Origin of the sequence: Rathayibacter sp. AY1E3 (assembly GCF_002932235.1) — a bacterium.
Lineage (GTDB): Bacteria > Actinomycetota > Actinomycetes > Actinomycetales > Microbacteriaceae > Rathayibacter.
The window spans coordinates 1-56,353 of sequence record NZ_PSVN01000006.1; the positions used below are offsets into that span (position 1 = coordinate 1).

Sequence of the window (56,353 nt, forward strand, 5' to 3'; positions counted from 1 at the left end):
GATCCCCGTCGAGCGCTCGGGCTCGGTCCGCGGCAGCGAGCCCCTGAAGACCCCCAAGGCTCCCGTGGCCGAGGGCCGCTCGGTCATCATCTCCCCCCAGGGCCCCCTCCCCCGCGACCCCGAGCCTCTCGGAGCAGATCGCCCGCGTCGACCGGCTCGCCGTCCGCGACTGGCCCGCCGGCTTCCTCTGGGGATCCGCGACCGCCGCCGCCCAGATCGAGGGCGCCGGCCACGAGGGCGGCAAGGAGGACAGCATCTGGGACGCCTTCTCCCGCGTCCCCGGAGCGGTCGCGAAGGGCGACACCCCCGAGGTCGCGGTGGACCACTACCACCGGATGCCCGCGGACGTGCGGCTGATGAAGGAGCTGGGGCTCGGCTCCTACCGCTTCTCGGTCAGCTGGGCGCGCGTGAAGCCGGGCGACCGCGCCGTGAACCCCGAGGGCCTCGACTTCTACTCCCGCCTGGTCGACGAGCTGCTCGGCGCCGGCGTGCTGCCGTGGCTGACCCTCTACCACTGGGACCTCCCGCAGGCCGTCGAGGAGACCGGCGGCTGGGCGAACCGCGACACCGCCGAGCGCTTCCGGGACTACGCCGAGGCCGTCTACGAGAGCCTCGGCGACCGGGTGCAGCACTGGACGACGTTCAACGAGCCGTTCTGCTCGACCCTGCTCTCCTACGGCGCGGGCGTGCACGCCCCCGGCGTGATCTCGCAGCAGAAGGCCCTCGCCGCCGTGCACCACACGCACCTCGCCCACGGGCTGGCCGTCTCGACGCTCCGGCAGCTCGGAGCGCAGAACCTGGGCATCACGCTCAACCTCTCGAACGCCGTCCCCGACGACCCCGAGGACGAGGCCGACCTCGACGCCGCACGCCGCTTCGACGCCCTCCAGAACCGGATCTTCCTCGACCCGCTGCTGCGCGGCGAGTACCCCGAGGACCTGCTCGAGGACGTCGCCGGGCTCGGGCTCGACGAGCTGATCGTCGACGGCGACCTCGATCTCATCTCGCTCCCGCTCGACTTCCTCGGCGTGAACCACTACCACGACGACAACGTCTCTGCGCATCCGCTGCCGGCCGGAGCCGACGACTTCGCCCAGGCGACCGACCGCGAGGTCGGCTCCCCCTGGGTCGGCTCCGAGTTCATCACCTTCCCGTCGCGCGGGCTGCCGCGCACCGCGATGGACTGGGAGGTGAACCCCGACGGGCTGCGCTACCTACTGACCCGCCTGGGCCTGGAGTACGAGAACCTCCCTCCGCTCTACGTGACCGAGAACGGCGCCGCCTACGACGACGTCGTCGAGGACGGCCGCGTGCACGACGCGGACCGCACGCAGTACGTGCTCGACCACGTCGAGAAGGTCGCCGACGCGATCGACCAGGGCGCCGACGTCCGCGGCTACTTCGTGTGGTCCCTCCTCGACAACTACGAGTGGGCCTGGGGCTACGAGAAGCGCTTCGGCGTCGTGCGCGTCGACTACGGCACGCAGGAGCGGATCGTGAAGGACTCGGGCCTGGTCTACTCCCGACTGCTCGGCGGCAGCGCCGCGGCGATCCTGGACTGACCCGTGAGCGAGCCGACGGGCGTCCGCGGCGGGGGCCGCTCCCCCACCCTCGAGATGGTCGCGGCGCGGGCCGGAGTCTCGCGCGCGACGGTCTCGCGGGTGGTCAACGGCGCCCCGCAGGTGGCGGCCGAGATCGTGGCCGCCGTCGAGAAGGCGATCGGCGAGCTCGACTACGTGCCCAATCACGCGGCGCGGATGCTCGCCTCGCGGCGCACGCAGTCGATCGCGCTGATCGTGCCGGAGTCGACCGCGCGCGTCTTCGCGGACCCGTTCTTCGCCTCGATCGTGCAGGGCGCCGCGATGCGCCTGGCCGACACGGACTACACGCTCTCGATGCTGATCGCGTCCGAGACGGACGGCGAGAAGACGCGGCGGTACCTGCTCGGCGGCAATGTCGACGGCGCGCTCGTGGTCTCGCACCACTCCGGCGACCACTCCTACGCGGCGCTCTCGGGCACGCTGCCGATCGTCTTCGGCGGCCGGCCGCTCTCGCCGGACGAGCGCGGCTCCTACTTCGTCGACGTGGACAACACGGAGGGGGCGGCCGTCGCCACCGCGCACCTGATCGAGCGCGGCCGGCGCCGGATCGCCACCATCGCGGGCCCCGCCGACATGCCGCCGGGCGTCGACCGCCTGATCGGCTGGCGCGGAGCACTCACCGACGCCGGCCTCGCCGACGACCTCGTCGAGTGGGGAGACTTCTCGCCGGCCAGCGGCACCGAGGCGATGCGCCGCCTCCTCGCCCGCGACCCCGACCTGGACGGCGTCTTCGCCGCGAACGACCAGATGGCGGTCGGCGCCTACGCCGCCCTCCGCGAGGCCGGCCGCCGGATCCCCGAGGACGTGTCCGTCGTGGGCTTCGACGACGATCTCTTCGCGCGGAACGCCGTCCCCGCGCTGACCACCGTTCGCCAGCTCCCCGACGAGCTCGGCGCCCGCATGGTGGAGCTGCTGACCGCCCGCATCGAGGGGCTCCCCGTGGAGCACCGCACGCTGATGCCGACGTCGCTGGTCGTCCGCGCCAGCAGCTGACGCCGGCCCGCGACTGTCCAGGAGTCGTCGCAGTCGACGCCGAGTGCGACTACTTCTGCGTAGTCGGAGGGCTCTGCGTGCTCGATCGGATGCGGACCGGCGGGTGGATCCGGACGGTGGGGCGGACGCGGGCGGCGGGGCGGGGATGGACGAGCGGGTCGATCCGTCGACGGGGTGCGTCACGGTCGCCAGCCGTGGGCCACGAGAGCGGCACGGAGCTCGGCGATCGTGCGCGCCCTGCCCCGAATCAGACCCTCCGCGCGGACGACCACGACGATCCAGCCCGCGAGGTGCAGGGCCAGGAGCCGTTCACGATCGCGTGAGAACTGCGCGTCGTCCGTCCGGTGCTGGCCGCCGTCGTACTCCGCCACCACCTTCCACCGTTCGAAGACCAGATCGCCGACCGCGAGCAGTCGGCCGCCGATCCTGATCTCGGCGTTCACGTCGGGCGCGGGCAGTCCCGCCTCCTCGACGAGAGCGCGGAGCCAGGTCTCCCTCCGCGAGGCGGCTCCGGTCGATGCCAGCCGCAGAGCCTCAGCCAGGCCGCGTCGGCCCCGGCCCCGATGGGAGGCCAGGCGGTCCTGCAGCTCGTGAAGCCGGACATGGGGACGCGGATCGTCCCGGCGCGGGTAGCGCGGCTCGAACAGGAGGTGGTCCGTCGCCGCGAGGAGATCGCGGGCGGACAGCAGTGGCGCGAGCGCGATCCACGTCGACACCGCTCCCGTCACCGGCAGGCCGTGCCGCTCGACCCTGTCCGTCTCCGTGAGGGTGTGGCCGATCACACCCCGGGTCCTGGGGGGCCGGTGCGGCGTCGTCGCCGCCACGTGGATCGGATCGTCCTCGCCAGGTCGCGCCGGGAGCGGCACTCCCCAGGCTTCGGCCGCGGTCAGGTGGGAGAAGAGCTGCCAGGGCCGCAGCCGCGGCAGATAGGCGGCGGCTCGTTCCAGGTGCGTGACGGGCGCCACCCGGGTGCGCACTCCGTGGAAGGGGCTGGCCAGGGCGGGAGTGCGCAGTCGGGCGTCCGTCACCCCTGCGCGGAGTGCCGCTCGCCGGGTGAAGGCTCCGAGGTCGGTGCTGGACATGCCGCGATTCTGGCGGTCCGTGATCCTCGTCCGACTCCCGCGATCCGCATTCTGTGGACGAACCCCTGATCCCGCACCTGGGGAGGCGCGCCTCCCACCACGACTGTCCAGGAGTTGTCGCAGTCGGCGTCGAGTGCGACAACTCCTGGACAGTCGGAGCGATCGATGTCGAGTGCGACACCTTCTGGACAGTGGGAGCGACCGAACTCGACTGCGACGACTCCTGGACAGTGGGAGCCGGCCGGTGCGCAGGAGTCGCGGGGGTGGCGAGCGAGGACGGCGACGTCTGAGGAGTCGAGAGGGCCCGCGTCAGAGGAAGAGCGGCGCCGGGTCGAGGGCGGCGAAGCGGCGGCGCATGACGGCGACCGCGTCGGCGTGCTCGTCGACGAGGACGAAGCGGCGGCCGAGAGCGTGCGCGACGGCGCCGGTCGTGCCGGAGCCGGCGAAGAAGTCGAGGACGGCGTCGCCCTCGCGGCTGGACGCCTGCACGATGCGGCGGAGGATCCCCTCCGGCTTCTGCGTCGGGTACCCGGTCTTCTCGCGGCCTGTCGGCGAGACGATCGTGTGCCACCACACGTCGGTCGGCCGCTTGCCGCGCTCGGCCTTCTCGGGGGTCACCAGGCCCGGGGCCATGTACGGCTCGCGGTCCACGGCGGCGGAGTCGAAGTGGTAGCCGCGCGGGTCCTTCACGTAGACGAGGATCGTGTCGTGCTTGGTCGGCCAGCGGCGCGTGGCCTTCGCTCCGTAGTCGTAGGCCCAGATGATCTCGTTGAGGAAGCACTCGCGGCCGAAGAGCGCGTCGAGCAGCACCTTCGCGTAGTGCGCCTCGCGATAGTCGAGGTGGAGGTAGAGGGTGCCGTCGTCGGCGAGGAGCCGCCACGCCTCGGCCAGACGCGGCTCGAGGAACGACCAGTAGTCGTCGAAGCGGTCGTCGTAGCGGAGCAGGTCGCCGCGGATCCGCTCGTAGCTGCGCCCCTTGAAGCCGGCGATCGTGCCGGTGGTGGAGCGCACCGAGGTGGTCGAGGTGCGCACCTGCGCCCGGCCCGTGTTGAACGGCGGGTCGAGGTAGACGACGGTGAAGGCCCCGTCGGCCAGCTGCGGCAGGACCTCGAGGTTGTCGGCGTGGAACACCGCGCTCCGCGACTCCGGGACGCCGTCCGCGATCTGGATCGTCCTGGGCACCCGGCAATTGTGCCAGTGCGCGCGAGCCCGGCGACACGCTCCGCGCCTCGCGCCCGCGCTCGACGGGTGCCGGGAGGCTCCGGCGTAGAGTGGCGCGATGATCTCCGAGGTGCGCCACGACGAGGCCTCGTCCCGCTACACGCTCTGGCTCGACGGCGAGACCGTCGGAGTCGCGGACTACGCCGTCCGCGGCCGCGACGTGGTCTTCCTCCACACCGAGATCGCGCCCGAGCACCGTCACGAGGGCCTCGGCGAGACCCTCGTCGAGGCGGCCCTCGACGACGCGCACGAGCGCTTCGGCGGGCGCATCGTCCCGGCCTGCCCGTTCGTCGCCGAGTTCATCGCCGAGCACCCGGACTACCAGGAGCTCCTCGCGAGCTGAGGGGCGCCCGCCGGACCCGTCCGCCGCGTTCCGCTCCGGGTCCACACGCCGGCCACCGCCGCCCCGGACCCGCCGGTCAGGGGACGCGCCGCAGCCACTCCGGAGTCGAGTACTTCGTCCGCACCAGCTCCTCCGCCGCCGCGTACTCCTCCTCGGTCAGCGTCCCCGCCTCGCCGCCGTGCAGCTGCACGAAGGTCGCCTTCATCCGCTCGATGATCTCGGCGCGGCTGAGCCCGGTCTGGCTGCGCAGCGGGTCGACGCGCTTCACGGCGGAGGCGATGCCCTTGTCCGAGAGCTTCTCGCGGCCGATCCGCAGCACCTGCACCATCTTCTCGGCGTCGATGTCGTAGCTCATGGTCACGTGATGGAGGACGGCGCCGGAGCCCAGGCGCTTCTGCGCGGCGCCGCCGATCTTGCCCGAGGGCGAGGTGATGTCGTTGAGCGGCTGGTAGACCGCGTCGATCCCGAGCGACTGCAGCGCGCTGACGGCCCACTCGTCGAGGAAGGCGTAGGAGTCGGCGAAGGTCAGCCCCTGGACGAGGTCGCCGGGGACGTAGAGCGAGTACGTGACGACGCTGCCCGCCTCCATGAACATCGCGCCGCCGCCCGAGATGCGGCGGACCACGTCGACGCCGTACTTCGCCGCGTTGTCGAGGTCGACCTCGTTGCGGAGCGACTGGAAGCTGCCGATGACGACGGCGGGCTGGTCCCACTCCCAGATCCGCAGCGTCGGCTCCCGGCGGCCCTCGCCGACCGCGGCGGTCAGCACCTCGTCGAGCGCCAGGTGGGTCGCGGGAGGGACGGCCCGGTCGTGCACGATGCGCCAGTCGTAGTCGCGCCAGCTGGTCGCCTTCTGCAGCGAGCGGCGGATCGCGACCGCGACGGCCTCGGGCGTGAAGCCGAGCAGGACCGCGTCGGCCGGGAGCGCCTGCCGGATGGCGGCGGCGATGGACTTCGCGTCCGTCTCGGCCGGGAGGCCCACGACCGCGCGGTCGATGTCGTCGAGGGCCGTGTCGGGCTCGAGGAAGAAGTCGCCCGCCAGGCGGAACCCGGCGAACCTCCCGTCGACCACGTCGAGGTCGACGACCACGAGCTTTCCGCCGGGGACCTTGTACTCGCCATGCATGACGCCAGCCTAGGCGCGAGCCGGGGCGGGGAAGCGCTCGCCCAGCCACTCCACGAGATCTGCCGTGACCTCGGCCCGGTTGAGCTCCTGGAACAGCTCGTGCCGCGCCTCCGGGTACACCCGCACCGAGACGTCCGTGTACCCGGCCCGCCGCCGGTAGGCCTGGGCGAGCGCGCGCACCGACCGCTCGCCGCCGAGGGTGTCGTCGGCGCCCACGACCAGCAGCAGGGGCAGTGGATGCTCGGGCCCGCGCTTCGGGCGGCCGACCAGCCGCAGGGTCTCGACCAGCCCGATCCGCTTCGCGAGCGGCGTGGTGAAGGTGAGGGGGTCGTCGTGGAACCGCTGCCAGACCTCCGGGTCGCGGGAGAGCCACTCGAGGCCGAGACCGCCGGCGACGCGGTGCCGCTTCGCCAGGTCGCCCGCGTTCATGTGCCCGGGGAGGCGGTAGGCCGTGCCGCTCAGCACGAGCGCGGCGTAGGCGCCGGAGTGGTGGTCGACGATCCGCTGCGCCATGAGCGACCCCCAGGAGTGGCCGAGCAGCACGATCGGCACTCCCGGGCTCTCCTCCGCGAGCAGCTCCGTCAGCCGGAGGAGCGCCGCCTCGGTCGCGCGCAGGCCGCCCGGCCCCAGCAGTCCGAGCCGGGAGGAGTCGCCGCCGTGCTGCTCGAGGCCGGTCCGGCCGTGCCCGCGGTGGTCGTCCGCCGCGACCGCGTACCCGGCGGCGACCAGCGCCTCCGCCAGCTCGACGTAGCGCCCCGAGTGCTCGCCGACCCCGTGGGCCAGCTGCACGATCGCGCGGGGCGAGGGGTGCGGCCACCAGCGGTAGTGGATGACGACGCCGGAGGCGTCCTGGAAGGTCCTGTCGACAGCGGCGCCGGTCATGGTGACCAGTGTGGCGCTCCGGCCGCTGGGCGCGAGGGACGCGCGGAGAACTGAGAAGATACTCACGATCCATCGGCGGGCACCCTGCTCGCTACGGTGCCTCGCTACCTTTTCCCTTGACGAGCGACCCCCGCGACCGTCCCCCGACCCCCCTTCACGAGCGAGGCCAGCCCCTTCATGACCGTATCGCCCCTGATCTGGACCCTGACGATCGTCTTCATCGTCCTGCTCCTGCTCTTCGACTTCTTCTTCCACGTCCGGAAGGCCCACGAGCCCACGCTGAAGGAGTCGTCTATCTGGTCGGCGCTCTACGTCGGCATCGCCGTGCTCTTCGGGCTCGGCGTCCTCGTCTTCGGCGGAGCGACGCCCGGATCGGAGTACTTCGCGGGGTACATCACCGAGAAGGCCCTCTCGGTCGACAACCTGTTCGTCTTCCTCATCATCATGGCGAGCTTCAAGGTGCCCCGCGCCGACCAGCAGAAGGTGCTCCTCTTCGGCATCGTCTTCGCGCTGATCGCCCGCACCGGCTTCATCTTCCTCGGCGCCGCACTGATCAACTCGTTCGCCTGGGTCTTCTACATCTTCGGCCTGATCCTGCTGCTGACCGCGTTCAACCTGGTCAAGCCGGGCGACGACCACTCCAGCGACAACGTGATGGTGCGCCTGGCCAAGCGGATCTTCAAGACGAGCGACCAGTACGACGGCGACAAGTTCTACACGCACATCGACGGCAAGAAGGTCCTCACGCCGATGATCCTCGTCATGGCGGCGATCGGCGGAACGGACATCCTGTTCGCCCTCGACAGCGTGCCGGCGATCTTCGGCCTCACCAGCGACGTGTACCTCGTCTTCACGGCGACCGCGTTCTCGCTGCTGGGCCTGCGCCAGCTGTACTTCCTCATCGACGGCCTGCTCGACCGCCTCGTCTACCTCAGCATCGGCCTCGCCGCGATCCTCGCCTTCATCGGCGTGAAGCTGATCCTGCACGCGCTCCACGAGAACAACCTGCCGTTCATCAACAACGGCGAGCACGTGGAGGTCTTCGAGATCGGCACCGGACTGTCGCTCTCGGTCATCATCGGCGTCCTCGTGATCACGGTGATCGCCTCCCTCGTCAGCCCCAAGGGCCGCCGCATGGCCGCCGAGGCCGCCGAGCGCCGCCGCGTGGCCGAGGCCGCGGGCGCGGACGTCGACGCGACGCACTGAGTCGTCTCGTGCGCCGCGAGGCGGCGCACCGCAGTCGGCTCTCCTAGGCGGTCGGTTTCCCGAGAGCGGGTCCCGACCGCCTAGAACGATCCGCTGACACGCGGATCGCTCGTTCGACGGGCCGTCTCGTGCGCCGCAGGGCGGCGCACCGCAGTCGGCTCCCACGGGCGGTCGGGTTCCCGAGAGCGGGTCCCGACCGCCTAGGAGGATCCGCTGACACGCGGATCCCCCGTTCGGCTCGACCGAGCACCGCACGCCGGTGCTCCGCAGTCAGCTCCCCTAGGCGCTCAGGTCCCCGAGAGCGGGTCTTGACCGCCGAGAACGCCCCGCCGGCTCGAGCGCGGACTCCGCTCGCGGAGGGTCAGCGGGCGCGGTAGCGGTGCTCCGGGCGGCCGGTGGTGCCGTAGCTGAGGGTCATCTCGACGAGGCCGCGGCCCGCGAGACCCGAGAGGTAGCGCTGGGCGGTGGCGCGCGAGATGCCGGCGCGCTCGGCCACCTCGAGAGCCGACAGCTCGGCGCCCGACTCGGCCAGGCGCGCCAGGACGAGCTGCTCGGTCGCCGAGCGCGAGGGCTGCGCGGCGGTCGCGTCGCCCGAGTGCAGGATGCGCAGCGCCCGCTCCACCGCCTCCTGATCGGCCGCGCGGTCCTCCCGCAGCACGTTCCGGAACCGCACGTACGCGTCGAGGCGCTCGCCGAGCAGGCGCGCCTCGAACGGCTTGATGAGGTACCCGAGCGCTCCCGCGTGCAGGGCGCGCCGCACCGTCGCCCCGTCGGAGGCGGCGCTCACGACGAACGCGTCGGTGTCGAGCTCGCGGAGCAGCGCGATCCCGCTCTGATCCGGCAGGTGCACGTCGAGCAGCAGCAGATCGGGCGCGTGCTCGGCGACGGCCGCCCGCGCCGCGCGCGCCGCGTGCACCGGAGGAAGGGCCGTCAGCCCCTGCCGCGCCTCGACCAGGTCCGCGTGCAGCTGCGCGACCCGGAAGTCGTCGTCCACCACCAGCACCGTGCGCTCCCGCGCCGTGTCCGCGCTCATGACCCGTCCCCGTCCTGCTCCGGCGGCAGCACCGCTCCGGGGAGGCGCGCGCACAGCACGGCCCCCGACTCCGCTCCGCCGGGGTCCGCCAGCCAGACCTCGCCGCCGCGCCGGGCGGCCACCTCACGGCACAGCGGCAGGCCGAAGCCCCGGCCGTGCACGCGGCCGTCGTCCTCGACGGGGTCGCCCGCGCCGGCCCGGTCGAACAGCGAGTCCGGATCGAGCACTCCGTCGCCGGAGTCGGCGACCGTCACGAAGAGAGCGTCGCCGTCGTCGAGCAGCTCGACCTCGACGAAGCGCACGTCGCGCCGCCCCTCGACCGCCGCGCGCACCGCGTTGTCGACCAGGTTCCCGACCACCGTGGCGACGTCCTCCGGCTCGACGACGGTGCCGCGCACCAGCGTCTCCTCACCGAGCGTCAGCAGCACGCCGCGCTCGGCCGCCTCGATCCCCTTCGCGCCGACGAGCGCCTGGAGGTACGGCTCCTGCAGCCGGTCGGCGTGCTGCACCGGGTACTTGAGCGGGCCGCGGGTCAGCACCTCGTCGAGGTAGTCGCGAGCCGACGCGGTCCGCCCCGCATCCAGCAGGCCGGCGACCACGTGCAGGCGGTTGGCGAACTCGTGCCGCTGCACCCGGAGCGCGTTGGTCATCGCGCCGACCGCGTCGAGGCGCCGGCTCAGCGCGGCGAGGTCGGTGCGGTCGCGCAGCACCACCACCACGCCCAGGTCGCGGTCGCCGCGGGTCACCCGGCGGATGTCGACGTAGACGATGCGGGAGCGGACGACGAAGCCCTCCTCGCCTCCGGGACGGGGCGGTTCGACGGAGTGCAGCGCGGCCCCGATCGCGTCGGCCAGCGGAACGGGCAGGTCGAGCTCCGCGAGCGGCCGCCCGTGCAGCGCCCGCCCGGTCGGGTCGTCGGAGCCGAGGATCGCGGCGGCCCGCGCATTGCAGACGCCGACGCGCCCGTCGCGGTCGAGCGCGAGCACGCCCTCGTCGACTCCGTCGAGCACGGCGGCCTGGTCCTGCACGAGCGAGGTGAGCTCCTCCGGGGCGAGGCCGAGCGTCAGGCGCAGCAGGCGGCGGCGGATGAAGACGGAGGCGACGGCGGCGAGCACCAGCCCGGCGAGCGCCGCGGCGAGGACGCCGAGCAGCGCGGTCGGCAGGTCGGTGAAGACGCTGGAGCGCGCGAAGCCGATGCTGACCTCGCCGACGACCCGCTGCTCCCCCGCGGCGAAGACCGGGACCTTGGCCCGTGCCGACTCGCCGAGCGTGCCGGTGCCCCACGAGACGCTCTCGCGCCCGGCGAGCGCCTCGTCGGGGCTGGTCGAGACCCGCTCGCCGAGGCGGTCCTCGTCGGGGTGGGCGAGGCGGATGCCCTGGTCGTCGGTGATCACGACGAAGAGCGCGCCGGTGCGCTGCTCGACGGCGGCGGCGACGTCCTCGAGCGGTCCGCCGCGCAGCTCCGAGGCGGCGGGCGCGCCGGGCACGGCGGAGGACGCGGCGACCGCGTCGCGCACGTCGGGGTCCTCGGCGACGGTGCGGGCGATGGCGAGCGCCGTGCCCTCCGCCTCGCCGCGCAGCTGCTGGACGCTGAGCGCGGTGACGAGCCCCGCGCAGACCAGCACGGCGGCCGACACCGTGGCGAGCTGCAGGACCAGGACGTGGGTCGCGAAGCGCATCGGGGCCTCCTCGCCGTCGTCGTGCGCAGAATGCGCAGAAGCCACACTATGCGCAGATGTCGCCGTAATGAGCGATACCCCGGCGCCGGACGCGGGGCTGCCTAGGGTTTCCACCATCTCCCGGCCGGCTCTCCCGCCGAGCGCGGGCGGAGGCACTGGACGAAGGAGTCAGCTGTGTTGGTAGTACTCGGTTTCACCATGATCCTGGCCTTCATGGCCCTGATCATGACCAAGCGGCTGACGCCGATGGTCGCCCTGATCGTCGTGCCGACGATCTTCGGCCTCTTCGCGGGCGCCGGCCTCGGCATCGGCGACATGGTCCTCGAGGCGATCGGCAGCCTCGCGCCCACGGCCGCGCTGCTGATGTTCGCGATCATGTACTTCGGGATCATGATCGACGTCGGGCTCTTCGACCCGCTGATCCGCTTCATCGTCCGCGCGCTCGGCGACGACCCGGCGAAGGTCGTGCTCGGCACGGCGCTGCTCGCGGGTGCGGTCTCGCTCGACGGCGACGGCTCGACCACCTTCATCGTCACCACCGCCGCGATGCTCCCGATCTACCTGCGCCTGGGGATGAACCCGGTCGTGCTGACCTGCGTCGCGGGCCTGGCCAACGGCACGCTCAACATCGTCCCCTGGGGCGGACCGACGGTGCGCGCCGCCGCGGCACTCCAGGTCTCGCCGAGCGAGATCTTCGTGCCGATGCTCCCCTCGCTCGCGGTGGGCCTGGCCGTCACGCTCGTCTTCGCCTGGTTCCTCGGGCTCGGCGAGCGCCGCCGCCTCGGCTCGCTCGCGCTGGCCGAGCCGATGCTCGAGCAGGAGCTCGTCGGCGCCGGCCGCGGCTCCTCCTCCCGCTCGGGCGGCGCCCGCACCGGCGGCCTCGCGGCCCTGACCGGGGGCATCCGCACCGTCGCCCGGGAGCGCTTCTCCTTCCTCCGCGGCCCCCAGGCCCTGCGCGGAGCCCAGGTGGCCGTCGCCGCCCGCGTGCAGGCCGACGACGCCGACACCGCGATGGCCGACACGATGCTCGACCCCGAGCGCGAGACGCTGCGCCCGAAGCTGATCTGGGTGAACCTGGTCCTGACCCTCGCGGTGATGACGCTGCTGGTCGCCGACATCCTGCCGCTGCCCTACGTGTTCATGGTCGGCTCCGCGGTCGCCCTCCTGATCAACTTCCCGAAGATGAAGGACCAGGCGGCCGAGATCGTCAAGCACGCGCCGAGCATCGTGGGCGTCGTGTCGATGGTGCTGGCGGCCGGCGTGCTGATCGGCGTCCTCAACGGCACCGGCATGGTCGACGCCATGGCGGAGTGGGTCGTCGCGGTGATCCCGCCGGCGCTCGGCCCGTTCCTCGCCGTGATCACCGGCGTGCTCAGCATCCCGATGACCTTCTTCATGTCGAACGACGCGTTCTACTACGGCATCCTCCCCGTGCTCTCCGAGAGCGCGGCGAACTACGGCATCTCGCCGGTCGAGATGGCGCGCGCCTCGATCACCGGGCAGCCGGTGCACCTCCAGAGCCCGCTGGTCCCGGCGATCCTCCTGCTCGTCTCCCTCGCCGCGGTGAACCTCGGCGACCACCACCGCAAGGTGCTGTGGCGAGCGGTCGTCGTCTCGCTGGTCATGCTCGCCGTCGGCGTGCTGGTCGGCTCGATCCCCTTCGGCTGAGGTCGGCGGAGCGGAGCGCCGAGCGATCGGAACGAGGACGGGACCTTCTGCTGCGGCGGGGGTCCCGTCCTCGTTCCGCGGCTCGGTCCCGCAGCCCGCGCTAGCGCAGCAGCGGCGCCAGGTTCTCGGTCCAGACGTCGGAGCCGACCTTGAGGATGAGGGCGCCGACCACGACGAGGAACGCGACCCGGATGAAGCGGCTGCCACGAGCGACGGCCATCCGCGAGCCGAGGTACGCGCCCGCCACGTTGGCGGCGCCCATCAGGAGGCCCAGCAGCCAGATCACGTGCCCGCCCGGCACGAAGTAGAGCAGGGCGCCGAGGTTGGTCGCGACGTTGACGATCTTCGCCTTGGCGCTGGCGAGCAGGAAGTCGTAGCCCAGCGCGGTGATCAGGGCGATGATCAGGAAGGTGCCGGTGCCCGGTCCGATCAGGCCGTCGTAGAAGCCGATCAGGAGTCCCAGCACGGCCGCGGTGACGAGGTGGCGCCGGCCCGCGTGCTTGAGCACCGTGACGCTGCCCAGTGCCGGGCGGGCGATCGTCACGACGGCGACCACGATCAGCGCGACGACGATGATCGGCTTGAACACCGCGGCCGGGAGGAGGCCGGCGAGCGTCGCGCCTCCGTAGCTGCCCGCGAGGGCGACTGCCGCCATCGGCAGTGTGGTGCGCAGATCGGGCTTCGCGCGCCGGTAGTAGGTGATCGCGCTGGTGGTCGTGCCGAAGATCGAGGCCAGCTTGTTCGTGGCGAGCGCCTGCACGGGCGAGATCCCCGGCACGAGGAGCAGGGCGGGGAGCTGGAGGAGTCCGCCGCCGCCCACGACCGCGTCGATCCAGCCGGCCGCGAAGGCGGCGAGGATCATCAGCGCGAGGACGGGGAGTCCGAGATCCTCTGTGAAGGTCAGCATCGGTCGGAAGCGTACGCGAGCACCGCGACCCCCTCGACCTCGGTGGCCGGGCCGCCCTAGGGTCGGCGGCATGCGATTCGGACTCTTCATCCCCCAGGGCTGGCGCCACGACCTCGTCGGCGTCCCGGCCGCCGACCAGTGGCGCACCATGAGCGACCTCGCCCGGCACGCCGACGACGGCGCCTGGGAGTCGATCTGGGTCTACGACCACTTCCACACCGTCCCGCAGGTGACGGAGGAGGCGACGCACGAGGCGTGGTCGCTGATGAGCGCGTTCGGCGCCACCACGTCGCGCGTGCGGCTGGGCCAGATGTGCACCTGCATGGGCTACCGGAACCCCGCCTACCTCGCCAAGGTCGCGACGACCGTCGACATCGTCTCGGGCGGGCGGGTCGAGATGGGCATCGGCGGCGGCTGGTACGAGCACGAGTGGCGCGCGTACGGCTACGGCTTCCCGCCGATCGCCGAGCGGCTGGGCCGGCTCGACGAGGGCGTGCAGATCCTGCAGCAGGCCTGGACGACCGGGTCCGCGACCCTCGACGGCCGCTACTACCAGGTGGACGGCGCGCAGAACCGGCCGCTGCCCCTGCAGGAGGGCGGCATCCCGCTGTGGGTCGCCGGCGGCGGCGAGAAGGTCACGCTGCGGATCGCGGCCCAGTACGCGCAGTACACGAACTTCGCCGGGACCCCGGAGGCGTTCGACCACAAGAGCTCGGTCCTCCGCGGGCACTGCGAGCGCCTGGGCACCGACTTCTCGGCGATCACCCGGAGCTCGAACTACAACGTCGTGATCGGCGAGACGGAGGCGGAGGTCGAGGCGGCGCTGCAGCGTCTCGAGGAGCGCGTGGTCCCGTACCTCGGCGCGGAGGGAGCGGCGTCCTTCGTCGCCGAGTACCGCAGCCCCGACGCGCTCGCGGTCGGCACTCCCTCGCAGATCGTCGACCGGCTCGCCGGCATGCAGTCGCGCGGGATGGACTACGGCATCCTCTACTTCCCGGACGCCGCCTACGACCGGTCCGGCATCGAGCTGTTCGAGCGCGAGGTGCTGCCGGCGCTCTCCTGAGCGCGGAGCGGCGGGGGCTCCTACGCCTCCCGCCCCCCGCCCGCAAGTCCTTGGGGCGCCCCGGCCCCGCGCCTACGGTCGGAGCATGGACGCACAGGACATCCGCTGGAACGACGAAGCCCGCGACAAGATCCTCGAGGACTCGGACAGGGTCCTCCGCGAGGCGGTGCTCGACCTCGCGACGAGCAAGAAGGGCGAGCCCTGGGAGGACGTGTTCGCGGAGCTGAACGCGCGCCTCAAGGACCGCTTCATCGACTTCGAGCCCGGCCCGGACCTCCGCAAGTACGCCGAGGCCGTCTCCGCCGGGGAGATCGAGACCGGCTCGTGAGCGAGCACGACCGCGACGCCGCGCTCGAGGACGAGATCACCTCGATCCACGCCCTCGGCGAGGGCCGCGTCGGCGAGACGGCCGACCCGGAGGACGAGGACCACGAGCTCTCGCCCGAGCAGGACGCCCGCATCGAGTCCGAGCTGAAGAGCCGGGGCAGCGAGAGCTGATCCCCCCGGTACGCGGAAGGCCCGCTCCCCCTCGAGGGAGCGGGCCTTCCGCGTGAGTCGCGACTACGCCGAGAGGGGCTCGTAGTCGGTGTAGCCCTCGGCTCCTCCGCCGTAGACCGTCTCCTGGACGACCTCGTTCTCGGGGTGCCCGCCCTGCCAGCGCTCGACCAGGTCGGGGTTGGCGATCGCCGGGCGGCCGACGGCCACGGCGTCGGCGTGGCCCTCGCTGATCAGCTCGGTCGCCTCCTCGCGGCTGGTCGGCGAGCCGAAGCCGCTGTTGGCGATGAAGACGCCGTCGAAGCGCGAGCGGAGGTCCTGGACCAGCTCGCCGGCGGGCTCGGCGTGCAGGACGCTGAGGTAGGCCAGGCCGAGCGGGGCGAGCCCGTCGACGACGGCCTCGTAGGTGGCGCGCACGTCGTCGCCGTCGGTCTCGACGACGTCCTGGATGTTGTGGGCCGGCGAGAGGCGGATGCCGACGCGGCCCGCTCCGACCTCGTCGACGATCGCGCGGGTGACCTCGAGCGGGAACGCGGCGCGCTCGGCCGGGGTCCCGCCGTACTGGTCGGTGCGCACGTTGGAGACGGGCGAGAGGAACTCGTGCAGCAGGTAGCCGTTGGCGCCGTGCACCTCGACTCCGTCGAAGCCGGCGTCGATCGCGCGGCGGGCGGCGGCGACGAACTCGTCGCGGACGGTCGCCAGCTCCTCGGTGGTCAGCGCGTGCGGCACCGGGAAGGGCTTCTTGCCGGAGGGGGTGTGCACCTCTCCGTCGATGGCGACGGCGCTCGGGGCGACGATGCGGTCGGTGCCGGTGATCTCGGTGTGCGAGACGCGGCCCGCGTTCATCAGCTGCATGACGATACGCCCGCCCGCGGCGTGCACGGCGTCGGCGACGGCGCGCCAGCCCGCGGCCTGCGCGTCGGTCTCGATGCCGGGCTGCCCGGCGTAGCCCTTGGACTCGGCGCTGGGGAAGACGCCCTCGCTGATCAGCAGGCCCATGCTCGCGCGCTGGGCGTAGTACTCGGCGACGATCGCGCCGGGCACGCCCTGCTCGTCGGAGCGCAGTCGCGTCATCGGTGCCAGGACGATGCGGTTGGGGAGGTCGAGGTCGCCGGCGGTGAGGGGGGAGAACGGATCCACGGGATCGCCTTTCTACGGAGCTGTCTCAGGGGGCTGCCCTGAGGGGGGAGGCACGTGCACCTGCGGCGCACTCCGGGCAGCAACCGCGAGCGGAGCACGGTCATTCCTCCTCCCGGCGTTCTCCCATCCCCCGCGCCCCGGGCACGCGGTCGACGGCCTGCCGCCTCCCGACCCCTGCTCGGACACCGGGGCTGTCTACACTCGGGAGGCGACGACGAAGGAGTGTGCGCGATGCCGGCGAGACCCCACCACACCGTGAGCTCCCGGCTGCTGCCGGCGCTCGCGGCCCTCCTGATCGCCGCGGTCCTCGCGCTGGTCCCCGCGACCGCGGCGACGGCCGAATCGCCCGTCTCCTTCTCCTCCTCCACCGTCCTCGACTCGGTCGGGGTGCTGAGCTCCGGAGAGACCGCCGAGATCGAGCAGGCCTCGCGGGCCCTCTACGACCAGCACCGCGTGCAGCTGTTCGTCGCCTTCGTCGACTCCTTCACGGATCCGTCCGACCGCGCCGCGTGGGCGGACGAGACCGCGACCCGCAACGGACTGGGCACCGACGACGTCCTCCTGGCCGTCGCGGTCGACGCCCGTCAGTACCAGGTGTCGGTCGCGCAGGGCTTCGCCCTCGACGACGCGCAGGTCTCCTCGCTCCAGTCCGACGACATCGAGCCGAGGCTCGCCGACGGCGACTGGGCCGGAGCCGCGGTGGCCGCCGCCGACGGGATCGGGCAGCGCCTCGACGCGCCCAGCGCCGGCGAGTCCCTCGGCTCGGGGCTGCTGATCGCGCTCGGCGTGCTCGCGGCCCTCGTCGTCATCGGCCTCGTGGTGCTGCTGCTCGTCCGCCGCGCGCGGAAGCGCCGCGCCCAGGAGGCGGTGGAGGCCTCGATCGACGAGCTCGCCACCCGTGCCGGGTCGGCCCTCGTCCACGCCGACGACGCCGTCCGCACCAGCGAGCAGGAGGTCGGCTTCGCGGAGGCGCAGTTCGGCGCCGACGCGGCCGGCGCGTTCCGCGAGGCGCTCGTCACCGCGAAGCGCCTGCTCGGCGAGGCCTTCAGCCTGCAGCAGCGTCTCGACGACGCCGAGCCGGAGACCGATCAGGAGCGCCGCGACGGCTACCAGCGCATCCTCCAGCTCTGCGCCGACGCCGAGCAGACGCTCGACGAGCGAGCGAGTGCGTTCGAGGAGCTGCGCGACCTCGAGAAGAACGCGCCGCAGGTCGCCGCCGCGCTCTCGGCCCGCGCCGCCGAGGTCGGCGACCGCCTCCCGTCGGCCCGCGCCCGCCTCGCCGAGCTCGCCTCCCGCTACGCACCGACCGCGATCGACGACGTGGGCGACGACGCCGACCAGGCCGAGGACCGACTCCGCTTCACCCGCGACCAGCTCGCCGGCGCCCAGAAGGCGCTGCAGGCCGGCGACTCCGGCCGCGCCGCCGTGCTGCTGCGCGCCGGGCAGCAGGCCGCCGAGCAGGCCTCCGGGCTCGTCGACGCGGTGGCCACGCGCGGTGACGAGCTGCAGAAGGCGGAGGCGTCGCTCGCCGGCCGCATCGCCGAGATCCGCGCCGACGTGGCGCAGGGACGAGCGCTCGCCGCCTCCCAGGACGCGGAGTCCGCGGCCCAGGCGCAGAACGTCGCCGCGGCGGTCGCCTCGACCGAGGCCGCCATCGACGACGTCGAGCGCGCCCTCTCCGTGCGGCCGAACGACCCGCTCGCCCTGCTCGAGGCGCTCACCGCCGCCGACGCCACGATCGACGCCGCCGTCGGCGGGTTCCGCGACGCGCAGGCCCAGCGCGAGCGCGAGCGGGCCGCCCTCGGCGCCGAGCTCACCTCCGCCCGCAGCCGCGTCTCGGCCGCCGAGGACTTCATCGCGGCCCGCCGCGGCGCGGTCGGCTCGGAGGCGCGCACCCGCGTCGCCGAGGCCGCCCGCTCGGCCGAGTACGCCGAGCGCATCGCCGCCACCGACCCCCGCGAGGCTCTCGCCTCCGCCCAGCGCGCTTCGCAGCTCGCCCAGCAGGCGCTCGAGCGGGCGCGGGCCGACGCCGGCTCCTACTCCGCCCCGAACGCCGTCGGCAGCCCCTACGGTGGCGACACGACCGGCGCGTTCCTCGGCGGGATCCTGGTCGAGTCGCTCCTGGGAGGCGGACGCCGCAGCGGCTACCGCTCGGGCGGCTTCGGCGGAGGCGGGTTCAGCGGCGGCTTCGGCGGAGGCGGCTCGTCCCGGCGCTCCGGCGGCGGCGGCTTCGGCGGCGGGCGCAGCAGCGGCGGCGGCGGACGCCGCGGCGGCGGCGGGCGCTTCTGAGCGCCCCCGGGCATCCGCGCAGGACCGACGACCACCACCTCCCCCACGACTCCGGCACCACCTCCGACATCCGGCACCACCCACGACGCAAGGAGAGACACCCATGGCTCAGAGACAGTCGATCTTCGGCCGCATCGCGCAGCTCGCGAAGGCCAACATCAACGCGCTCCTCGACCAGGCCGAGGATCCGCAGAAGATGCTCGACCAGATGGTCCGCGACTACACCGACAGCATCCGCGACGCCGAGGCGGCGATCGCCACCACGATCGGCAACCTGCGCCTGCTCGAGGACGACTACCGCGAGGACGTGCAGAACGCCCAGGAGTGGGGCGGCAAGGCCCTCGCCGCGAGCCGCAAGGCCGACGAGCTGCGCACCGGCGGGAGCGCCGGCGACGCCGACAAGTTCGACGCGCTGGCCAAGGTCGCTCTGCAGCGCCAGATCCAGTCCGAGAAGGAGGCGAAGGACGCCGAGCCGACCATCGCCTCGCAGACCGAGGTCGTCGACAAGCTCAAGTCGGGCCTGAACCAGATGCGCGAGAAGCTGCAGCAGCTCTCGAGCAAGCGCGACGAGCTGATCGCGCGCTCGAAGACCGTCGAGGCGCAGAGCCAGGTCCAGGACGCCGTGAAGAGCATCGACCTGATGGACCCGACGAGCGAGGTGAGCCGTTTCGAGCAGAAGATCCGCCGCGAGGAGGCGCGCGTCCGCGGCGCGGAGGAGCTCGCCTCCTCGAGCCTGGACGCGCAGTTCGAGTCGCTCGAGGATCTCGGTGAGATGACCGAGGTGGAGGCGCGCCTCGCCGCGCTCAAGTCCGGCCGCCCGCAGGACTCGATCGGCTCCTGAGCCCGTGCGCCTCCGGCGGTCCCGCCGGAGGCGCACTCCCCTTCCCGACACGCGCGGAGCGAAGGCTGGCAATCGCCATGGTGCGGTGCCGCCGCCGTCCCCGTAGTGTTCACACCAGGTTGCCCTTGACCCCGGTCGCCCTGATGCCGCGTCCGGCCCCTACCGACGCGGTGAACCATGAGCGGACCGCCCCCGTCGGGATCGCTCACCGAGAGACCGTCGACGCCGACGGTCACCACGAAGAGCGAGGCGCCGATGAGCACCCCCACCACCACGTCCGTCACCGGACGCGCCCCCCGCGTCGTCCGCACCCGCCCCCGCGCCGACGGCCGCGTCAACCCGACGACCGAGTACTCCGGTCTCCTCAGCACGGTCCGCGACGCGGGGCTCCTCCGCCGCCGCACCGGCTTCTACTACACGATGTTCGGCGCGCTGGTCCTCGCGCTCGGCGGCATCGTCACCGGCTTCGTCCTGCTGGGCGACTCCTGGTTCCAGCTCCTGCTCGCCGCCGCCCTCGGCATCGTGCTGACGCAGTTCGCCTTCCTCGCCCATGAGGCCTCGCACCGCCAGGTGTTCGAGTCCGGCAAGGCCAACGACGTCGCCGGCCGCACCCTCGCGAACCTCTTCGTCGGCATCAGCTACTCCTGGTGGATGACCAAGCACAGCCGCCACCACGCGAACCCGAACGTGCTGGGCAAGGACCCGGACATCGAGCGCGACGTCGTCTCCTTCACCGCCGAGGACGCGGCCCGCTCGCGCGGCCTCTACGCCTGGCTCACCCGCCGCCAGGGCTACGCGTTCTTCCCGCTCCTGCTGCTCGAGGGCCTCAACCTGCACCTGCACGGCTTCCGCACCGTGTTCGGCAAGGGCAAGGTCGACAAGCGCTGGGTCGAGATCACCATGCTCGTCACCCGCGTCGGCCTCTACCTCGCCGTCGTCTTCTGGGCCCTCCCCCTCGGCATGGCGTTCGCCTTCGTCGGCGTGCAGCTGGGCGTCTTCGGCCTCTACATGGGCGCCTCGTTCGCGCCGAACCACAAGGGCATGCCGCTGCTGCCGAAGGAGGCGCGCGTCGACTTCCTCCGCCGCCAGGTCCTCACCTCGCGCAGCATCCGCAGCACCTGGTTCACCGACCTCTACATGGGCGGCCTCAACTACCAGGTGGAGCACCACCTCTTCCCGAACATGCCCCGCCCGGCGCTGCGCCGTGCGCAGGTCATCGCCAAGGAGTACTGCACCACCCACCAGATCCCCTACACCGAGACCTCGTTGATGGAGTCGTACGCGATCGTCGTCCGCTACCTCAACAAGGTCGGCCTGTCGGCCGGCGGCGACCCGTTCGACTGCCCCGCCGCCTCCGCCTACGGACGCTGAGCACTCCCCCTTCGGAGGCCCCTCGCACCTTCCCGGTGCGGGGGGCCTCCGTCGTTCGCGGGAGCGCAAGGGGGTGCCCCCGCGGGCGGTGGAGTCGTAGCGTCGGGACATGAGCAGCTCCGACTACGACATCGAGCCCACCCCCACCGACACGACCGACGGCACCGACACGACCGACGGCGCGCGCACGCCCGACCCCGCCACCGAGACCGGCACCTCCGCGGGCCTCGACGAGGTCGGCGGCGCGGCCTCCCCCCTGGCCGACGGCGTCGGCGCCGACGGCGAGGAGCAGAACCCCCCGCTGCCCGACTGGGGCCCCACCGACGGCGTCCACGGCACCGACGCCGAGACCGACGCCTCGGGCACCGAGCAGCACTGACACGGCTCCGCGAGGGACCTCCCCGGCCGGTCGGCGAACGTTCCGACCGCGTTCCGAGGAGGTCCCTCCGTGTTCGCCGGAGGGTCGGCCGGCGCTCGGTCGGCGCGCCCTACACTGGCGAAATGCAGCCGACCGAACGCGCCCTCCGCGTGATCTCCTACAACCTCCGGGAGCACCGAGCGCACGCCGAGATCGCCCCCCTCGCCGCCCGCCACGACATCGACGTGCTGTGCCTGCAGGAGTGCGACACCACGAAGCTGCCGCAGGAGGTGGGCTCGCTCCGGCTCGCGTCCGTCACGGCCCGCAACCGCCTGGGCCTGGCCGTCTACTACTCGCAGGACCGCTTCGAACTCTCCGGCAGCGCCGCGTTCGAGCTCAGCAAGTCCATGCACGACCGCGTGATGTCCCCCGCTCACGAGCGCCTGCTGGCCGTCCGCCTCGACGACCGCGACGGCGGATCGATCGCCGTCTCCTCCTTCCACGCCGCCCCGCTCTCGGCCGGCAACGCCCTGCGCCGCAAGCAGATCGACGAGGCGCTGAACCGGCTGCGCGAGTACGCGCCGGACACCCCCTCCCTGATGGTCGGCGACTACAACTACCCGTGGTTCTTCCGCGGACTCGACCGCCGGATGACCCGGAACGGCTACCTGGTCTCGCGGAGCGACTCCCCCACCTACGCGCGCTACCGCTACTTCAGCGGCCACTTCGACTTCGCGATCAGCGACTCCGTGCGGATCGAGCGGGTCTCCACGCTGCCCCAGGGCGTCTCGGACCACCTCCCGGTGATGGTCGACGCGCACTACGGCGTCCCCGCCGCCTGAGCGCGGGGCCCGCGGGCCCGCGCGGTCGGTAGGCTCAGGGGGTGACGACCCTGATCCTCGCCCGGCACGGAGAGACTGTCTGGCACTCCGAGAACCGCTTCGCGGGCTCCTCCGACATCGCGCTGACCCCCCGGGGCCAGGACCAGGCGGCGACTCTGGCCGCCTGGGCCGTCGACGCCGACCTCGAGGCGGTGTACTCCTCCACCCTGGTCCGGGCCGTGCGCACCGCCGTGCCCGCCGCGCGGGCGGCCCACCTCGAGCTGCAGCCCGACCCGGCGCTGGTCGAGGTCGACTTCGGCCGCGGTGAGGGGCTGACCACCGACGAGATGGAGAAGCGCTTCCCGGACGAGTACCACGCGTGGGTCGCGGCGCCGGCCATCCAGCCGATGCCCGGCGGCGAGTCCGGCCTCGACGCCGTCGCCCGCGCGAACACCTCGCTCGCCCGCATCCACCGCGAGCACCCGGACGGCCGCGTGCTCGTCGTCGCGCACGGCACGCTCATCCGCCTCCTGCTGTGCGCCTACCTCGGCATCAACCCCGAGACGTACCGGCACACCTTCCCGGTGGTCGACAACGTCTCGCTGACCACGCTGCGCTGGGACGCGACCGGCGTCGGCCTGCTCGGCTACAACGTCCCGCCCGTCCAGACGCAGCGGCGCTCCAGCTGAGCGCAGCGGCCGCTCCGGAGCGGCGCCCAGCGAGCGCGGGCTCGATCGGCCTGGTGCTCGGGTCTGTCGCGAGCGTGCAGCTGGGCGCGTCCTTCGCCGTGCTGCTCTTCCCCGCCGCGGGGCCGATCGGCACCGTCACGCTCCGGCTGGTGTTCTCAGCCGTCGTGCTGCTCCTGGTCTGCCGTCCGCGGCTGCGCGGCCACAGCCGGAGCGACTGGGCCACTGTCGCCGCCTACGGTCTCGCCCTCGGCGGGATGAACGCCTGCTACTACGAGGCCATCGCCCGGATCCCGCAGGGCGCCGCCGTCACCCTCGAGGTGCTCGGGCCGCTGACGCTCTCGGTGATCGCCGGGAGGAGCGTGCTGAGCCTGGTCTGGGCGGTGCTCGCGCTGGCCGGGGTGGTGACCCTGTCGCAGGGCGGGTTCTCGGCGCTGGACCCGGTCGGCGTCGGCTTCGCGCTGGGAGCCGCAGTGCTCTGGGCCGCGTACATCGTCTTCGCCGGCCGCACCGGCGGGCGGTTCCAGGGGATCGACGGGCTCGCGCTGGCGCTGGCGGCCGGCGCGATCGTGTCGCTGCCGTTCGGCCTCGCCTCCGCCGGGCCCGCCCTGGTGGTGCCGCCGGTGCTGCTCCTCGGGCTCGCCGTGGCGGTGCTCTCCTCCGCGGTGCCCTACGCGCTGGAGCTGCTGGCGCTGCGGCGCCTGCGCTCCTCGACCTTCTCGATCCTGATGTCGCTCTCCCCCGGGGCGGCCGCGCTCTCGGGCTTCCTCGTGCTCGGCCAGCGCCTCAGCGCCGTCGAGGCCGTCGGGATCGCGCTCGTGGTCGCCGCGAGCATCGGGGCGGTGCGGACCGCGCGGACCTCCGCCTGAGCGGCCGTTCTTTTGTTAGGCTAACTATGTGCCATCGACCGAGACCCTGCAGACCGAGACCCCTCCGACCGACACCCCGCAGACCGATCTCCCGCTGACCTCCCTCGCGGGCGAGGTGCGGGCAGCGGTCGGCCGGCTCGGACGGCGGCTCCGGCAGGAGAAGGCCCAGCACGAGCTCAGCGATCCGCAGTTCAGCGTGCTCGCGCTCCTGCACCGCGAGGGCGCGAAGACCCTCGGCGAGCTGGCCGAGGCGGAGCGGGTCCGCCCGCCCTCGATGACCCGCACGGTCGGCTGCCTGGTCGACGAAGGACTCGCGGAGCGCCTGGCCGACCCCGCCGACGGCCGCGTCACCCGCATCCGCCCCACCGGGGCCGGCACCGCACTGGTGCTCGACGTGCGCCGCAGCCGCGACGCGTGGCTCGTGGCGCGCCTCGAGGAGCTCCCTCCCGAGGACCTGCGCCTGCTCCACGACGCGGCGGCGGTCCTGCGCGCGGTGGCCGACCGATGAGCGCGATGTTCCGCTCCCTCGCCGTGCCGAACTACCGCATCTGGTTCGCGGGCGCGATGGTCTCGAACGTCGGCACCTGGATGCAGCGGACGGCCCAGGACTGGATCGTGATCAACGACCTGACCGACCACGACGCGACGGCGCTCGGCGTGACCATGGCACTGCAGTTCGGACCGCAGCTCGTGATGGTCCCCTTCTCCGGCTTCATCGCCGACCGCTTCGACCGGCGGAAGCTCCTGATGGCCACCCAGGGCGCGATGGGCGCGCTCGGGCTCGGCCTGGGACTCATCGTCGTGACCGGGGTCGTCCAGCTCTGGATGGTCTACCTCTTCGCCCTGCTGCTCGGCTTCGCCGCGGCGATCGACGCGCCCGTGCGCCAGACGTTCGTCTCGGCGCTGGTCGAGGAGCGCGACCTCACCAACGCCGTCTCGCTGAACTCGGCCTCCTTCAACTCGGCGCGGATGATCGGACCGGCCCTCGCGGGCGTGCTGATCGCCGCGGTCGGCTCCGGCTGGGTCTTCCTCCTCAACGCCGCGAGCTTCCTCGCCGTCCTGCTCTCGCTGCGCGCACTCCACCGCGACCAGCTCCGCAACGCCCCGCGCGCCACCCGCGGCCCGGGTGCGCTGCTGGACGGGTTCCGCTACGTGTCGAAGCGGCCGGACATCCTCGTGGTGCTCGCGATCGTGTTCCTGATCGGCACCTTCGGCCTGAACTTCCCGATCTTCGCCTCGACGATGGCGACGGTCGAGTTCGACATGGGGGCGAGCGAGTTCGGCCTCCTCTCCTCCGCCATCGCCGTCGGCTCGGTGCTGGGGGCGCTCCTCTCGGCACGCCGCGAACGCCCGAGGCTCCGGCTCATCGTCGGCGCCTCCGCAGCGTTCGGCGTCGCGCTCGCGCTGGCCGGCGTCATGCCGACGGTCTGGGCGTTCGCGATCCTGCTCCCCTTCGTCGGCATCGCGGCGCAGACGCTGATGACCTCGGCCAACGGCTACGTGCAGCTCTCGACCGCCCCCGAGATGCGGGGCCGGGTCATGGCGCTCTACATGGCCATCTTCGTCGGCGGCACCCCGATCGGCGCACCGCTGATCGGCTGGGTCGCGAACGCCTACGGTCCGCGCCAGGCGATGCTGGTCGGCGCCGCCTCCGGGATCGCGGCGGCCGCCATCGGACTCGCCTTCCACCTCCGTCTGCGCCGCGCCGCCCGGCTCGCGGCCCCCGAGCCGGAGGCTCTGCCGGCGACCGGCGGTGTCCCCCTGCTGCGCCCGCGCGCCTAGGCTCCGTCGGCCGGTCCGCACGCCGGGCGGATCCGCGGACCGCCCACTCGACGGGTCGCCCCCGACGCCGGGCGCGTCCGCCACCCGCCCTCAGGCCTCGCGGGTGATCTCGACGCGGACGAAGAGCTTCGACGAGCGGGGCCCGGCGAACACCCCGCGCAACGGCGCGATGTCGTTGTAGTCGCGCCCCCGGCCGACGGTGACGTGGCGGTCGCCGATGTCGATCAGGTTCGTCGGGTCGTAGCCGCGCCACGCTCCTCCGCAGAACCACTCGACCCAGGCGTGCGACTCCCCCACCACGGTCTCGCCGATCTCGGCGTGCGGCTTGGGGTGCAGGTAGCCCGAGACGTAGCGCGCCGGGATGCCCACCGAGCGCAGCGCCCCGAGGACGATGTGCGTGATGTCCTGGCAGACGCCCTCGCGCGCGGTCCACGACTCCGTCGCGGTGGAGTGCACGCCGGTGACGCCCTGCCGGTAGGTCATCGCCCGGCCGATCGTCTCGGCGATCGTGAGCGCGGCCTCGCACGGCCCGGCCGCCTCGTCCGCGAGCGAGCGCGCCATCGCCGCGAGGTCCTCCGGCGGCGCGGTGCGGTGGGTCTGCTTCGACTGCTCCACGTACTCGGTGCGCGTCTCGACCTGCTCGGACAGCTGATCCCATCCGGTCGGGTGGTCGGGGTGCTGCTTCGGCCGGATCTCGACGAGCGAGGTCGCCGTCAGCGAGAGCTCGCGGTGGGCGTCGAGCACGTCGAACGACGAGACGCGGGTGCCCCAGTAGTCGGTGTAGGCGTGCACCGAGGTCACCGGCCGGATGTCGAGGTTCGAGAACAGCACCAGCTGCCCGTCCGAGGAGGCGGGGAGCATCCGCGCCTCGTTGTAGGACGCGACCACGTCCCCCGCGTAGGTGAAGCCCGTGGTGTGCCTGATGCGCAGCCTGCTCACAGCGCCTCCCCGATCCAGCTCGGCATGACGTTGGTGGGGAAGTACCGCTGGCGGATCGCCTCGGACGCGGCCGAGGTCGCCTCCTGCACGCTGTCCATGTGCCGCGGCAGGTCCTCGAGGATGTCGGTGATCGGCCGGAACTCCAGCTCGCTGCGGATCCGCCCGAGGACGCGCTGCGCGTCGCCGGAGTGGCCGATGCGGCCGGTGCGCGGCTCGATGTCGCGCATGCACGCCTCCGCCCGCGAGACCGAGAAGAGGATCGAGCGCGGGAACAGCCGGTCCAGGAGGAGGAACTCGGCCGCGTTCCGCGCGCTCGGCACGCCCCGGTAGGTGCGCAGGTACGCCTCGTAGGCGCCGCAGGAGCGGAGGATCGTGGTCCAGGAGGGGCCGCTCGCCTCGGTCAGCGAGCGGGTGGCGAGCAGGCGGGCGGTCATGTCGGCGCGCTCGATCGAGCGGCCGAGGGTGAAGAACTGCCAGGCCTCGTCGCGCGAGGTCGCCGACTCGATGATGCCGACGGCGAGGGCGGAGCGCTCCCTCACCCAGCTGAAGAATTCCGACACCCGCTCGCCCGAGACGCGGCGCGGCATGCGGGTGCGCGTGGTGTTGAGGCACTCCCAGAGCTCGGTCGAGACGATCTCGCGCGCCCGGCGAGCGTTCTCGCGGGCCGCGCCGAGCGAGTAGGCGATCGAGGCGGGGTTCGTGCGGTCGATCGCGAGGATCGCCAGCACGTCGGCGCGGGTGATCTCGCGCATGTCGTCCGGCGGGGTCGAGCCCATCACCGACAGGAGCGAGCGGCAGGCCGTGTCCTCGTCGATCCACGGGTCCTCGAGCAGGAGCTGCAGGTGGACGTCGAGGATGCGGGCGGTGCCGTCGGACCGCTCGATGTAGCGGCCGATCCAGAACAGCGACTCGGCGATCCGGGAGAGCATCAGTCGTCCTCCCCCGCCGCGAGCGTCTGCTGCTGCTGCTGGTCCTGGTCGGTGTTCGGCGCGTCCTGCGGCGAGTGGTCGGGCGTGTGGTTGAGCGGGTAGACGATCGGGATGGAGCTGGTGACCGCGGCCTGCTCGGCGACGAGCGCCTGGATGTCGCGCGCCTCGGGCTCGGCGCTGCGCGCCTCCTCGAGGCCGACCACCCAGGTGTCCTTCGATCCGCCGCCCTGCGACGAGTTGACGACGAGCTGCCCCTCCGGGAGGGCGACGCGGGTCAGGCCGCCGGGCAGCACCCAGACGTCGGTGCCGTCGTTCACGGCGAAGGGCCGCAGGTCGGCGTGCCGGGGGCGCATCCCGTCGTCGACGAGAGTGGGGATGGTGGAGAGCTGCACGACCGGCTGCGCGATCCAGCCGCGCGGGTCGGCCTGGAGGCGGGACCGCAGCTCCGCGAGCTCCTTCGCCGAGGCGGCCGGCCCGACGACCAGGCCCTTGCCGCCGGAGCCGTCGACCGGCTTCACGACGAGCTCGTCGAGACGGTCGAGCACCTCCTCGAGCGCTCCCGGATCCTCCAGGCGCCACGTGTCGACGTTCTTGATCACCGGCTCCTCCGAGAGGTAGTAGCGGATGAGGTCGGGCAAGTACGTGTAGACGAGCTTGTCGTCGGCGACGCCGTTGCCGACCGCGTTGGCGATCGTGACGTTCCCGAGCCGGGCCGCGAGCATCAGCCCGGGCGAGCCGAGCATCGAGTCGGCGCGGAACTGCAGCGGATCGAGGAACTCGTCGTCCACGCGGCGGTAGATCACGTCGACCCGGGTCGGGCCGGAGGTGGTGCGCATGAACACCTTGCCGCCCGTGCAGAACAGGTCGCGGCCCTCGACCAGCTCGACACCCATGAGGCGGGCGAGGAGGGTGTGCTCGAAGTAGGCGGAGTTGTAGACGCCCGGGGTGAGCACGACCACGGTCGGGTCGTCGACGCCGTCGGGGGCGGAGGCGCGCAGTGCCTGCAGCAGCTTGTTCGGGTAGTCGCCGACCGGGCGCACCCGCATCGAGACGAACAGCTCGGGCAGCGTCTGCGCCATCACCCGGCGGTTCGAGATGACGTAGGAGACGCCGGAGGGCACGCGGACGTTGTCCTCGAGGACCCGCCAGCCGCCCTTCTCGTCTCGGATCAGGTCGATCCCGGACACCTGGATCCGCACGCCGTTCGCGGGGACGATGCCCGCGGCCTGCCGGTGGAAGTGGCTGGAGCTCGAGATGAGCCCGGCGGGGATGACGCCGTCGGCCACGGCGTTCTGCGGGCCGTAGACGTCGGCGAGGAACGCCTCGAGAGCACGGACCCGCTGCTTGATGCCGGTCTGCACCTCGTTCCACTCGGCGCGCTCGATCACCCGGGGGACGGCGTCGAGCGGGAACGGCCGCTCCTCCCCCGCGAAGTCGAAGGTGACGCCCTGCGCGAGGTAGGAGGAGGCGAGCGCGTCGGTGCGGCCGCGCAGCTCCTCCTGGGTCATCCGCGCGAGCGAGGAGTAGATGTCGCGGTAGGCGCCGCGGACCCCGTCGGGGCCTCCGGTCGACGCCACGTCGGCGAACATCTCGTCCCAGGGGGTGGCGCCCGTGTCGGGCCGCTCGACCTTCTGGGACCCGTATCCGTCGAAGAGGTCACCCATGGCACGACTCTAGTGCGGGGCGTATTGCGGGGATGTTTCGGGCGGCCGCGGGGCGAGCGGGGCGGGTCGGCGACGTCCGGGCACGGCACCGGCGCCGTCCTGCGACAGGCCGGCGGAGGCTCGGGGATCCACGGGAATAGATCCGGTCGCTCGTGGTTGAATGAGGATGTACATGCAAACGCATGGACCAGGCCCCACCGGGCCGGAGGACAGAAGGAGCGCCTGATGCAGTTCGGCATCTTCACGGTCAGCGACATCACGACCGACCCCACGACCGGACGGACCCCGTCCGAGTCCGAGAAGATCCAGGCGACCCTCGCGATCGCGCTGAAGGCGGAGGAGATCGGCCTCGACGTCTTCGCCCTGGGCGAGCACCACAACCCGCCGTTCTGGTCCTCCTCCCCCACCACCACGCTCGGCTACCTCGCGGCGAAGACCGAGAGGATCACGCTCTCCACCGCGATGGCCCTCATCACCACGAACGACCCCGTGAAGCTCGCCGAGGACTACGCGATGCTCCAGCACCTCGCCGGCGGCCGCGTCGACCTGATGCTCGGCCGCGGCAACACCGGCCCCGTCTACCCGTGGTTCGGCAAGGACATCCGCCGCGGCATCGAGCTGACGATCGAGAACTACGACCTGCTGCACCGCCTGTGGACCGAGGACTTCGTCGACTGGGAGGGCCAGTTCCGCACGCCCCTCCAGGGATTCCAGTCGACCCCGCGCCCCCTCGACGGCGTCGCGCCGTTCGTGTGGCACGGATCGATCCGCTCCCCGCAGATCGCCGAGCAGGCCGCCTACTACGGCGACGGCTTCTTCGCGAACCACATCTTCTGGCCCGCCTCGCACACCCAGAAGATGGTGCAGCTCTACCGCCAGCGCTTCGAGCACTACGGCCACGGGACCGCCGACCAGGCGATCGTCGGCCTCGGCGGGCAGATCTTCCTGGCGAAGAACTCGCAGGACGCGGTCTCGCAGTTCCGCCCCTACTTCGACAACGCCCCCGTCTACGGCCACGGCCCCTCGCTGGAGGACTTCACGGAGCAGACCCCGCTCACCGTCGGCTCCCCGCAGCAGATCATCGACCGCACCCTCGGCTTCCGCGAGTACGTCGGCGACTACCAGCGCCAGCTCTTCCTGATGGACCACGCGGGACTCCCGCTGAAGACCGTCCTGGAGCAGATGGACATGCTCGGCGAGATCCTCCCCGCCCTCCGCGCCGGCTTCGCCGAGGGCCGCCCCGCGCACGTGCCCGACGCCCCCACCCACGCCTCCCTCGTGGCCGCGCGCGACGCGCAGCCCGCGGCCGAGCCCGTCACCGTCTAGTCAGGAGCTCTCCATGGACACCCGCAGGATCACCGTCCTCTCGGCCGGCCTCAGCCAGCCGTCCTCGACCCGGCTGCTCGCCGACCGCCTGGCCGACGCCGCCGAGTCCTCCCTCACCGAGCAGGGCTTCGCCGTCGAGCGGAGCGTCGTGGAGCTGCGCGACCTCGCGCACGACGTCACGAACAACCTCCTCACCGGCTTCGCGAGCCCCGCACTACAGACCGCGCTCGACGCGGTCGCCGGCGCCGACGGCCTGATCGCCGTGACGCCGATCTTCACCACCAGCTACAGCGGGCTCTTCAAGTCGTTCGTCGACGTGCTCGACACGGAGGCGCTGCGCGGTCTGCCCGTGCTGCTGGCGGCCACGGGCGGGTCCCCCCGCCACTCCCTGGCCGTCGACTACGCGATGCGCCCGCTCTTCACCTACCTGCACGCGGCGCCCCTCGCGACCACCGTGTTCGCGGCGACGGACGACTGGGGCGGCGCGACCGAGGACGGACGGGCGCTGCCCTCGCGCATCGAGCGCGCCGGACGCGAGCTGGCGGATCAGGCCGCCCGCTCCTCCCGCTCGGGCTCCACGCCCGACCCGTGGGCGCTCGACGGCTCGTTCGAGGGGATGCTCGGCCGCCGCGGCTGAACGCCCGCCGGGCGGATCGGCCGCTCCTCTCATGGATCGGCCGATCCGTCCAGCCGCGATAACCGCGGCCCTGCCGGAATAGCCTGCCCCCGGGAGCCTGCCGCTGGCCCCCGGAAGGAGGCCGTCATGGGCCTGACCAGCAAGGGGCTCCGCTCGGGGGCTCTCAACCACTCGCAGCTCGGACGCGCGGTCCTCGACCGCCGCCGCTTCCTCGGAGCGCTCGGCGTCGCCGCCTCCGTCCCGGTCCTCTCCGGCTGCGGCTTCGCCCCCGCGGGCCCCGCGGCGAGCGCCGGCAGCGACACCCTCACCTTCACCACCTGGGGCACCGACGCCGAGCTGGCCGGCTTCCAGCGCGCGATCGACGCGTTCCAGTCGGCGAACGCCGGCGCCACCGTGACCCTCAACGCGGTCCCGTACGAGCAGATGTTCACCAACATCGACGCGCAGCTGCAGGCGGGGAACCCGCCGGACGTCTTCCGGGTCCCGTACTACACGTTCGGCAGCTACGCCGGCCGCGACCAGCTCCTGGACCTGTCGGGCTTCCTCGACTCCGACGTCGCCGAGCGGTTCACCGATCCGGCCTGGGCCGCGGTGCAGAGCGGCGGGAGCCCCTTCGGCGTCCCCCACCACACCGACACCTCGCTGATCCTCTACAACACGCAGGTGCTGGCCGACGCGGGCGTCACCTCCTTCCCCTCCTCGCCCGAGGAGGCGTGGACCTGGGAGGAGTTCACCGAGGTCGGGCGGAAGCTGCGCGCCTCGCTCCCCGCCGAGCGCTACCCCTTCGCCTACAACTGGCAGGGCAACGGCGTCACGCGCTGGCTCAGCCTGCTCTTCCAGGCCGACGGCCGCTTCCTCACCGAGGACCTGTCCGGGCCCGCGATCGACTCCGCCGCCGGCCGCGCCGCGATCGACTTCAGCCGCAGCTTCTTCACCGACGGCCTCGTGCCGCCGAGCAGCTCCGTGCAGGCGACCACCTACGCCAGCGACCTCTGGTACTCGCAGACCACCGCGATGACCTTCGCCGGCGCGTTCCTCATCCCCGACGCCGACTCCACCCTCGACTTCGAGTGGGGCGCCACCTACTCCCCGCGCAACGTGCGCGGAGGCGGCGACTTCGGCGGCAACGCCCTCGTCGCGACCAAGGCCGCGAAGAACCCGGAGCTGGCCGCCTCCTTCCTCGCGTTCGTGACGGAGGAGGAGGCGATGCGCGACTTCTGCGCCGGCGCCTCCCTCCTCCCCACCCGTCGCGACCTCACGGAGTCGGGCATCGAGTTCGCCGTGCGCCCCGAGCTCGCCGAGGTGTTCCTCGGCCAGGCGGGCACCGTCCAGGCGTCCGACTCGGCGCAGGTCGCCTCGCCCGACATGGCCGCGATCATCACGGTGCTCAAGGAGCAGCTGGAGCAGGCCTTCGTCGGCGGGCGCAGCACCGAGGACACCATCGCCGGCCTCACCTCCGGCATCGCGGCCGCCTACGCGTTCCTCGCGCCGAACCTGCTGATGCTCGGCCTGTTCGTGTTCGTCCCCCTGGGCGGCGCGTTCCTGATCGGCTTCCAGCGCACGAACGGCTTCGGCGACGGCGTCTTCGTCGGACTCGACAACTACGCGCGGCTGCTCGGCGACGGCCTCTTCTGGCGCTCGACGTTGAACACGGCGCTGTTCACCCTGATCGTGACCCCGCTCTCGATGGCGCTGGGCCTCGGCGCGGCGGTGCTGATGAACTCGGTGCTGCCCGCGCGGCCGGTGTTCCGCAGCATCCTCATCCTGCCGATGGCGGTCTCCGGAGTGGCGACGGCGCTGATGGGCGTGCTGATCTTCGACGAGAACAGCGGCGTGCTCGACGGCATGCTCCAGACGATCGGCCTCCCCCGCATCGCCTGGCAGTCCGGCGGAGCGGCGGCCTTCGCCTCCGTGGTGCTCGTCACCCTGTGGTGGCGCACCGGCTTCAACATGCTGATCTACCTGGCGGGGCTGCAGGGGGTGAACCCGGCGCTCTACGAGGCGGCCCGGCTCGACGGAGCGAACGCGTGGCAGCAGTTCCGCCACGTGACGCTGCCGCTGGTCGGCCCGTCGTCGTTCTTCCTGCTCATCCTCAACGTCATCTACTCGTTCCAGGTGTTCGACATCGTCTTCGTGCTCACCGGCGGCGGACCGCAGAACGCGACCTCGGTGCTCGTGACCTACGCCTACGACACCGGGTTCGTCACCCGCGACCAGGGCTACGCCGCGGCCATCGGCATCGTGCTGCTGATCCTGACCATGATCTTCACCGCGGTGCAGTGGCGCACCAACCGCTCGAGGGACCTCGTCGAATGATTCGCACGTCGCGCACCTCGCGCCTGCTCCGCCTCGCCCTCGCCCTCGGTGTCTCGGTGGTCATCGTCTTCCCGCTGTACTGGATGGTCGTCGTCGCGTTCTCCTCGCGGTCCGAGCTGCTCGGCGGCACCCTCCGCCTCTGGCCGCGCGAGCTGACGCTGGTGAACTTCGAGCGGGTGTTCTCGTCGTTCCCCGTGGCGACCTGGTTCGGCAACTCCCTCGCGATCAGCCTGGTCACCGCCCTGATCACCGTGACGATCAACCTGCTCGGCGGCTACGCCTTCGCGCAGCTGCGGTTCCGCGGATCCGGCGTGCTCTTCCTCCTGGCCCTGTCGACGCTCACCCTGCCCGTGCAGGTGATCATGGTGGCGCTGTTCCGGCTCGTCACCGACCTCGGCCTCTACGGGAGCTACTGGGCGGTGATCCTGCCGACGGCGGCATCGGCGTTCGGGCTGTTCCTGGCGCGGCAGTTCATCCTCGCGATCCCGCGGGACCTGATCGAGGCGGCCCGGATCGACGGCGCCGGGCACTTCCGCGTGTTCACGGCCATCGTCCTCCCCCTCTCGAAGCCGCTCATCGCCGTGCTCTTCTTCATGTCGCTGCTCGGCTCCTGGAACGACTTCGCCTGGCCGCTCATCGCCCTGAAGGAGAACGCGCTGTTCACGCTCCCGATCGGGCTGCTCTTCCTCCAGGGGCAGTTCGGCAGCGACTACGGAGCGACCATGGCGTTCGCCCTGGTGAACGTCGTGCCGATGGTGGTGCTGTTCCTGGTGTTCCAGCGCTACTTCGTGCAGGGCTTCGCGCGCAGCGGCCTCCGCTGACCCCGCGGCGGGGGGGTGCGGATCGGTGCGCTGAGCGGCCATTCGTCCCCCCGTCCGGGGCCGGGAGTGTCAATCCCCCCGTTCCGCCGACCCGGCCGGCGCCGCCCCGCGGTACCGTCGTCGCAGGCGCCCACCTCGTGCGCTCCGGAGCGCACCGTTCGAGCGGAAGGCGGGATCGCCATGAGTACCGTCGCCGCGAACGCCGCCCAGCAGAAGGTGGCCGGCCGCTACCACCTGATCGAGCGCATCGGCTCCGGCGGGATGGGCTCGGTCTACCGGGCCCGCGACGAGACCGTGCAGCGCGAGGTCGCCGTGAAGGTGTTCCGCGCGGAGGCCTCGAACCCTGAGGACGTGGCCCGCCAGGAGCGCGAGGTGCGGATGCTGAGCTCCTTCGCCCACCCCGGCATCGTCAACCTCTTCGACGCGGGGCTGCACAACTTCGGCGGCGAGGTCCGCCGCTACGTCGTGATGGAGCTCGTCGCCGACCCCACGATGGAGGCGCGGCTCGAGTCCGGCCCCCTCCCGGCGGCGGAGGTCGCGGCGATCGGCACGCAGCTCGCCGAGGCCCTGGCCTACCTGCACGAGCGCGGCGTCGTGCACCGCGACGTGAAGCCCGCGAACATCCTGGTCAGCGAGGTCGCCTCCAGCGGCTACGCCCGCACCGCCAAGCTCACCGACTTCGGCGTGGCCCACTTCATGGACGGCTCCCGCCTGACCAGCGACGGCGTCGTGATCGGCACCGCGAGCTTCGTCAGCCCGGAGCAGGTCGCGGGCGAGCCGATCAGCGGAGCGAGCGACGTCTTCTCCCTCGGCCTGGTCCTCCTCGAGGCGATCACCGGTCACCGGGAGTACTCGGGCACCGTCCTCGAGGCGGCGATCGCCCGCCTCCACCGCAGCCCCTCCGTGCCCGACACCCTGCCGGCGGAGTGGCGGGCGCTGCTGACCTCGATGACACAGAGGGACCCGGAGAAGCGGCCGACCGCCGACAAGGTCGCGCACCGGCTCCGCGGCGGGATGACGACGGGCTCGGCTTCGGGCGCGCCGACCGCCTCGGACTCGCGCGCGGCACGGATCCGGCGGTCCGTGATCATCGGCTCGAGCGTGGTCGGCGTCGGCGCGATCGCGGCGCTGTCGTGGATGCTCGGAGCGCTCGCCGGTCGCTGACCGACCGGGCGCGGGGCCCTAGGCCTCGCCGGGGAACGCGGGACGGAGCACGATCCGCGTCCAGGCGCCCACGTAGATCCGGTCGCCCTCCTCGACCTCGCGGCGCTGACCGGCGGCGATCGGCGACTGCGGGAGCGGCGCCCCGGCCGGGGCGAGGTACGTGCCGTTCGCCGACTGCAGATCCTCGACCCACCAGCGGTAGCCGTCGGTGCTCAGCTGGCAGTGGCGCCGCGAGACACCGGAGTCGGAGCCGCAGTCCACCTGCGGCGAGATGCCGCGGGAGACGGACGGGCGTCCGACGAGCAGGGTGCGCTCGCGGAGGACGACGGTCGCGGGCGGGCCGGGCGAGGGCATCGGGTCGTCGGCGCGCTGCTCGGCGTACCACTCCGGGTCGACCCAGAGCTCGGCGATCCACGGGCGGTCCGGGTCCGCGGAGGCGGTGGCGGGGCGGGCGGAGCCGGTGGCCGGCGCGGACGCGGACTCCTCCTCCGACGCTGAGGCCCCGGGTGCCGCGTCGGGGACTGCGGCCTCGGGTGCAGGGGCCTCCGGGATCACCTCGGTCGGCGGAGCGGCGGGCGGCGCGGTCGCGACGGGGGTGTCGAAGCCGGCCTCCTGCTCCGGGACCAGCTCGGTGGGAGCCGCGGGATCGGCCTGCGGCGCGGGCGCCTCGCCCAGGTGCTGGGCCGGGTCCCCCGACGGCGTCGCGGAGCCGCCGACCTCGCCCGGAGCGCGGACGGCACCGGAGGAGGTGAACGGATCGGCCTCGGGGAGGGAGCCGGTCGTGAAGTCGTAGCCGCAGTTCTCGCAGAACAGGGCGCCGGGCTCGTTCGGGAACGAGCAGTGCGGGCAGACCGAGGGGCCGGTCGGGATCGCGGTGGTCGGCGCGGCGGGAGCGGGCGACGGGGCCGCAGCGGCACCGATGGGCGCCCCGCAGACGTCGCAGTAGTCGCCGGACTGGGAGGTGTGCCCCTCGGGACAGCGGAAGCTCACTTGCGCACCCGCGTGGTCTTGGTCGACGCGGTGTCCAGCGCCATCTCGTCGAGGCGGTCCACGCCGCGCTTGAGCCGCACGGTGCCCTCGTTCGGGTCGTCGATCTCGACGACCTTCCGCAGCTTCGCGGTCGCCTCGTCGTTCCCGGTGACGGAGGCGAGCTGCACCGCGCGCCCGAGCTTGACCGTGGCGGTCGCCTCGTCGCCCCGCGCCTTGGCCGCGAGCCCGTCCTGGATCGCCGAGGCGAGCTCGGTCTGGCCGGTGTAGTGGGCGACGGCGGGGTCGATGCGGGCGGTCAGGGCGGAGTCGTCCGTCCAGCGCGCCTTCACCAGGGCGGAGGCGACCACCTCGTCGCGCACGCTGAGCTGCACCCGCGCGGCGAGCTGCTCCGAGCCGACCGGCTTCGACGCGACCCGGACCGCCACGTGGTACTCCCGCGACTCGTCGCCCCAGGCGCCGGTCGGGTAGGCGCCGGTGAGCGGGTTCACGGCGTTCCGCCGGGAGCTGAGGTCCTCGAGGTTCGGCGCGACCTGGCGGACGAAGAGCAGCTGCGCGCCCTGCGGAGTCCAGACGCGCAGCTCGCCGTTGGCGACTCCCCGGCCCATCGACGCCCGCATCAGCGACTCGAAGTCGGCCGCCATGTCGGCCGGGTTCGCGATCAGGCCCACGGTGCCCAGCAGGGCGCTCGCGATGGTGCGCGCCTCCTCGACGATCCAGCGGGAGCCGACGCCGCGCACGTCGCATTGGAAGTCGCCCGACGCCGCGCGGATCGCCGCGTCCAGCTGCATCCGCGACTCGTGCTCGTTCTTGCCGTCGGTGAGGAGGATCGCGTGCCTCTGCGTCGCCTCCGGCACGGTCGCGAACAGCTGGCGGGCGAGGGTCAGCCAGGTGCCCATCGCGGTGCCGCCGTCGGCCTGGAGGTAGCCGATCGCCTCCTTCGCCGCGGCTCGCGCCCCCGGCTCCATCCGCACCATCGAGACGGTGGCGTTGGGGTACGGGAAGGCGCGGTCGGCGCGCTCGGACCCGGCCACGACGGCGAAGAAGGTGCCGTCCAGGATCTGGTCGACGGCCACGGCGGCAGCGCGCTTCGCGGCCGTCATGTTCTCGCCGGTCATCGATCCGGAGCAGTCCACGATGATGATCTCGGCCGCGGCCCCGTCGGACCCGGCGACCCCCGTGCCGGACGCGGTCACCGTGACGATGGCGTGCACGTCGGTGGCGCCGTCCGAGAGGAACTCGTTCTGGAAAACACTCGCGCTGAACTCCGCCATTCCGGCAGTTTACGGGGACGCCCGGCCCGAGCGGCCCTCCATCGCCGAGGATCGGCCAGGCATCGCGGCCCGACGCCTGCACGACAGCTGTCGGGGCCGGCGGAGGCGGGTCGAGCGCCGCCGGAGCGCCCCCGTCAAGCCCGCCGCGGCCGGACACCGCCGGTGCCAGGGTGGAGCCGTGCCTCCCTGGACCCTCGCCCTCGCCAGCGGCGCCATCGGCGGCGCCACCCTCCTGATCGGCGCCGCGCTCGCCTGGTTCGTGCGCGTGCCCCCGAAGCTCACCGCCGCGATCTCCGCGTTCGGAGCAGGGGTGCTGATCTCGGCGCTCGCCTACGAGCTCGTGCAGGAGGCGGCGGACGACGGAGGACTGCTCCCGACGATCCTCGGCACGCTCGCGGGAGCCGTCGTCTTCGTCGGCGCGGACGCGCTGCTCACCCGCGCCGGCGCGGGGAACCGCAAGAGCGCGAAGGGGTCGGGCGGAGGAGGAGGCGCGGCCATCGCGGCCGGCGCCCTGATCGACGGGGTCCCCGAATCGATCGTGCTCGGCCTCTCGGTCGCCCAGGGCGGAGCGGGAGCGGCGATCAGCGTGCCCATCGTCGCCGCGGTCGCGATCTCGAACCTCCCCGAGGGCCTGTCCTCGACGGTCGGCATGAAGGCCGACGGCCGCTCCGCCCGCTACGTCTTCACCGTCTGGGGCGGGATCGCCGCGATCTCGGCCGCCGCGGCGCTGGTCGGCTTCCTGGTCTTCGCCACCGCACCGGGCGCGGTCGTGGCCTTCGTGACGACCGTCGCCGCCGGCGCGATCCTCGCCATGATCTCGAACACGATGATCCCCGAGGCGTTCGACCGCGACGACGTGCTCACCGGGCTGTACGCGGTGCTCGGGTTCGTGACGGCGTTCGCCTTGCACAGTGCTGGTTAGGACGCCGCTCCCCGCGCGGCGTCCCGCAGTCGGCTCGAGCGCACGGCCGGGTCCCGAGGAGCGGGATGCGCACGGCGACGCGGATCCGCTGGAACGCGGATCCCCGGATACGCCTCGCGACGGCGCCGCTCCCCGCGCGGCGTCCCGCAGTCGGCTCGAGCGCGGGGCCGGGTCCCGAGGAGCGGGTCGCGCACGGCGACGCGGATCCGCTGGAACGCGGATCCCCGGATACGCCTCGCGACGGCGCCGCTCCCCGCGCGGCGTCCCGCAGTCGGCCCGAGCGCGCGGCCGGGTCCCGAGGAGCGGCAGGCGCACGGCGACGCGGATCCGCTGGAACGCGGATCCCCGGATACGCCTCGCGACGGCGCCGCTGGTTAGGACGCCGCTCCCCACGCGGCGTCCCGCAGTCGGCTCCAGCGCGGGGCCGGGTCCCGAGGAGCGGGTCGCGCACGGCGACGCGGATCCGCTGGAACGCGGATCCCCGGATACGCCTCGCGACGGCACCGCTCCCCGCGCGGCGTCCCGCAGTCGGCTCCAGCGCGCGGCCGGGTCCCGAGGAGCGGGTCGCGCACGGCGACGCGGATCCGCTGGAACGCGGATCCCCGGATACGCCTCGCGAAGACGCCGCCCCCCGCGCGGCGTCCCGCAGTCGGCCCGAGCGCGCGGCCGGGTCCCGAGGAGCGGGACGCGCACGGCGACGCGGATCCGCTGGAACGCGGATCCCCGGATACGCCCCGCGAGAACGCCGCCGCCTGCGGAACGGAGTGCGGTCAGCCGCTGAAGGCGGTGAGGGCGTCGTCGAGGATGCCGAGGCCGCGGGCGACCTCGGCGGGGGTGATGACGGCCGGCGGGACCACGTGGATCCGGTTGTCGGCGGTGAAGGGCAGGAGGCCGCGCGACAGCAGGTCGGTCTTGAGGCGGGCGACGGAGGCCGCCGGCAGCGGGGTGCGCGCGGCCCGGTCGGTGACCAGCTCCAGGGCCCAGAACACTCCGGAGCCCCGGACCTCGCCGATCAGGTCGTGCTTCGCCTCGAGCGCCGCCAGGCCGGGGGCCAGGTGCTCCGAGCCGATGGTGCGCGCGTTGTCGACGATCCCCTCCTCCTCCATCGCCTGGAGCGTCGCGACGACGCTGGCCGCGGCGAGCGGGTGGCCCGAGTAGGTGAGACCGCCGGGGAAGACGCGCTCGTCGAAGTGGTGGGCGATCGGATCCGAGATGACGACGCCGCCGATCGGGACGTAGCCGGAGTTGACGCCCTTCGCGAAGGTGATCAGGTCGGGGCGCACGTCGAAGGCGTCGAAGGCGAACCACTCCCCCGTGCGGCCGAAGCCCGCCATGACCTCGTCGAGGATCAGCTGGATGCCGTACCGGTCGGCGATCTCGCGGACACCCGCGAGGTAGCCGGGCGGCGGGGTGAGCACGCCGGCGGTGCCGGGGATGGTCTCGAGGAGGAACGCGGCGATCGACTCCGGCCCCTCCGCCTGCACGACGCGCTCGAGGTGGTGGAGCGCGCGCTCGCACTCCTGCTCGAGGGTCTCGGCCCAGAACTCGCTGCGGTACAGGTAGGGCCCGAAGGCGTGCACGTGCCCGCGGGAGTACTCGTTCGGGATGCGGCGCCAGTCGCCGGTCGAGACGATCGCCGCTCCCGTGTTGCCGTGGTACGAGCGGTACAGCGAGACGACCTTGTCGCGGCCGGTGAACAGCCGCGCCATGCGGATCGCGTTCTCGTTCGCGTCCGCACCGCCGTTGGTGAAGAAGACCTTCTCCATGCCCTCGGGCGCCCGCTCGGTGATCAGGCGGGCCGCCTCGGCGCGGGTCTCGTTCGCGTAGGCCGGGCCGACGGTGGTGAGGACGCCCGCCTGCTCCTGGATCGCGGCGACGACCTTCGGGTGCTGGTAGCCGATGGTGACGTTCACGAGCTGGCTGGAGAAGTCGAGGTAGCGGGTGCCGTCGACGTCCCAGACCTCGGCGCCGAGACCGCCCGCGATGGGCAGCGGGTTCAGCGCGCCCTGCGCCGACCAGGAGTGGAACACGCGGGACCGGTCGGCGGCGGTGACGGAGGCGTTGTCGCGGACGGTGGGGGCGGTCGAGGACGTCATGCTCCCCATCGTGCCGCGCGCGCCTCGGAAGCGGGCGTGCGGATCCGTCGATCCGCGGACCTTACGATGGACGGAACGTCGAAGGGAGCCGCGCATGCCCGCGACCGTCCGCGATCTGCTGGCCGAACCGGCCTTCCGACTGCGCGTGCTCGCCGGCGTCCACGACGAGGCCGATCTCGACGCCCCCCTGGTGTGGGCGCACTCCTCGGACCTCGTCGATCCGACGCCCTGGCTCGAGTCGGGCCAGCTGCTGCTGACCGACGGCGTCCACTTCACCGGGCACGACAGCGCCGAGTTCTCGGAGGAGTACGTCGCCCGGCTGCGCGGCCGCGGCATCCGCGCGCTCGGCTTCGCCACCCGCATCGTGCACGACGAGGTGCCCGCCGCTCTCGTCACGGCGTGCGAGCGCCAGGGCCTGCCGCTGCTGGAGGTGGCGGACCTGACTCCGTTCATGGGGATCATCCGCTTCGTCGCCGACGTGATCTCGCGGGAGCAGCGCGAGCGGCTGGAGTGGTCGCTCGAGGCGCAGCGGCGGGTCGCCCGCGCGGCGCTGCGGCCGGACGGGCTCGCGGCGATCCTCACCGAGCTGGAGCGGCAGCTGGACTGCTGGGTCGCCCTCTACGACGCGGCCGGGCAGAGGGTGCACCTGCCCACCCGGCTCGACGTGCCGGCGGAGGAGGCGGTCGCCGCGGCCGCGAGGCACGCGCTGACCCGCGGCAGCCGAGCGGGACTCCGGCTCGACGACGGCGGCGGTGTGACGCTGCAGACGATCGGGCGCCGCGACCACCTGCGCGGGGTGCTCGCCGTGGGCACGGGCACGCCGCTGGACCCGGCGGGCAGCGACCTCGTCGCGAGCGTCATCGCCCTGGCGAGCATCGCGCTGGAGCAGCGGCGCGCGCTGGACTCCTCCCGCCGGCAGCTGCGCTCCGGACTGCTCGAGCTGCTGGCCGCGGGAGCCTTCGACGTCGCCGAGAGCACCGCACGGCGCCTGGGGAGCCCGCTGCCCGCCGAGCCCGTGCGGGTGGTCGTGCTGAGCGCGCCCGTGCACGGCGACTCGCTCCTCGACGAGCTGGAGGTCGTGGCGGAGGAGGACGGCGCGCGCCTGTTCTTCGCCGAGAGGGACGGCTCGCTCGTCACCGTCGCCGCCGCCGACGGACTCGGGCCGCTGACCGCCGTGCTGGAGCGGCACGGCGCGAGCGCCGGCGCCTCCGCCCCGATCGGCTGGTCCGACCTGGACCGGGGCCTCGAGGAGGCGCGGCGCGCCGCCGAGCGGACAGGAGACAGGACGGTGGTCCGCTTCGAGGACGTCGCCGCCGAGGGGATGATCGGGCTCCTCGCCGCCGCCGGAGCCGCACCGCTCGCCCGCCGGATGCTCGCACCGCTGCTGACCCCGGAGGGAGCCGTGCTGCTCGAGAGCGCCCGCGTCTGGCTCCGCCGCAACGGCGCCTGGGAGCCCGCCGCCCGTGACCTCGGCGTGCACCGTCACACCCTCCGCAACCGCATCACCGCCGTCGAGCGCGCCCTCGGCCTCGACCTCGACGACGTCTCCGCCCGCACCGAGCTCTGGACGGCGCTGCGGCTGCACTCATAGCCTCTCTCCTCCTTCGTCGTCGGTCGGCCGCGGTCGGCCTCAGAAGGTGGGGACGATGGGAAGAGCGGGTCGCGTACCGCGCACGACGATCCGCTCCCACGCGGATCGCCGGTTGCGCTCAGCCGTGCTCAGGAGCCGATCTCCTCCTGCGTCGTCGATCGGCCGCGGTCGGCCTCAGGAGGTGGGGACGCTGGGAAGAGCGGGTCGCGTACCGCGCACGACGATCCGCTCACACGCGGATCGCCGGTTGCGCTCGGCGGTGCTCAGGAGCCTCTCCGGTCGACCGACCGCGTCCCGCCGGCGCGGAGCGCAACCGGCGATCCGCGTTCCAGCGGATCGTCGTGCGCGGAACGTTCGACGCCCTCGAGAACGGAACCACCCTCCCCAGCCGACTGCGGGCGATCGACGACGAAGGAGGAGAGAGCCTAGGAATGCTGCGGGAACCCGAGGTTGATGCCGCCGTGGGAGGGGTCGAGCCAGCGGCTGGTGATGGCCTTCTGCTGGGTGAAGAAGCGGACGCCTTCGGCTCCGTGGGCCTTGGTGTCGCCGAAGAGGGACGCTTTCCAGCCGCCGAAGGAGAACGTGGCGACGGGGACGGGGATGGGGACGTTGATGCCGATCATGCCGACCTCGACCTCGTTCTGGAAGCGGCGGGCCGCTCCTCCGTCGTTGGTGAAGATCGCGGTGCCGTTGCCGAACGCGCCGTTGTTGATCAGGGCGACGCCCTCCTCGTAGGAGGCGACGCGGACGATGGAGAGCACCGGTCCGAAGATCTCCTCCGTGTACGCGCGGGAGGTGGTGGGGACCTTGTCGAGCAGGGTCGGGCCGAGCCAGAACCCGTTCGCGTCCCCGTCGACCTCGATGCCGCGGCCGTCGATGACGACCTCCGCGCCGTCCTCCTCCGCGATCGCGATGTAGGAGGCGACCTTGTCGCGGTGCGCCTCGGTGACGAGCGGGCCCATGTCGCAGCCACGGCGGCCGTCGCCGATGCGCAGCTTCGACGCCCTGTCCTGGATCTTGGTGATGAGCTCGTCGGCGACGGGCTCGACCGCGACGACGACCGAGATCGCCATGCACCGCTCGCCCGCCGAGCCGAAGCCGGCGTTGATGGCGGAGTCGGCGACGAGGTCGAGGTCCGCGTCGGGGAGCACCAGCATGTGGTTCTTCGCCCCACCGAGGGCCTGGACGCGCTTGCCGTGGCGGGTGCCCGTCTCGTAGACGTACTGCGCGATCGGGGTCGAGCCGACGAACGAGATCGAGCGCACGTCGGGGTGCTCGAGCAGCCCGTCGACGGCCTGCTTGTCGCCGTTGAGCACCGTGTAGACGCCGTCGGGGAGGCCGGCCTCCTTCCAGAGGGCGCCGAGCCAGATCGCCGGGGACGGGTCCTTCTCGGAGGGCTTCACCACGACGGTGTTGCCGGCGGCGATGGCGATGGGGAAGAACCACATCGGCACCATCGCAGGGAAGTTGAAGGGGGAGATGATCCCGACCACGCCGAGCGGCTGCTTGGTCGAGTAGACGTCGACGCCGGTGGAGACCTGCTCCGAGTACTCGCCCTTGAGGTGGTGCGCGAGACCGGTCGCGAACTCCACGACCTCCTGGCCTCGAGTGATCTCGCCGAGCGCGTCCGAGACGACCTTGCCGTGCTCCGACGTGATCAGCTCGGCGAGCTCCTGCTTCTTCGCCTCGAGGAGCTCGCGGAAGCGGAAGACGATCTGCTGCCGCTTCGCGAGCGACGTGTCGCGCCAGGCGGGGAAGGCGGCCTTCGCGGAGGCGACGGCGGCGTCCACCTCGGCGGAGTCGGCGAGCGCGACCTCCTTGGTCGCGACTCCCAGCGCCGGGTCGTAGACGGGAGCGGTGCGGCCGGACGAGGAGTCGGAGGGAGCCCCGTCGATCCAGTGGCCGACGACGGACAGGGCGGTGGCGGGCTCGGCGATGCTCATGGCGACGACTGTAGGGGCGTGACCACGGCCGCGGGGGTGCCGATCCGTCCAGCGGTGTAGGGGTGGTCTGGACGGATCGGCGCGCTCAGTCGGTGGGACGGGAGGCGTCGGCGTCGGCGTCGGGCGAGGGGGTGGCCGCGTCGGGGCTCGAGGCGGCGGGGTCGGCCGCGCTCGGGTCCGCAGCTCCGGGATCCGCAGCGCCGAGGTCGGCGGCGCCGGAGTCGGCAGCACCCTGCTCGGCTGTACCGGTCTCCTCACCGTGCACCTCTGCAGCGGACGCTTCAGCCGCAGTCTCCGCCGCACCCGCCGGGTCGAACCGCGCCAGCGCCGCGGTGATGTTGTCGTGCCCGCCGCGCTCGTTCGCCCAGGCGACCAGCGCCTTCGCGAGCGTGACCGGATCCGCGCCCACCCGCTCCTGCGCGTCGCGGAGCACGCGCGCGAGGTCCTCGGCGGCGGACGCGTAGTTCCACAGCCCGTCGGAGCAGACCAGCACCCAGCCCGGCTCGGTCAGCTCCTCGGAGGCGACCCGCGGCTCCTCGTCGTGCGCGTCGGCGCCGAGCCAGCGGGTGATGGCGTGAGCGTCGGGCGCCGTCTCGGCCTGCTCCCGCGGCACTCCCGAGGCGATCTGCTCCTGCGCCCACGAGTCGTCGACCGTGAGCTGCCGCGGCTCGCCCGCGTCCGGCATCCAGTAGCTGCGGCTGTCGCCCACGTTGCCCGTGACGAGCAGCGCGCCGTCCAGCACCGCCGCGGTGAAGGTGCACGAGGGCGGATTCGACCGCTTCTCGGGCACGGCCGCGTCGATCGCTCCGGAAGCGCGCGCGGTGGCCATCTGCAGCAGCGCGCGCCAGCGGTCCGCTCCCGCGCTCTCCCCGCCGACCTCGGCCTGCAGCGCGCTGAGTGCCGCACGGGCCGCGGCGAGCGACGCCTTGTCGGAGTCGGGGGTCGAGGAGACCCCGTCGCAGACCACGAGCAGCGCCGTCCTCAGAGAGCCGTCGGCGCCGGTGGTCGCCCCGAGCGCCATCGCGTCCTCGTTGGCCGGATGCCGGAGCCCGCGGTCGCAGACGCCGCCGACCAGCGGGTGCGGCGCTTCGGCCCAGTGCTCGCGCTCGGTCGGAGCTGGGCGTCCGCACTGCTCGCAGTAGCCGTCCTCGGCGACCGCTCCCCCGCAGTAGACGCAGGCGGCGGATCCTCCGACGGCGACGGGCGGAGCGGAGGGGGTGGCCGCGACGATCAGCGGCGTCCCGCAGGCCTCGCAGAACGCGTCGCCCGTCGTGACCGGCTCGCCGCAGTTCGGGCAGGGAGTCGACAGCGCGCCGCTCATGTCAGCGTCCAGCGTCGGACCTCGTTGGCCCGGTCGACGAGGCGCAGGCGCTCGTCGCGCTCGCGAGTTGAGGCGGCGAGCGCGCGGTAGGAGGCCTCGAGGCCGTCGCGGATGGCGGCCTCGTTCGCCTCGACTCCGCCGAGGGTCGCTCCCTCGGCCGGGCCGTCGCGCCGCACCAGCTCGAGGGCGGAGGCGAGGACCTGGGTCGTGAGCTCGAGGCGGGTCCGCTGGTCGATCGACACGGAGTCGACGCTCGCGAGGGCGGCCGAGAGCGCGGGCAGCCCGCGGCCCGACTCCGCCAGCAGCTCCGCCCGGCGGCGGCGCGCGTCGGAGTAGGAGGAGCGCGTGGGCGCGACGATGTCGAGCGCGTCGAGCGCCCCGTCGAGGTCGGAGCGCAGCTGCCGCACCCGGGCGAGACCGAAGGCGGCGGGTGCCGTGTAGTTCGCGTCGGCGCGGGCGCAGATCACGTAGAGGGACTCGGCGACCTCGGGCTCACCGCTCGCCTCGCACGCCGCGGCGAGCGCGAGCTTCGGGGCGAGCTCGCCGGGGACCTGCCCGTAGACGGTGTTGAAGGAGGCGCGGGCCCCGATGTCGTCGCCGCGCGCGAGCTGCGCGAGACCGCTCATCCAGACCGCCCGCCACTCCCACGGGTCCTCCGTGAGTATCTCGCCCGTCGCGCGGGCCGCCTCCTCCCAGCGCTGCGCCTCGATCGCCGCCCGGGCGCGGGCGAGCCGCACCTCGACCGTCACGGTGGGCGCGAGCGCGAGAGCGCGCAGGCGCACGATCGGGTCGGCGACGTTCACGCCCGCGAGCCACGACCGGGCGGGATCGGACTCGTCGCGGCGGAGCGCCGGCAGCGCGTCCCACGGCGGGACGCGGTCGACCACGTCGGCCACGGGCGCCTCGAACAGGGCCGACTCCGTCGAGTGCAGCGCGGGGTGTCCGGGACCGCGGTCGGTCGCGACGACCTCGCGCAGCACTCCGAGCAGCTGGCCGCGCATCTCGTCCACCGTGGCGAAGCGGTCCTGCGGGTCGGGAGCGCATGCCTTCGCGATCAGGCGGTAGAAGGAGTCGTAGCGCTGGAACAGCGGCGTCTCCGACACGGGCGGCAGCGAGGCGACGAAGGTCGTCTGGTTGCCGCGGAAGTCGAGCACCAGCGAGGCCAGCGTTCGGCCGATCGTGTAGACGTCGGAGGCGACCGAGGGACCGAGGTCGGCGACCTCCGGAGCCTGGTAGCCGACGGTGCCGTAGATGGCGGAGTCCTCGTCGTCGATCCGGCGCACTCCGCCGAGGTCGATCAGCTTGACCTGGTCGCCCACCTGGATCATGTTGTCCGGCTTGAAGTCGCAGTAGAGCAGGCCGTGGTCGTGCAGGTAGGCGAAGGCGGGCATGACCTCGAGCACGAAGGCGAGCGCCTGGTCCACCGGCAGCGGATCCGCGGCGCCGCCGTTGGCGTCCAGCCGCTCCTTCAGGATCTGCTTGAGGCTCGGCCCGCCGACGTACTCCATCACGATGTAGCCGGCGCCGTCGTGCAGGACGAAGTTGTAGATCTCGACGATCAGCGGGTGCTCGACCTCGGCCAGGAACCGGCGCTCGGTGACGGCCGCGGCGTACGCGTCGGGGTCGCCGGAGTTGAGCAGGCCCTTGAGCACCACCCAGCGCCCCGAGACGTTCCGGTCGCGCGCGAGGTAGATCCAGCCGAGGCCGCCGTAGGCCAGGCAGCCGACGACCTCGTACTGGCCGCCGACCACGTCGCCCTTCACCAGCTGCGGAGTGAACGAGAACGGCGTGCGGCAGTTGGGGCAGAACCCCTCGGTGCGGCCGGGCCGACCGTCGCGCCCGCGGCCGACGGCGGTGCCGCAGTGCGAGCAGAAGCGCTTGCGCTCGGGGAGGACCGCCTCGGTCATCAGAGCGGCCATCGGGTCGGCGGCCGGGCGGGACGGGACGGTGGTGAGCCCGGCGCCGAGCCTCGGGCCGCGCAGTCGGGTCGAGGTGGTGCCGACGCGGCGGGTGACCTTCGAGCCGGTCTGCGCCGTGCGGGCGGAGCCGAGGGCGGCGGTGGCGAGGCGGGCGGAGGAGGTGCGCGTGCTGCGCGCGGTGGCCGACTCCTCCGCGGGCCCGGGTGCCGTGGCGCCGGGGGTGCCCTCGACGAAGCCGGTGCCGAAGGCGGCGGAGGCGGTGGCCGGCGGGGAGGCCGGAGCGGCGCGGCGCGCGGTCGGCGTGGAGGCGGCGGCGCCCTCCTCGGGCGGGAGGCCGCAGACGTTGCAGTAGCCGTCCTCGATCGTCCCGGTGCAGCCGGGAGTCGCGGTGCAGGGGGCGCCGTTCATGGGGTGGCCTTCCGGTGGTGCGCGGGGTCGGGCTGCGGGAGGTCGCGGGTGACGACGTCGTACTGCTCGACCAGGTGACGGGCGAGCGGGACGGAGCACGGCACCGTGTCGAGGGCTGCGCGCACCTCCTCCTCGGCCGCGACGCCGACGGCGGTGGCAGCGCGGCCGTTGCCCTCGGCACGCTCCCGCAGCGCCCGGAGGCGGAAGCCGAGGGCGGCCCGGGTGCGCAGCGGCGAGGTGTAGGCGGCCTCGACCGCGTCGAACGCGCGGCCGACCGCGGTGAGCCGGGCGAGGTGCGCGTCGAGCGCCTCGCGGTCGGACGGAGGATCGCCCAGCCGGGAGACGTCGGGCACGGCCAGCCGCGGCGGGTCGGCGATCTCGCGGCGGCAGCGGGCCACGAGCTCGCGCAGCGGCGCCTCGCGTCGCTCGGCCGCCTCCGCCAGCTCGCGCGCCCGACGGCGGTCGCGCTCGAGTCCGCGCCGCTCGGACGCGGCGATGATCAGGTCGCGCTCGAGCCGGGCGGAGTCGCTCTCGAGCTGGCCGAGCGGCCCCGACACGTCGGCTCCCCGGCCCGCCCGCTCAGCGAGCGCGTCGAGGCGGGAGCGCAGCACGGCGACCCGCTCCGCCCGCTCGCGGTCGACCGTGCCGCCGCCGTCACGGGTGAGGTCGCGGCAGCGCTCGATCTCGGCGCGCACCCCCACGATCCGCCCGGCGACGTCGGTGCCGCTGGGGTCGAGCTCGAGCCGGGAGCGCAGCTGGCCGACGACCGCGTCGCAGAGGCGCACCGCCTCCACCAGCGAGACCGCGCCGCTCCCGGAGGCGTCGAGACGGCCCCAGATCAGCTGCGACATCCGCTCGCGCGCCACGACGTCGACGCGGCCGGAGTCCCAGACCGCCTCGAGCTCGGCGAGGCGCCGGGTGACGGACTCGCGGAGCGACTGGGCGAGCACCACGTCGGCCGTGTAGTTCTCGGCCTGCGGCGACGCCAGCGCGGCGGCGTCCAGCCGCGAGAGCTCGCGCGTGGTCCGCTGGAGCCAGCGGGTGAGAGCGGCGAGGTACTCGAAGAGCTCGCGCTGCGGCGCGGCCTCCCCGAGCCGGCCCGGAGCGACGGGGGTCCCCTCCGCGAGACCGGTGCTCATCGGCCGTACACCGGGGAAGGCGGCGAGGCCTCGCCGAGGACCCCCAGCCAGCGCTCGTAGATGCTCTGCCAGCGGCCGTCGCTGCGGATGCTCTCGAGCGAGGCGTTGACGAAGCGCACGAAGTCGGGGTCGTCGGCGGGCAGGCCGAGGCCGTAGGGCTCCGAGCTCAGGGCGTCGCCGACGACCTTCGCGTACGGATCCTGCGCCACGAAGCCCGCGAGGATCGTGTCGTCGCCCGCGATGGCGTCGACCTCGCCGGCCTGGAAGAGGGCGAGGCACTGCGAGTGCGTGGCGGCCTCGACCGCCTCGACCTCCGGGTAGTCGTTCTGCAGGCGGCTGAGTGTCGTGGTGCCGCTGGGCGCGCAGACCCTCTCGCCGTCGAGGTCGCCGATGCCCGTGATCGGGACTCCGTCGGGGTCGTCGGAGACGAGCACCTTGAGGCCGGCGTCGTAGTACTCGGACGAGAAGGCGATCGAGCTCCAGCGATCGCAGGTCATCGTGAGGGTGCGGGCCACCATGTCGACCTGCGGGGCGCCGTCGCCGCCGGTGAGCGCGGGGAGGCGCTGAGCGGAGGTGATCACGACGTAGTCGATGGAGTCGCTGCCGAGGATCGCCCGGGCGACCTCGCGGGCGATGTCGACGTCGAAGCCCTCGATCGCCCCCGTGATCGGGTTGCGGGCGCTCATCAGGAGGGTGTCGGCCGAGACGCCGACGCGCAGGGTCCCGCGCCCGCGGATCTCCGCGAGCCTGGTGCTGTCGGTCACGCCGGTCGGCGCGTAGGAGGTGACCGCCGAGGGCGAGCAGTCCGCCGCGGCAGGAGCGGCGGGAGCGGACGCGCTCGCCGTCGGAGTCGGGATCGCCGCGGCGAGGGGCGTGCCGAGGTCTTCCGCCCCCGTCGTGCAGCCGGTGAGGGCGAGAGCCGCGGCGGTGGCCAGGGCGAGGGCGGCGGCGCGCAGGCGGTTCATCGGTACTCCTCCAGTCGCTGGGCGATGCCGCGCCAGGCGAACACGGCTCCGGCGAGACCGGCCGCCAGCAGGATCCACGAGACGAGGGTCGCGAACTCCGCGCCTCGATCGAGCGTGGTGGCGGCGGCCAGTGCCTTCTCCTGCACCACGTCGCGGGCGTCGTCGGAGAAGGTGGTGAAGAGGTCGTTCGGCGTGCCGTTCCCGGTGATCGTGGCGACGCGGACGGCCTGGTCCCAGTTCCCGGCGTCGTCCGCCTCCCGGATCTCCTCGTGGAACGACTGCCACTGCCCGAACTCGTCGACGAGCCGTGTCCTCGCCAGCTCGTCCTGCAGGTCGCCCGAGAGCTTCTCCCGGGCGGAGTCGACGGCCTGGGTGTAGCGCTCCTCGAGGGCGGCGCCGGAGCCGCGCTTGATCAGCGTGAAGCTCTCGAGCGACTTGGCGTCGCTCGCGGCGATGAGCGCGTTGGACACGGTGAGCGCCTCGCGGTAGGACTCGACGCGCGCCGTCCCCGCGTCCGCCGCGACCGATCCGTAGGCGAGCGCCCCGCCGACGCCGACGACCAGCAGGAGGGCGGTCCCCGTGGCGAGCGGGCGGTTGAGGTAGCGGTGCGTACGGCGGGCGAGCCAGAGCTGCGCCGCCAGGAGGAGGACCAGCATCACGAGCGAGCCGATCATGAGCAGGACGCTCCAGCGGACGGCGTCGTAGGCGGCCGCGACCCGGTCAGCGCCGGAGTCGACGAGCCCGTCGAGGTCCTCGAGGATGCCGCCGTCTCCCGAGAGGGCAGTCGACGCCTGGTCGAGGTACGCCGAGGCGACGGGGAAGCCCTGCCGGTTGTTGGCCCGCGCCTGCTCGATCAGCCCGCTGTAGGTCGTGATGCTGCTGGCGACCCGGGCGAGGGCCCGGGTGTCCGCCGAGTCGGCGGCCGAGAGCCCGGCGATCGCGGAGGCGGCGCCGGTGAGGCTCGAGACGTACGACGCCCGCAGCTCGGTCGGCTCCAGTCCGCCGACGAGGAAGGTGTTGGCCGCGATCGCGTTGGCGTCCACCAGCAGCGTGCGGACGTTCTGCACGCCGAGCAGCTGCGCCGACTGCTCCCGGGCCGTCGTCGCGGCGCGCGCCTGCATCGCTCCTGCCTGCTGCGCGAACACGCCGAACAGCACGGCCGCCAGCGCCGTCAGGGCGAGCAGGAGGCGCAGGGTGGCCGGAGTGGTCGCGGTCGCGCGGGCCAGCAGCGACGGCTTCCGCTGCGCCGGCCGGTTGGCGACCTGGACGAGGGGCGGCTCGGGGATCCTCTGCGCGGGCGGCGCGGCGGGTGCGGTGCTCAACGGCTCTCCTCCTCGGGGTCGTCGGTGACGGGGACGGCCGTGCCGCTCGGGGCGGCGTCCGCCTGCCCGAGGGCCTCCTCAGAGCCGTCGACCGCGCCCTCGTCGTCGTCGCCGGCTCCGTCCGGGCTGCTCGAGGCTTCGGGGCTCTCCACCACGTCCTCGGGGAGCAGGATGCGCAGCTCGTCGAGCGTCGGCTCCTCCACGTCGCGGAGGCGCCAGGCGTGCCGGGCGATCGCCGCGTCGAGGACGTTGCGGACCCAGCGCCCGTTGCCGAACGCCTCCGTGCGCTGCTGCGCCGAGGCGAGGCCCGCGAACGCGGCGAGCGCCTCCTCCGTCGGCTCGAAATCCGCGGAGGCGGCGAGGCGGCCGAAGATCGCCGAGAGCTCGTCGTCGGAGTAGTCGGCGAAGTCGATCGTGGTCGAGAAGCGGCTGGCGAGTCCCGGGTTCGTGTCGAGGAAGCCCTGCATCGGCCCGGAGTAGCCGGCGACGATCACGACGAGGTCGCCGCGGTGGTCCTCCATGTCCTTCACGAGGGTGGTGACCGCCTCCGCGCCGTACTGGTCGAGCGCGAGCGCGTAGGCCTCGTCGATGAAGAGGACGCCGCCGCGAGCGGAGGCGATCACCTCCGCGGTCTTCGTCGCGGTCTGCCCGAGGTAGCCGGCCACCAGCTCCGATCGGTCGACCTCGACGAGCACGCCCTTCGAGAGGATGCCGAGCGAGCGGTAGATCCGCGAGACCAGCCGCGCCACCGTCGTCTTGCCCGTGCCGGGGTTCCCCGTGAAGACGAGGTGGCGGGTGAGCGTGGGCGTGCTGAGTCCGGCGGCCTGGCGCAGGGTGTCGATCCGGAGCAGCTGCGTCTGCCGCTTGATCTCGCTCTTCACCCGGTCGAGGCCGATCAGCGCGTCGAGCTCGGCGAGCAGGTCGTCGATGGACTCCGGCGGGTCGAGCGGCTCCGGCTCGGAGGCGGGCTCCGCGGCGGGAGCGGCGGCGGGCGCCGGCTCGTCCTGAGGACCGTCGTGCTCGGTCCGGCGGAGGCGCTCGAGGATCTCGTCGACCCCGGGCACGCCGGCGGGCAGACCGGTCGGCAGGTCGGCGCCCGCGGCACCGTCCGGCGACCGGCCGGTCGTATGCGGTACTCCTCCGCTCGTCGTCGGAGCGGCGCCCCGGGCGCCCGGGACGGCGGAGAGCTGGGCCGCGGCGGTCGCGGAGGCGGAGGCGATGCCGCCGATGCCCGGGTCGCCGAGAGCGCTGGCCGCCGAGACGACCTCGGTCAGGGCGCGGGCGTAGGCGGAGGAGTGGTGAGAGCCCGCGCCGACCAGGGCGGCCAGCTGATCGGTCGGCCCCGACCGCCAGCGCCGGCCGCTCGAGGCGGCGGTGAAGAACGCCTCCAGACCGCCCGTCGCGCCGGTCGCCGCGAGCCAGTCCTGCCCGGCGCCGCGGATCGACTCGGCGACGGCGGCGGCCAGCCGCGCACCCTCGTCGCGGACGGCCGCGGCGTCGAGGCCGGCGGCCGTCCCCGCGAGCACGAGGGCGTCCAGCGCCGGGGCGAGCGCGGTCACGAGGCGCTCGGCGGGGTCAGCGAGCCGGATCCGGATGGCGCTCCCGGCTGCGGAGGCGCGTCGAGACCGCTCGGGGAGAGCGAGGACTCCGTGAACTTCTCGGCCAGGAACTGCCCGTGCGCGATCAGCGCCGAGGCGTCCTGCCGCGAGACGGCGTCCGAGATGCGGTCGAGCGTGCCTCCGAGGAGGTCGAGCTGGTCGCAGAGGATCATCAGCGAGGTCTTCCCCCTGTGCACGGCGCGGCGGTCGGCGAAGTCCCTCGGCAGGCGGAGGTAGCCCTCCACCGCCTCGGGGAGGTAGCTGGTCGCGGTCGCGACGACGGTGTGGCCCTGCCGGCTCATCCCGCCGAGGCGGTCGAGACGGGGCACCATCTCGCGGACCGTCTCGTCGATCCGCTGGATGCGCGCCGCGACGATGCCGGGCACCCGGCCCTCCGTCCGCGTGCCGACCCGGTCGAGCGCCGCGAGGATGTCGTCGCTCGTCGGGACGCTCGGCAGAGCGGGCGCGGTCTCCTCCGGCGCCGCGGGGGCACCCGTGAACAGTCGGGAGAACCAGCCCATCGGCTAGCGGCCGAGATCGAGCGAGGACGTCGCGTCGATGTCCGAGTTGCTGCGGCGGGCCCGCTCGACGTACTCGCCGGCCTTCGCCGTCTCGGTCTGGAGGACTCCGACGGTCTGGGCCATGCTGTCGAGCGCCTTGATCTTGAAGTCCGAGATCGAGTCCATCGTCTGGTAGATGTTCGCGAACGCGGCCTGCAGCTGCGGCAGCCCGACCGTGGCCGAGGCGGCCTGCGACTGGATCGAGGCCGACTGGTCGGCGAGCATGCGCGAGGTGGCCTCGATCATGTTGGACGTCGTGGTGTTCAGCGCCGTGATCTGATCGAGCACGAGGCGCTGGTTGGCGAGCGCCTGCGCCACGATGACCGCCGTGCGCAGCGCCGAGACGGTCGTGGTCGTCGCGCGGTCGACGCCCTTGATCAGCTCGACGTTGTTCTTGATGACGACGTCGATCGCGAGGTAGCCCTGGATCGACACGGCCAGCTGGGTCAGCAGGTCCTGGTGCTTCTGGCGCGCGTAGAAGAGGACGTCCTCGCGGAGCGCCTTCGCCCGCTCCGGATCGGTCGCGTCGAGCTCGGCGATCTTCGCCGAGAGCTTCACGTCGAGCCGCTCGGCGACGTAGATGTACTCGTTGAGACGGGTCATCGTCTCCCAGAGGTTCTGCTTCTCGAGGTTCAGGGCCGCGTTGTCCTTCCGCAGCTCGTCCTGCCCGTCGTACAGGGCCTGGATGATCGCGTTCAGGTGCGACTGGGCGCTCTCGTAGCGGCGGAAGTAGTCGGTGATCTTGTTGCCGAACGGGATGAAGCCCAGGATCTTCTTCTGCAGGTTGTCCTCGGACGGGTCCAGATCCTCCACCGTGCGACGCAGCTCGAGCAGCGTCTTGCCGATGGTCGACCCCTCGGAGAGCCCGCCCTCCTGGAGGGCGCGCACCGGCGTGCTCAGCAGCCGGTTCGACGAGTCGGCGGCCGAGCGGATGTCGGCGTCGCCCATCGTGCGGATGTCGTTGGCCCGCGTCGCGAACTCGGGGCTGCGGGACTCCGTCGCCAGGAGCGTGTCGAGGTAGCCGTCGACCTTCGCCTCGAGGCCGGGCAGGGCGGCTTCCGGCACCTTCGGCGCGATCGACGGCGCCGAGGTGGTCGGCACCGCTGCCACCGGCTCCGGAGGCGTGAGCGAGAGGGCGTTCTGGACGGGCGGCTGCAGGGCCTCGGTCATCGGGATCCTCACCGTTCCTGGCGCTCGGCGCCGACTGGGATGAACGTCCGACCAGCATATCCCGGGCCCTCCCGCGGGATCCCCGCGAGCCGCCTCGTCCGAGGACTCGACGCGATCGGGCGGCTGTGGAGGAGCATCCGCCGCCGGTCAGACCGCCTTCGGGCGCCTCCGCAGCGTCGCCACCGCGACTCCGGCCAGGGCGAGCGCGCCTCCGAGCAGCGCGGCGAGCGGCGGGGTCTCGCCCAGGACGAGCCAGGACAGCAGCACGACCACCGCGGGCACCGCGTAGGTGGACGCCGCGGTGCGACCCGCGCTGGAGCGCCCGAGGACGTACCCCCACGTCGTGAAGGCGACGGCCGTCGGGAAGATCCCGAGGTAGACCACGGCCAGGATCGAGGAGAGCGGAGCGGCGGCGAGCGCCTCGACGAGCTCCGGTGCGAAGGGCAGACACGCGACCGTGCCGGCGAGGCAGCCGAGCCAGGTCATCGTCGGCGCGTCGATCCGGCCCAGCAGGCGCTTCTGCAGGGTCGCCGCGCTGCCGTAGACGACGGCGGCCACCAGGCCGAGGGCGACGCCGATCACGTCGAACTGCCCGGTGGAGGTGGAGAACGCGATCACCGCGACGCCGGTCAGGGCCACGAGCATCCCGGCGAGGAGACGGCGGGGGAACCCCTCCCCCAGCAGCAGACCAGCGAGCACGGCGGTGATCATCGGCGCGATGTTCACCAGCAGCGCCGCCGTCCCCGCGTCGACGTGCCGCTCCGCAGCGTTCAACGCCAGGTTGTAGACCCCGAACCAGGCGACCCCCCAGCCCAGCACGAGCAGGAGGAGGCGCCCGCGCGGGACCGCCGTGCGCGGATCCGGAGCCGCCTCCGAGCGGCGCCTCCGGGCGGTGAGGACGACGCGCACCACCGTGAGCGCGAGCGACCCCACCACGATGCGGCCGAGGGTCAACGCGCCCGGGCCGAAGTCCTCCGTCGTGGCGCGGATGCCGACGAAGGCCGACGCCCAGAGCAGGACGGTGACCGCGATCGCGCCCCACAGCAGGAGGGCGTCCCTCGTGGAGGGCGGGGCGGAGGAGGAGACGTCGGTCATGAGGCCATCGTGGCGCTGCCGGGGATTCAGCACCAGTTCCGTTCACTGTCGAATCGTTCAGCCGGACTGTACGGTCGTCTCATGCTCGACGTGCACCGGCTCCGCATCCTCCGCTCCGTCGTCGCCTCCGGCTCGATCGCGGGAGCCGCCTCCGGCCTCGGCTACACGCCCTCCGCCGTCAGCCAGCACCTCACCGCTCTGCAGCGCGAGACCGGCCTGACGCTGCTGGAGCGCGTGGGCCGCGGCGTCCGCCCGACCCCCGCCGGACGCGCCCTCGCCGCCCAGGCGGACCGCGTCCTCGAGCGCCTCGCCGAAGCGGAGGCCGTGGTGGAGGAGCTGCGCGAGGGCCGCTCCGGCCGCCTCTCGGTGACGTACTTCGCCTCCGTCGGCAGCGCCTGGATGCCGGAGGTCGCCCGCCGGCTGACCGCCGCGTTCCCCGGCCTCGCCCTCGATCTGCGCCTGGGAGAGGAGCTCGACGACGACCTCGGAGCGCGCCCCGACGTGCAGCTCCTCGTCGCCTCCTCCGAGCCGACCGCCCCCGGATTCACGGCGCACCACCTCCTCGACGACCCCTACCTCGTCGTCCTGCCCGACGGTCATCCGCTCGCCTCACGGAGCGAGATAGACCTCGCCGAGCTCGCGAACGAGCGCTGGGTCGACAACGACCTGCCCACCGGCTGGTGCCGCCGGAACGTCGTGGAGGCCTGCGCCGCCGCCGGGTTCGCGCCGCCCTTCCACGTCCAGGCGAACGACCACATCACCGCCGCCGCGTTCGTCGCCGCGGGCATGGG

General features: G+C 73.1%; 49 protein-coding genes (1 of these 49 cut by a window edge). 25 read left to right on the plus strand and 24 right to left on the minus strand.

Annotation, left to right across the window (positions count from 1 at the left end):
- Positions 1-137 precede the first annotated feature (137 nt).
- Together C5C53_RS06435 and C5C53_RS06440 are read left to right on the plus strand one after the other, a co-directional pair.
- Entirely contained in the window at positions 138-1,562 is a 1,425-nt protein-coding gene (locus C5C53_RS06435) for a GH1 family beta-glucosidase (protein WP_104261776.1), read from the plus strand.
- Positions 1,563-1,616: 54 nt separating this feature from the next.
- Positions 1,617-2,594: a LacI family DNA-binding transcriptional regulator gene (locus C5C53_RS06440; RefSeq protein ID WP_104225165.1), complete on the plus strand. Its 978-nt coding sequence runs from the start codon at positions 1,617-1,619 to the stop codon at positions 2,592-2,594.
- A gap of 179 nt (positions 2,595-2,773) precedes the next feature.
- Here the strand turns inward: C5C53_RS06440 and C5C53_RS06445 are convergent, their stop codons facing one another.
- Together C5C53_RS06445 and C5C53_RS06450 are read right to left on the minus strand one after the other, a co-directional pair.
- A complete protein-coding gene (locus tag C5C53_RS06445; protein ID WP_104267120.1) occupies positions 2,774-3,676 on the minus strand; it encodes a hypothetical protein in 903 nt (300 codons plus the stop codon).
- Positions 3,677-3,985: 309 nt separating this feature from the next.
- Positions 3,986-4,858: a site-specific DNA-methyltransferase gene (locus tag C5C53_RS06450; protein WP_104225160.1), complete on the minus strand. Its 873-nt coding sequence runs from the start codon at positions 4,856-4,858 to the stop codon at positions 3,986-3,988.
- Positions 4,859-4,955: 97 nt separating this feature from the next.
- Here C5C53_RS06450 and C5C53_RS06455 point away from each other — a divergent pair, with 97 nt between their 5' ends.
- Positions 4,956-5,240, plus strand: coding sequence for a GNAT family N-acetyltransferase (locus C5C53_RS06455; RefSeq protein WP_104267121.1), 285 nt, complete (start codon positions 4,956-4,958; stop codon positions 5,238-5,240).
- 76 nt (positions 5,241-5,316) lie between these two features.
- Here the strand turns inward: C5C53_RS06455 and C5C53_RS06460 are convergent, their stop codons facing one another.
- Both C5C53_RS06460 and C5C53_RS06465 read right to left on the minus strand, forming a co-directional pair.
- Positions 5,317-6,366, minus strand: a complete 1,050-nt coding sequence (locus tag C5C53_RS06460) for a biotin/lipoate A/B protein ligase family protein (RefSeq protein ID WP_104225162.1) — start codon at positions 6,364-6,366, stop codon at positions 5,317-5,319.
- 9 nt (positions 6,367-6,375) lie between these two features.
- Positions 6,376-7,248 (minus strand): alpha/beta fold hydrolase, encoded by an 873-nt coding sequence (locus C5C53_RS06465; RefSeq protein WP_104267122.1) that lies wholly within the window; start codon positions 7,246-7,248, stop codon positions 6,376-6,378.
- 177 nt (positions 7,249-7,425) lie between these two features.
- Between C5C53_RS06465 and C5C53_RS06470 the strand changes: the two genes are divergently transcribed.
- Positions 7,426-8,454 (plus strand): TerC family protein, encoded by a 1,029-nt coding sequence (locus C5C53_RS06470; protein WP_104223866.1) that lies wholly within the window; start codon positions 7,426-7,428, stop codon positions 8,452-8,454.
- 361 nt (positions 8,455-8,815) lie between these two features.
- On the opposite strand, the gene C5C53_RS06475 is transcribed toward C5C53_RS06470, so the two are convergent.
- Both C5C53_RS06475 and C5C53_RS06480 read right to left on the minus strand, forming a co-directional pair.
- Positions 8,816-9,487, minus strand: coding sequence for a response regulator (locus tag C5C53_RS06475; RefSeq protein ID WP_104267123.1), 672 nt, complete (start codon positions 9,485-9,487; stop codon positions 8,816-8,818).
- Positions 9,484-11,166, minus strand: coding sequence for a sensor histidine kinase (locus C5C53_RS06480; protein WP_104267124.1), 1,683 nt, complete (start codon positions 11,164-11,166; stop codon positions 9,484-9,486). The genes C5C53_RS06475 and C5C53_RS06480 overlap by 4 nt, the downstream gene beginning before the upstream one ends.
- A gap of 198 nt (positions 11,167-11,364) precedes the next feature.
- Here C5C53_RS06480 and C5C53_RS06485 point away from each other — a divergent pair, with 198 nt between their 5' ends.
- The gene (locus tag C5C53_RS06485; protein WP_104233156.1) at positions 11,365-12,834 is read left to right on the plus strand and encodes a CitMHS family transporter; all 1,470 of its coding nucleotides are present in this window, start codon (positions 11,365-11,367) and stop codon (positions 12,832-12,834) included.
- A gap of 100 nt (positions 12,835-12,934) precedes the next feature.
- Here the strand turns inward: C5C53_RS06485 and C5C53_RS06490 are convergent, their stop codons facing one another.
- Entirely contained in the window at positions 12,935-13,741 is an 807-nt protein-coding gene (locus tag C5C53_RS06490) for a TSUP family transporter (protein WP_104267125.1), read from the minus strand.
- Between the two features lie 70 nt (positions 13,742-13,811).
- Between C5C53_RS06490 and C5C53_RS06495 the strand changes: the two genes are divergently transcribed.
- From C5C53_RS06495 to C5C53_RS17065, 3 genes are all read left to right on the plus strand, one after another.
- Entirely contained in the window at positions 13,812-14,804 is a 993-nt protein-coding gene (locus tag C5C53_RS06495; RefSeq protein WP_104223861.1) for an LLM class F420-dependent oxidoreductase, read from the plus strand.
- Between the two features lie 85 nt (positions 14,805-14,889).
- Positions 14,890-15,132: a hypothetical protein gene (locus C5C53_RS06500; RefSeq protein ID WP_068251275.1), complete on the plus strand. Its 243-nt coding sequence runs from the start codon at positions 14,890-14,892 to the stop codon at positions 15,130-15,132.
- The gene (locus C5C53_RS17065) at positions 15,129-15,302 is read left to right on the plus strand and encodes a hypothetical protein (protein ID WP_181068063.1); all 174 of its coding nucleotides are present in this window, start codon (positions 15,129-15,131) and stop codon (positions 15,300-15,302) included. Before C5C53_RS06500 ends, C5C53_RS17065 begins: the two co-directional genes overlap by 4 nt.
- Positions 15,303-15,365: 63 nt before the next feature.
- On the opposite strand, the gene C5C53_RS06505 is transcribed toward C5C53_RS17065, so the two are convergent.
- Entirely contained in the window at positions 15,366-16,439 is a 1,074-nt protein-coding gene (locus tag C5C53_RS06505) for an alkene reductase (RefSeq protein WP_104223860.1), read from the minus strand.
- 231 nt (positions 16,440-16,670) lie between these two features.
- Between C5C53_RS06505 and C5C53_RS06510 the strand changes: the two genes are divergently transcribed.
- From C5C53_RS06510 to C5C53_RS06550, 9 genes are all read left to right on the plus strand, one after another.
- Positions 16,671-18,728: a TPM domain-containing protein gene (locus tag C5C53_RS06510; protein WP_104267126.1), complete on the plus strand. Its 2,058-nt coding sequence runs from the start codon at positions 16,671-16,673 to the stop codon at positions 18,726-18,728.
- Between the two features lie 103 nt (positions 18,729-18,831).
- On the plus strand, positions 18,832-19,569 hold the full coding sequence (locus C5C53_RS06515) for a PspA/IM30 family protein (RefSeq protein ID WP_104223858.1): 738 nt from the start codon (positions 18,832-18,834) through the stop codon (positions 19,567-19,569).
- Between the two features lie 255 nt (positions 19,570-19,824).
- Complete coding sequence (locus C5C53_RS06520; RefSeq protein WP_181127730.1) at positions 19,825-20,940, plus strand: acyl-CoA desaturase; 1,116 nt, start codon at positions 19,825-19,827, stop codon at positions 20,938-20,940.
- A gap of 109 nt (positions 20,941-21,049) precedes the next feature.
- Positions 21,050-21,319, plus strand: coding sequence for a hypothetical protein (locus C5C53_RS06525; RefSeq protein WP_104226203.1), 270 nt, complete (start codon positions 21,050-21,052; stop codon positions 21,317-21,319).
- A gap of 122 nt (positions 21,320-21,441) precedes the next feature.
- The gene (locus tag C5C53_RS06530) at positions 21,442-22,140 is read left to right on the plus strand and encodes an endonuclease/exonuclease/phosphatase family protein (RefSeq protein WP_104223855.1); all 699 of its coding nucleotides are present in this window, start codon (positions 21,442-21,444) and stop codon (positions 22,138-22,140) included.
- A 41-nt stretch (positions 22,141-22,181) separates the two neighbouring features.
- Positions 22,182-22,808 (plus strand): histidine phosphatase family protein, encoded by a 627-nt coding sequence (locus C5C53_RS06535; RefSeq protein WP_104223854.1) that lies wholly within the window; start codon positions 22,182-22,184, stop codon positions 22,806-22,808.
- Between the two features lie 53 nt (positions 22,809-22,861).
- Positions 22,862-23,674 (plus strand): DMT family transporter, encoded by an 813-nt coding sequence (locus tag C5C53_RS06540; RefSeq protein ID WP_244229480.1) that lies wholly within the window; start codon positions 22,862-22,864, stop codon positions 23,672-23,674.
- A 28-nt stretch (positions 23,675-23,702) separates the two neighbouring features.
- Positions 23,703-24,182, plus strand: coding sequence for a MarR family winged helix-turn-helix transcriptional regulator (locus C5C53_RS06545; protein WP_258062951.1), 480 nt, complete (start codon positions 23,703-23,705; stop codon positions 24,180-24,182).
- Entirely contained in the window at positions 24,179-25,456 is a 1,278-nt protein-coding gene (locus C5C53_RS06550; protein WP_104267128.1) for an MFS transporter, read from the plus strand. Before C5C53_RS06545 ends, C5C53_RS06550 begins: the two co-directional genes overlap by 4 nt.
- 90 nt (positions 25,457-25,546) lie before the next feature.
- Here the strand turns inward: C5C53_RS06550 and C5C53_RS06555 are convergent, their stop codons facing one another.
- Genes C5C53_RS06555 through C5C53_RS06565 form a run of 3 tightly spaced genes read right to left on the minus strand, consistent with a single transcriptional unit; the run spans position 25,547 to position 28,988 of the window.
- Positions 25,547-26,395, minus strand: a complete 849-nt coding sequence (locus C5C53_RS06555) for a transglutaminase family protein (protein ID WP_104267129.1) — start codon at positions 26,393-26,395, stop codon at positions 25,547-25,549.
- Positions 26,392-27,324 (minus strand): alpha-E domain-containing protein, encoded by a 933-nt coding sequence (locus C5C53_RS06560; RefSeq protein WP_104223851.1) that lies wholly within the window; start codon positions 27,322-27,324, stop codon positions 26,392-26,394. Before C5C53_RS06560 ends, C5C53_RS06555 begins: the two co-directional genes overlap by 4 nt.
- Positions 27,324-28,988: a circularly permuted type 2 ATP-grasp protein gene (locus C5C53_RS06565; RefSeq protein ID WP_104223850.1), complete on the minus strand. Its 1,665-nt coding sequence runs from the start codon at positions 28,986-28,988 to the stop codon at positions 27,324-27,326. The genes C5C53_RS06560 and C5C53_RS06565 overlap by 1 nt, the downstream gene beginning before the upstream one ends.
- A gap of 225 nt (positions 28,989-29,213) precedes the next feature.
- Between C5C53_RS06565 and C5C53_RS06570 the strand changes: the two genes are divergently transcribed.
- The 5 genes from C5C53_RS06570 (at position 29,214) to C5C53_RS06590 (ending at position 35,252) form a co-directional block, all read left to right on the plus strand.
- A complete protein-coding gene (locus tag C5C53_RS06570; protein WP_104226200.1) occupies positions 29,214-30,314 on the plus strand; it encodes an LLM class flavin-dependent oxidoreductase in 1,101 nt (366 codons plus the stop codon).
- 13 nt (positions 30,315-30,327) lie between these two features.
- On the plus strand, positions 30,328-30,951 hold the full coding sequence (locus C5C53_RS06575; RefSeq protein WP_104249848.1) for an FMN reductase: 624 nt from the start codon (positions 30,328-30,330) through the stop codon (positions 30,949-30,951).
- Positions 30,952-31,077: 126 nt separating this feature from the next.
- The gene (locus C5C53_RS06580; protein ID WP_104267130.1) at positions 31,078-33,267 is read left to right on the plus strand and encodes an extracellular solute-binding protein; all 2,190 of its coding nucleotides are present in this window, start codon (positions 31,078-31,080) and stop codon (positions 33,265-33,267) included.
- Positions 33,264-34,088, plus strand: coding sequence for a carbohydrate ABC transporter permease (locus C5C53_RS06585; RefSeq protein ID WP_104223846.1), 825 nt, complete (start codon positions 33,264-33,266; stop codon positions 34,086-34,088). Before C5C53_RS06580 ends, C5C53_RS06585 begins: the two co-directional genes overlap by 4 nt.
- A gap of 180 nt (positions 34,089-34,268) precedes the next feature.
- Positions 34,269-35,252: a serine/threonine-protein kinase gene (locus tag C5C53_RS06590; RefSeq protein WP_104267131.1), complete on the plus strand. Its 984-nt coding sequence runs from the start codon at positions 34,269-34,271 to the stop codon at positions 35,250-35,252.
- Positions 35,253-35,270: 18 nt separating this feature from the next.
- Here C5C53_RS06590 and C5C53_RS06595 read toward each other — a convergent pair whose 3' ends face one another.
- A complete protein-coding gene (locus C5C53_RS06595) occupies positions 35,271-36,242 on the minus strand; it encodes an FHA domain-containing protein (RefSeq protein ID WP_104223844.1) in 972 nt (323 codons plus the stop codon).
- Positions 36,239-37,513 carry a VWA domain-containing protein gene (locus C5C53_RS06600; RefSeq protein WP_104223843.1) on the minus strand — a complete coding sequence of 425 codons (1,275 nt, stop codon included), beginning with the start codon at positions 37,511-37,513 and terminating at the stop codon, positions 36,239-36,241. The genes C5C53_RS06595 and C5C53_RS06600 overlap by 4 nt, the downstream gene beginning before the upstream one ends.
- Positions 37,514-37,691: 178 nt before the next feature.
- Between C5C53_RS06600 and C5C53_RS06605 the strand changes: the two genes are divergently transcribed.
- A complete protein-coding gene (locus C5C53_RS06605; RefSeq protein WP_104223842.1) occupies positions 37,692-38,435 on the plus strand; it encodes a ZIP family metal transporter in 744 nt (247 codons plus the stop codon).
- 770 nt (positions 38,436-39,205) lie between these two features.
- Here the strand turns inward: C5C53_RS06605 and C5C53_RS06610 are convergent.
- Positions 39,206-40,531, minus strand: coding sequence for an aspartate aminotransferase family protein (locus C5C53_RS06610; RefSeq protein ID WP_104267132.1), 1,326 nt, complete (start codon positions 40,529-40,531; stop codon positions 39,206-39,208).
- Between the two features lie 94 nt (positions 40,532-40,625).
- Between C5C53_RS06610 and C5C53_RS06615 the strand changes: the two genes are divergently transcribed.
- The gene (locus C5C53_RS06615) at positions 40,626-42,122 is read left to right on the plus strand and encodes a PucR family transcriptional regulator (RefSeq protein ID WP_181127728.1); all 1,497 of its coding nucleotides are present in this window, start codon (positions 40,626-40,628) and stop codon (positions 42,120-42,122) included.
- A gap of 425 nt (positions 42,123-42,547) precedes the next feature.
- On the opposite strand, the gene C5C53_RS06620 is transcribed toward C5C53_RS06615, so the two are convergent.
- From C5C53_RS06620 to C5C53_RS06665, 10 genes are all read right to left on the minus strand, one after another.
- Positions 42,548-44,065 (minus strand): CoA-acylating methylmalonate-semialdehyde dehydrogenase, encoded by a 1,518-nt coding sequence (locus tag C5C53_RS06620; protein WP_104267134.1) that lies wholly within the window; start codon positions 44,063-44,065, stop codon positions 42,548-42,550.
- An 85-nt stretch (positions 44,066-44,150) separates the two neighbouring features.
- Positions 44,151-45,386 carry a PP2C family serine/threonine-protein phosphatase gene (locus tag C5C53_RS06625; RefSeq protein ID WP_219813964.1) on the minus strand — a complete coding sequence of 412 codons (1,236 nt, stop codon included), beginning with the start codon at positions 45,384-45,386 and terminating at the stop codon, positions 44,151-44,153.
- Positions 45,383-47,713, minus strand: coding sequence for a serine/threonine-protein kinase (locus C5C53_RS06630; RefSeq protein ID WP_104223838.1), 2,331 nt, complete (start codon positions 47,711-47,713; stop codon positions 45,383-45,385). Before C5C53_RS06630 ends, C5C53_RS06625 begins: the two co-directional genes overlap by 4 nt.
- Positions 47,710-48,852, minus strand: a complete 1,143-nt coding sequence (locus C5C53_RS06635) for a hypothetical protein (protein ID WP_104267135.1) — start codon at positions 48,850-48,852, stop codon at positions 47,710-47,712. The genes C5C53_RS06630 and C5C53_RS06635 overlap by 4 nt, the downstream gene beginning before the upstream one ends.
- Positions 48,849-49,817 (minus strand): glutamate ABC transporter substrate-binding protein, encoded by a 969-nt coding sequence (locus tag C5C53_RS06640; RefSeq protein WP_104267136.1) that lies wholly within the window; start codon positions 49,815-49,817, stop codon positions 48,849-48,851. Before C5C53_RS06640 ends, C5C53_RS06635 begins: the two co-directional genes overlap by 4 nt.
- Entirely contained in the window at positions 49,814-51,139 is a 1,326-nt protein-coding gene (locus tag C5C53_RS17070; RefSeq protein ID WP_104226187.1) for a hypothetical protein, read from the minus strand. Before C5C53_RS17070 ends, C5C53_RS06640 begins: the two co-directional genes overlap by 4 nt.
- On the minus strand, positions 51,136-52,698 hold the full coding sequence (locus C5C53_RS06650; RefSeq protein WP_258065428.1) for an AAA family ATPase: 1,563 nt from the start codon (positions 52,696-52,698) through the stop codon (positions 51,136-51,138). Before C5C53_RS06650 ends, C5C53_RS17070 begins: the two co-directional genes overlap by 4 nt.
- A complete protein-coding gene (locus C5C53_RS06655; RefSeq protein ID WP_104267137.1) occupies positions 52,695-53,258 on the minus strand; it encodes a hypothetical protein in 564 nt (187 codons plus the stop codon). Before C5C53_RS06655 ends, C5C53_RS06650 begins: the two co-directional genes overlap by 4 nt.
- Before the next feature lie 3 nt (positions 53,259-53,261).
- On the minus strand, positions 53,262-54,467 hold the full coding sequence (locus C5C53_RS06660) for a toxic anion resistance protein (protein WP_104223833.1): 1,206 nt from the start codon (positions 54,465-54,467) through the stop codon (positions 53,262-53,264).
- Positions 54,468-54,614: 147 nt separating this feature from the next.
- Positions 54,615-55,562 (minus strand): DMT family transporter, encoded by a 948-nt coding sequence (locus C5C53_RS06665; RefSeq protein WP_104267138.1) that lies wholly within the window; start codon positions 55,560-55,562, stop codon positions 54,615-54,617.
- Positions 55,563-55,643: 81 nt separating this feature from the next.
- Between C5C53_RS06665 and C5C53_RS06670 the strand changes: the two genes are divergently transcribed.
- Positions 55,644-56,353, plus strand: partial view of a LysR family transcriptional regulator gene (locus C5C53_RS06670; protein WP_104267139.1) — the 5' portion only. It continues 178 nt past the right edge of the window; 710 of the gene's 888 nt are visible here — the first part of the coding sequence; its start codon is at positions 55,644-55,646; its stop codon lies off the right edge, out of view.

Excerpts from the sequence above, each read along its gene's own strand:
- C5C53_RS06610 (WP_104267132.1), bottom strand. The coding sequence starts at position 40,531 with ATGACGTCCTCGACCGCCCCCACCGTCCGCGACAACGCCTCCGTCACC.
- C5C53_RS06560 (WP_104223851.1), bottom strand. The coding sequence starts at position 27,324 with ATGCTCTCCCGGATCGCCGAGTCGCTGTTCTGGATCGGCCGCTACATC.
- C5C53_RS06570 (WP_104226200.1), top strand. The coding sequence starts at position 29,214 with ATGCAGTTCGGCATCTTCACGGTCAGCGACATCACGACCGACCCCACG.
- C5C53_RS06655 (WP_104267137.1), bottom strand. The coding sequence starts at position 53,258 with ATGGGCTGGTTCTCCCGACTGTTCACGGGTGCCCCCGCGGCGCCGGAG.
- C5C53_RS06495 (WP_104223861.1), top strand. The coding sequence starts at position 13,812 with ATGCGATTCGGACTCTTCATCCCCCAGGGCTGGCGCCACGACCTCGTC.
- C5C53_RS06635 (WP_104267135.1), bottom strand. The coding sequence starts at position 48,852 with ATGAGCACCGGTCTCGCGGAGGGGACCCCCGTCGCTCCGGGCCGGCTC.
- C5C53_RS06580 (WP_104267130.1), top strand. The coding sequence starts at position 31,078 with ATGGGCCTGACCAGCAAGGGGCTCCGCTCGGGGGCTCTCAACCACTCG.
- C5C53_RS06465 (WP_104267122.1), bottom strand. The coding sequence starts at position 7,248 with ATGACCGGCGCCGCTGTCGACAGGACCTTCCAGGACGCCTCCGGCGTC.
- C5C53_RS06470 (WP_104223866.1), top strand. The coding sequence starts at position 7,426 with ATGACCGTATCGCCCCTGATCTGGACCCTGACGATCGTCTTCATCGTC.
- C5C53_RS06500 (WP_068251275.1), top strand. The coding sequence starts at position 14,890 with ATGGACGCACAGGACATCCGCTGGAACGACGAAGCCCGCGACAAGATC.
- C5C53_RS06475 (WP_104267123.1), bottom strand. The coding sequence starts at position 9,487 with ATGAGCGCGGACACGGCGCGGGAGCGCACGGTGCTGGTGGTGGACGAC.
- C5C53_RS06585 (WP_104223846.1), top strand. The coding sequence starts at position 33,264 with ATGATTCGCACGTCGCGCACCTCGCGCCTGCTCCGCCTCGCCCTCGCC.
- C5C53_RS06630 (WP_104223838.1), bottom strand. The coding sequence starts at position 47,713 with ATGAACGGCGCCCCCTGCACCGCGACTCCCGGCTGCACCGGGACGATC.
- C5C53_RS06590 (WP_104267131.1), top strand. The coding sequence starts at position 34,269 with ATGAGTACCGTCGCCGCGAACGCCGCCCAGCAGAAGGTGGCCGGCCGC.
- C5C53_RS06460 (WP_104225162.1), bottom strand. The coding sequence starts at position 6,366 with ATGCATGGCGAGTACAAGGTCCCCGGCGGAAAGCTCGTGGTCGTCGAC.
- C5C53_RS06620 (WP_104267134.1), bottom strand. The coding sequence starts at position 44,065 with ATGAGCATCGCCGAGCCCGCCACCGCCCTGTCCGTCGTCGGCCACTGG.
- C5C53_RS06525 (WP_104226203.1), top strand. The coding sequence starts at position 21,050 with ATGAGCAGCTCCGACTACGACATCGAGCCCACCCCCACCGACACGACC.
- C5C53_RS06550 (WP_104267128.1), top strand. The coding sequence starts at position 24,179 with ATGAGCGCGATGTTCCGCTCCCTCGCCGTGCCGAACTACCGCATCTGG.
- C5C53_RS06510 (WP_104267126.1), top strand. The coding sequence starts at position 16,671 with ATGCCGGCGAGACCCCACCACACCGTGAGCTCCCGGCTGCTGCCGGCG.
- C5C53_RS06440 (WP_104225165.1), top strand. The coding sequence starts at position 1,617 with ATGGTCGCGGCGCGGGCCGGAGTCTCGCGCGCGACGGTCTCGCGGGTG.
- C5C53_RS06485 (WP_104233156.1), top strand. The coding sequence starts at position 11,365 with ATGATCCTGGCCTTCATGGCCCTGATCATGACCAAGCGGCTGACGCCG.
- C5C53_RS06575 (WP_104249848.1), top strand. The coding sequence starts at position 30,328 with ATGGACACCCGCAGGATCACCGTCCTCTCGGCCGGCCTCAGCCAGCCG.
- C5C53_RS06600 (WP_104223843.1), bottom strand. The coding sequence starts at position 37,513 with ATGGCGGAGTTCAGCGCGAGTGTTTTCCAGAACGAGTTCCTCTCGGAC.
- C5C53_RS06515 (WP_104223858.1), top strand. The coding sequence starts at position 18,832 with ATGGCTCAGAGACAGTCGATCTTCGGCCGCATCGCGCAGCTCGCGAAG.
- C5C53_RS06625 (WP_219813964.1), bottom strand. The coding sequence starts at position 45,386 with ATGAGCGGCGCGCTGTCGACTCCCTGCCCGAACTGCGGCGAGCCGGTC.
- C5C53_RS06565 (WP_104223850.1), bottom strand. The coding sequence starts at position 28,988 with ATGGGTGACCTCTTCGACGGATACGGGTCCCAGAAGGTCGAGCGGCCC.
- C5C53_RS06520 (WP_181127730.1), top strand. The coding sequence starts at position 19,825 with ATGAGCACCCCCACCACCACGTCCGTCACCGGACGCGCCCCCCGCGTC.
- C5C53_RS06660 (WP_104223833.1), bottom strand. The coding sequence starts at position 54,467 with ATGACCGAGGCCCTGCAGCCGCCCGTCCAGAACGCCCTCTCGCTCACG.
- C5C53_RS06490 (WP_104267125.1), bottom strand. The coding sequence starts at position 13,741 with ATGCTGACCTTCACAGAGGATCTCGGACTCCCCGTCCTCGCGCTGATG.
- C5C53_RS06480 (WP_104267124.1), bottom strand. The coding sequence starts at position 11,166 with ATGCGCTTCGCGACCCACGTCCTGGTCCTGCAGCTCGCCACGGTGTCG.
- C5C53_RS06455 (WP_104267121.1), top strand. The coding sequence starts at position 4,956 with ATGATCTCCGAGGTGCGCCACGACGAGGCCTCGTCCCGCTACACGCTC.
- C5C53_RS06445 (WP_104267120.1), bottom strand. The coding sequence starts at position 3,676 with ATGTCCAGCACCGACCTCGGAGCCTTCACCCGGCGAGCGGCACTCCGC.
- C5C53_RS06615 (WP_181127728.1), top strand. The coding sequence starts at position 40,626 with ATGCCCGCGACCGTCCGCGATCTGCTGGCCGAACCGGCCTTCCGACTG.
- C5C53_RS06640 (WP_104267136.1), bottom strand. The coding sequence starts at position 49,817 with ATGAACCGCCTGCGCGCCGCCGCCCTCGCCCTGGCCACCGCCGCGGCT.
- C5C53_RS06530 (WP_104223855.1), top strand. The coding sequence starts at position 21,442 with ATGCAGCCGACCGAACGCGCCCTCCGCGTGATCTCCTACAACCTCCGG.
- C5C53_RS06665 (WP_104267138.1), bottom strand. The coding sequence starts at position 55,562 with ATGACCGACGTCTCCTCCTCCGCCCCGCCCTCCACGAGGGACGCCCTC.